This window comes from Luteibacter yeojuensis (genome assembly GCF_011742875.1).
Lineage (GTDB): Bacteria > Pseudomonadota > Gammaproteobacteria > Xanthomonadales > Rhodanobacteraceae > Luteibacter > Luteibacter yeojuensis.
Genome location: NZ_JAAQTL010000001.1, coordinates 1 through 56,768 on the forward strand (window position 1 = coordinate 1; position 56,768 = coordinate 56,768).

General features: G+C 66.2%; 48 protein-coding genes and 3 tRNA genes (1 of these 51 running past the window's edge). 36 read left to right on the top strand and 15 right to left on the bottom strand.

Features of this window, described 5'->3' with window-relative positions; translation table 11 throughout:
- From HBF32_RS00005 to HBF32_RS00015, 3 genes are all read left to right on the top strand, one after another.
- Positions 1 to 627, top strand: a 627-nt coding sequence (locus HBF32_RS00005) for an IS3 family transposase (RefSeq protein ID WP_166697610.1), incomplete at its 5' end; no start/stop codon positions are given.
- Positions 628 to 694: 67 nt separating this feature from the next.
- Positions 695 to 1,651, top strand: coding sequence for an RHS repeat-associated core domain-containing protein (locus HBF32_RS00010; RefSeq protein ID WP_166697611.1), 957 nt, complete (start codon positions 695 to 697; stop codon positions 1,649 to 1,651).
- Positions 1,652 to 1,672: 21 nt separating this feature from the next.
- On the top strand, positions 1,673 to 2,047 hold the full coding sequence (locus HBF32_RS00015) for a hypothetical protein (RefSeq protein WP_166697612.1): 375 nt from the start codon (positions 1,673 to 1,675) through the stop codon (positions 2,045 to 2,047).
- A 273-nt stretch (positions 2,048 to 2,320) separates the two neighbouring features.
- Here the strand turns inward: HBF32_RS00015 and HBF32_RS00020 are convergent, their stop codons facing one another.
- The gene (locus HBF32_RS00020) at positions 2,321 to 3,346 is read right to left on the bottom strand and encodes a magnesium and cobalt transport protein CorA (RefSeq protein ID WP_240147763.1); all 1,026 of its coding nucleotides are present in this window, start codon (positions 3,344 to 3,346) and stop codon (positions 2,321 to 2,323) included.
- 182 nt (positions 3,347 to 3,528) lie between these two features.
- On the opposite strand from HBF32_RS00020, the gene HBF32_RS00025 reads away from it, so the two are divergent.
- A complete protein-coding gene (locus tag HBF32_RS00025; RefSeq protein WP_166697613.1) occupies positions 3,529 to 4,647 on the top strand; it encodes a hypothetical protein in 1,119 nt (372 codons plus the stop codon).
- A 21-nt stretch (positions 4,648 to 4,668) separates the two neighbouring features.
- Here the strand turns inward: HBF32_RS00025 and HBF32_RS00030 are convergent, their stop codons facing one another.
- The 5 genes from HBF32_RS00030 to miaB form a co-directional block, all read right to left on the bottom strand.
- A complete protein-coding gene (locus tag HBF32_RS00030) occupies positions 4,669 to 5,865 on the bottom strand; it encodes a lipoprotein N-acyltransferase Lnb domain-containing protein (protein ID WP_166697614.1) in 1,197 nt (398 codons plus the stop codon).
- A gap of 126 nt (positions 5,866 to 5,991) precedes the next feature.
- Positions 5,992 to 6,843 (bottom strand): CorC family transporter, encoded by an 852-nt coding sequence (locus HBF32_RS00035; protein ID WP_166697615.1) that lies wholly within the window; start codon positions 6,841 to 6,843, stop codon positions 5,992 to 5,994.
- 195 nt (positions 6,844 to 7,038) lie between these two features.
- Positions 7,039 to 7,500, bottom strand: coding sequence for an rRNA maturation RNase YbeY (gene ybeY / locus HBF32_RS00040; RefSeq protein ID WP_166697616.1), 462 nt, complete (start codon positions 7,498 to 7,500; stop codon positions 7,039 to 7,041).
- The gene (locus HBF32_RS00045) at positions 7,497 to 8,477 is read right to left on the bottom strand and encodes a PhoH family protein (protein ID WP_166697617.1); all 981 of its coding nucleotides are present in this window, start codon (positions 8,475 to 8,477) and stop codon (positions 7,497 to 7,499) included. Before HBF32_RS00045 ends, ybeY begins: the two co-directional genes overlap by 4 nt.
- Positions 8,478 to 8,482: 5 nt before the next feature.
- A complete protein-coding gene (miaB, locus tag HBF32_RS00050) occupies positions 8,483 to 9,832 on the bottom strand; it encodes a tRNA (N6-isopentenyl adenosine(37)-C2)-methylthiotransferase MiaB (protein ID WP_166697618.1) in 1,350 nt (449 codons plus the stop codon).
- Between the two features lie 160 nt (positions 9,833 to 9,992).
- Here miaB and HBF32_RS00055 point away from each other — a divergent pair, with 160 nt between their 5' ends.
- Positions 9,993 to 11,102 carry a lytic transglycosylase domain-containing protein gene (locus HBF32_RS00055; protein ID WP_166697619.1) on the top strand — a complete coding sequence of 370 codons (1,110 nt, stop codon included), beginning with the start codon at positions 9,993 to 9,995 and terminating at the stop codon, positions 11,100 to 11,102.
- A 96-nt stretch (positions 11,103 to 11,198) separates the two neighbouring features.
- Here HBF32_RS00055 and HBF32_RS00060 read toward each other — a convergent pair whose 3' ends face one another.
- The gene (locus HBF32_RS00060) at positions 11,199 to 12,380 is read right to left on the bottom strand and encodes a S1C family serine protease (RefSeq protein ID WP_166697620.1); all 1,182 of its coding nucleotides are present in this window, start codon (positions 12,378 to 12,380) and stop codon (positions 11,199 to 11,201) included.
- A 203-nt stretch (positions 12,381 to 12,583) separates the two neighbouring features.
- Between HBF32_RS00060 and petA the strand changes: the two genes are divergently transcribed.
- From petA to HBF32_RS00085, 5 genes are all read left to right on the top strand, one after another.
- The gene (petA, locus tag HBF32_RS00065; protein ID WP_166697621.1) at positions 12,584 to 13,183 is read left to right on the top strand and encodes a ubiquinol-cytochrome c reductase iron-sulfur subunit; all 600 of its coding nucleotides are present in this window, start codon (positions 12,584 to 12,586) and stop codon (positions 13,181 to 13,183) included.
- On the top strand, positions 13,183 to 14,484 hold the full coding sequence (locus tag HBF32_RS00070) for a cytochrome b (RefSeq protein WP_166697622.1): 1,302 nt from the start codon (positions 13,183 to 13,185) through the stop codon (positions 14,482 to 14,484). The genes petA and HBF32_RS00070 overlap by 1 nt, the downstream gene beginning before the upstream one ends.
- Positions 14,477 to 15,229: a cytochrome c1 gene (locus tag HBF32_RS00075; protein WP_193570305.1), complete on the top strand. Its 753-nt coding sequence runs from the start codon at positions 14,477 to 14,479 to the stop codon at positions 15,227 to 15,229. Before HBF32_RS00070 ends, HBF32_RS00075 begins: the two co-directional genes overlap by 8 nt.
- 71 nt (positions 15,230 to 15,300) lie before the next feature.
- Entirely contained in the window at positions 15,301 to 15,945 is a 645-nt protein-coding gene (locus HBF32_RS00080) for a glutathione S-transferase N-terminal domain-containing protein (protein ID WP_166697623.1), read from the top strand.
- Positions 15,946 to 16,024: 79 nt separating this feature from the next.
- Complete coding sequence (locus tag HBF32_RS00085) at positions 16,025 to 16,456, top strand: ClpXP protease specificity-enhancing factor (RefSeq protein WP_166700378.1); 432 nt, start codon at positions 16,025 to 16,027, stop codon at positions 16,454 to 16,456.
- 125 nt (positions 16,457 to 16,581) lie between these two features.
- Here HBF32_RS00085 and HBF32_RS00090 read toward each other — a convergent pair whose 3' ends face one another.
- The 4 genes from HBF32_RS00090 to HBF32_RS00105 form a co-directional block, all read right to left on the bottom strand.
- A complete protein-coding gene (locus tag HBF32_RS00090) occupies positions 16,582 to 16,977 on the bottom strand; it encodes a DUF3301 domain-containing protein (RefSeq protein WP_166697624.1) in 396 nt (131 codons plus the stop codon).
- Positions 16,978 to 17,225: 248 nt separating this feature from the next.
- Positions 17,226 to 18,092, bottom strand: a complete 867-nt coding sequence (gene nadC / locus HBF32_RS00095; RefSeq protein ID WP_166697625.1) for a carboxylating nicotinate-nucleotide diphosphorylase — start codon at positions 18,090 to 18,092, stop codon at positions 17,226 to 17,228.
- 149 nt (positions 18,093 to 18,241) lie between these two features.
- The gene (locus HBF32_RS00100) at positions 18,242 to 20,503 is read right to left on the bottom strand and encodes a DUF1631 domain-containing protein (protein ID WP_166697626.1); all 2,262 of its coding nucleotides are present in this window, start codon (positions 20,501 to 20,503) and stop codon (positions 18,242 to 18,244) included.
- A gap of 77 nt (positions 20,504 to 20,580) precedes the next feature.
- A complete protein-coding gene (locus tag HBF32_RS00105) occupies positions 20,581 to 20,871 on the bottom strand; it encodes a Trm112 family protein (protein ID WP_166697627.1) in 291 nt (96 codons plus the stop codon).
- A 72-nt stretch (positions 20,872 to 20,943) separates the two neighbouring features.
- Between HBF32_RS00105 and purE the strand changes: the two genes are divergently transcribed.
- Both purE and HBF32_RS00115 read left to right on the top strand, forming a co-directional pair.
- Complete coding sequence (purE, locus tag HBF32_RS00110; RefSeq protein ID WP_166697628.1) at positions 20,944 to 21,459, top strand: 5-(carboxyamino)imidazole ribonucleotide mutase; 516 nt, start codon at positions 20,944 to 20,946, stop codon at positions 21,457 to 21,459.
- A gap of 50 nt (positions 21,460 to 21,509) precedes the next feature.
- Positions 21,510 to 22,610 (top strand): 5-(carboxyamino)imidazole ribonucleotide synthase, encoded by a 1,101-nt coding sequence (locus tag HBF32_RS00115; protein ID WP_166700379.1) that lies wholly within the window; start codon positions 21,510 to 21,512, stop codon positions 22,608 to 22,610.
- Between the two features lie 126 nt (positions 22,611 to 22,736).
- Here the strand turns inward: HBF32_RS00115 and HBF32_RS00120 are convergent, their stop codons facing one another.
- Positions 22,737 to 23,318: a superoxide dismutase gene (locus HBF32_RS00120; protein ID WP_166697629.1), complete on the bottom strand. Its 582-nt coding sequence runs from the start codon at positions 23,316 to 23,318 to the stop codon at positions 22,737 to 22,739.
- Between the two features lie 82 nt (positions 23,319 to 23,400).
- On the opposite strand from HBF32_RS00120, the gene grxD reads away from it, so the two are divergent.
- The 9 genes from grxD (at position 23,401) to HBF32_RS00165 (ending at position 35,124) form a co-directional block, all read left to right on the top strand.
- Positions 23,401 to 23,724, top strand: coding sequence for a Grx4 family monothiol glutaredoxin (gene grxD / locus HBF32_RS00125; RefSeq protein WP_166697630.1), 324 nt, complete (start codon positions 23,401 to 23,403; stop codon positions 23,722 to 23,724).
- A complete protein-coding gene (locus tag HBF32_RS00130; RefSeq protein ID WP_166697631.1) occupies positions 23,721 to 24,488 on the top strand; it encodes an SDR family NAD(P)-dependent oxidoreductase in 768 nt (255 codons plus the stop codon). The genes grxD and HBF32_RS00130 overlap by 4 nt, the downstream gene beginning before the upstream one ends.
- Positions 24,489 to 24,512: 24 nt before the next feature.
- Positions 24,513 to 25,109, top strand: coding sequence for a YhgN family NAAT transporter (locus HBF32_RS00135; RefSeq protein ID WP_166697632.1), 597 nt, complete (start codon positions 24,513 to 24,515; stop codon positions 25,107 to 25,109).
- A gap of 95 nt (positions 25,110 to 25,204) precedes the next feature.
- On the top strand, positions 25,205 to 26,914 hold the full coding sequence (gene olsF / locus HBF32_RS00140; protein WP_166697633.1) for a bifunctional ornithine lipid synthase OlsF: 1,710 nt from the start codon (positions 25,205 to 25,207) through the stop codon (positions 26,912 to 26,914).
- Between the two features lie 455 nt (positions 26,915 to 27,369).
- Entirely contained in the window at positions 27,370 to 30,726 is a 3,357-nt protein-coding gene (locus HBF32_RS00145; RefSeq protein WP_166697634.1) for a TonB-dependent receptor, read from the top strand.
- Between the two features lie 262 nt (positions 30,727 to 30,988).
- Complete coding sequence (ppnN, locus tag HBF32_RS00150) at positions 30,989 to 32,386, top strand: nucleotide 5'-monophosphate nucleosidase PpnN (RefSeq protein WP_166697635.1); 1,398 nt, start codon at positions 30,989 to 30,991, stop codon at positions 32,384 to 32,386.
- Between the two features lie 142 nt (positions 32,387 to 32,528).
- Complete coding sequence (locus tag HBF32_RS00155; protein ID WP_166697636.1) at positions 32,529 to 32,684, top strand: DUF3309 family protein; 156 nt, start codon at positions 32,529 to 32,531, stop codon at positions 32,682 to 32,684.
- Between the two features lie 168 nt (positions 32,685 to 32,852).
- Positions 32,853 to 33,458: a DNA-3-methyladenine glycosylase gene (locus HBF32_RS00160; RefSeq protein ID WP_193570306.1), complete on the top strand. Its 606-nt coding sequence runs from the start codon at positions 32,853 to 32,855 to the stop codon at positions 33,456 to 33,458.
- Between the two features lie 91 nt (positions 33,459 to 33,549).
- Positions 33,550 to 35,124 carry a PAS domain-containing sensor histidine kinase gene (locus HBF32_RS00165; RefSeq protein ID WP_166697637.1) on the top strand — a complete coding sequence of 525 codons (1,575 nt, stop codon included), beginning with the start codon at positions 33,550 to 33,552 and terminating at the stop codon, positions 35,122 to 35,124.
- 62 nt (positions 35,125 to 35,186) lie between these two features.
- On the opposite strand, the gene HBF32_RS00170 is transcribed toward HBF32_RS00165, so the two are convergent.
- Positions 35,187 to 35,263, bottom strand: a tRNA-Asn gene (locus HBF32_RS00170).
- Between the two features lie 47 nt (positions 35,264 to 35,310).
- On the bottom strand, positions 35,311 to 35,856 hold the full coding sequence (locus HBF32_RS00175) for a GspH/FimT family protein (RefSeq protein ID WP_166700381.1): 546 nt from the start codon (positions 35,854 to 35,856) through the stop codon (positions 35,311 to 35,313).
- Between the two features lie 132 nt (positions 35,857 to 35,988).
- On the opposite strand from HBF32_RS00175, the gene uvrB reads away from it, so the two are divergent.
- The 6 genes from uvrB to recD all read left to right on the top strand — a co-directional run bounded on the left by uvrB (position 35,989) and on the right by recD (position 47,768).
- Positions 35,989 to 38,013 (top strand): excinuclease ABC subunit UvrB, encoded by a 2,025-nt coding sequence (gene uvrB, locus HBF32_RS00180; protein ID WP_166697638.1) that lies wholly within the window; start codon positions 35,989 to 35,991, stop codon positions 38,011 to 38,013.
- Positions 38,014 to 38,102: 89 nt separating this feature from the next.
- A tRNA-Val gene (locus tag HBF32_RS00185) sits at positions 38,103 to 38,177 on the top strand.
- Positions 38,178 to 38,289: 112 nt separating this feature from the next.
- Positions 38,290 to 38,709: a CopD family protein gene (locus HBF32_RS00190; protein WP_166697639.1), complete on the top strand. Its 420-nt coding sequence runs from the start codon at positions 38,290 to 38,292 to the stop codon at positions 38,707 to 38,709.
- A gap of 76 nt (positions 38,710 to 38,785) precedes the next feature.
- Positions 38,786 to 42,208 carry an exodeoxyribonuclease V subunit gamma gene (gene recC, locus HBF32_RS00195; RefSeq protein WP_338039792.1) on the top strand — a complete coding sequence of 1,141 codons (3,423 nt, stop codon included), beginning with the start codon at positions 38,786 to 38,788 and terminating at the stop codon, positions 42,206 to 42,208.
- Complete coding sequence (gene recB / locus HBF32_RS00200) at positions 42,205 to 45,852, top strand: exodeoxyribonuclease V subunit beta (RefSeq protein ID WP_166697640.1); 3,648 nt, start codon at positions 42,205 to 42,207, stop codon at positions 45,850 to 45,852. Before recC ends, recB begins: the two co-directional genes overlap by 4 nt.
- Positions 45,849 to 47,768: an exodeoxyribonuclease V subunit alpha gene (recD, locus tag HBF32_RS00205; protein WP_166697641.1), complete on the top strand. Its 1,920-nt coding sequence runs from the start codon at positions 45,849 to 45,851 to the stop codon at positions 47,766 to 47,768. The genes recB and recD overlap by 4 nt, the downstream gene beginning before the upstream one ends.
- A 91-nt stretch (positions 47,769 to 47,859) precedes the next feature.
- Here recD and HBF32_RS00210 read toward each other — a convergent pair whose 3' ends face one another.
- A complete protein-coding gene (locus HBF32_RS00210; protein WP_166697642.1) occupies positions 47,860 to 48,870 on the bottom strand; it encodes an NAD-dependent epimerase in 1,011 nt (336 codons plus the stop codon).
- Positions 48,871 to 49,102: 232 nt separating this feature from the next.
- On the opposite strand from HBF32_RS00210, the gene thrS reads away from it, so the two are divergent.
- From thrS to HBF32_RS00255, 9 genes are all read left to right on the top strand, one after another.
- The gene (gene thrS / locus HBF32_RS00215) at positions 49,103 to 51,004 is read left to right on the top strand and encodes a threonine--tRNA ligase (protein ID WP_166697643.1); all 1,902 of its coding nucleotides are present in this window, start codon (positions 49,103 to 49,105) and stop codon (positions 51,002 to 51,004) included.
- Positions 51,005 to 51,034: 30 nt separating this feature from the next.
- The gene (gene infC / locus HBF32_RS00220) at positions 51,035 to 51,577 is read left to right on the top strand and encodes a translation initiation factor IF-3 (RefSeq protein WP_193570374.1); all 543 of its coding nucleotides are present in this window, start codon (positions 51,035 to 51,037) and stop codon (positions 51,575 to 51,577) included.
- Between the two features lie 253 nt (positions 51,578 to 51,830).
- A complete protein-coding gene (rpmI, locus tag HBF32_RS00225) occupies positions 51,831 to 52,028 on the top strand; it encodes a 50S ribosomal protein L35 (RefSeq protein ID WP_036114929.1) in 198 nt (65 codons plus the stop codon).
- 14 nt (positions 52,029 to 52,042) lie between these two features.
- Entirely contained in the window at positions 52,043 to 52,402 is a 360-nt protein-coding gene (gene rplT / locus HBF32_RS00230) for a 50S ribosomal protein L20 (RefSeq protein WP_072322974.1), read from the top strand.
- Between the two features lie 203 nt (positions 52,403 to 52,605).
- Positions 52,606 to 53,598 (top strand): phenylalanine--tRNA ligase subunit alpha, encoded by a 993-nt coding sequence (gene pheS / locus HBF32_RS00235; protein ID WP_166697644.1) that lies wholly within the window; start codon positions 52,606 to 52,608, stop codon positions 53,596 to 53,598.
- Positions 53,599 to 53,626: 28 nt separating this feature from the next.
- On the top strand, positions 53,627 to 56,008 hold the full coding sequence (gene pheT / locus HBF32_RS00240) for a phenylalanine--tRNA ligase subunit beta (protein ID WP_166697645.1): 2,382 nt from the start codon (positions 53,627 to 53,629) through the stop codon (positions 56,006 to 56,008).
- Between the two features lies 1 nt (position 56,009).
- Positions 56,010 to 56,309, top strand: coding sequence for an integration host factor subunit alpha (gene ihfA, locus HBF32_RS00245; protein ID WP_036114917.1), 300 nt, complete (start codon positions 56,010 to 56,012; stop codon positions 56,307 to 56,309).
- Positions 56,290 to 56,646: a MerR family transcriptional regulator gene (locus HBF32_RS00250; RefSeq protein WP_036114913.1), complete on the top strand. Its 357-nt coding sequence runs from the start codon at positions 56,290 to 56,292 to the stop codon at positions 56,644 to 56,646. Before ihfA ends, HBF32_RS00250 begins: the two co-directional genes overlap by 20 nt.
- 47 nt (positions 56,647 to 56,693) lie before the next feature.
- Positions 56,694 to 56,768 (top strand) — tRNA-Pro (locus HBF32_RS00255); it runs 2 nt beyond the window's last position.

Sequence of the window (56,768 nt, forward strand, 5' to 3'; positions counted from 1 at the left end):
AAAGTGTATCGCCTGTATCAGGAAGCCAAGCTGTCGGTGCGTCGTCGCCGCAAGGCGAAGCGTCCGGTCGGCGAGCGCCAGAAGCTGCGGGCGTCCTGTCGGCCGAACGACACCTGGAGCATGGACTTCGTCTTCGACGCCCTGGCCAACGGGCGCCGGATCAAATGCTTGACCGTGGTCGATGACTTCACTCGGGAGAGCGTGGACATCGCGGTAGATCACGGCATCAGTGGCGCCTACGTCGTACGGCTTCTCGATCAGGCCGCCTGCTTCCGTGGCTACCCGAGCGCCGTACGCACCGACAATGGGCCGGAGTTCACCAGTCGCGCTTTCATCGCCTGGACGCAGCAGCATGGCGTCGAGCACATCCTCATCGAACCGGGATGCCCAACACAGAACGGCTACATCGAAAGCTTCAACGGTAAGTTCCGAGACGAATGCCTCAACGAGCACTGGTTCACGTCACTGACGCAAGCGCGCGGCGTGATCGGGGATTGGCGTCGAGATTACAACGAGGTGCGCCCCCATAGCAGCTGTGGCCGCATCCCACCGTCGCAATTCGCTGCTCACCACCGCGCACAACAGGACAACAACGCAGTCATCTTCAACCCCGGACTTTCACAGTGATCATTGGTACGGCTGGTGGGGGCAGGTCAGTGAGAGGACATACGGCTATGACGTTGTCGGGAGGAAGGTGACCCAGGCAGACGATGCCGTAAGCGTGTTTCTCACGCCACCGAGCGATGCACCTTCGATATTCGACGTAGCCAACCAGGTTCAAAGTTTTTCTGGTAAGCCGGTGAAGAATGATCCGAATGGGTCAATGAAGGACGACGGCCAGTCGAAATTCGAGTGGAATGCTAGGCAGCAGCTATCAGCAATGACGCTGTCCAACGGCGACCGCGTCGAATACAAGTATGATGCGCTGGGTCGGCGCACGGAGCGGAGAGGGGAGTCGACCACGACGTACTTGTACGATGGCGGAAATGCTGTAATGGAGACGCGAGATGGGGCTGCGACGTTTTTCTTGAATGGTGAGGGGTTGGACCAACGCTTTTCGGAATTGTCTTCCTCCGGCGAGAAGGACTTTCTGACTGATGAACTCAATACCGTGCTTGCCATTACTGATGAAAGCCAGTCTTTGGTTGAGCGTTATTCGTACGATGCATTTGGCTTACCTTCTGGGATGGAAAGTCAAAATTGGTACCGGTTTACTGGTCGAGAGTGGGAGGGCGACGGCATATATTTTTACCGGGCCCGGTACTACTCCGCAGCCATGGGGCGGTTCATAAGCGAGGATCCGATGCGTTTCGAGGGTGATGGACCCAACTTCTATAGCTATGTCGGAAATGTCCCGACAATGCTTTCGGATCCGACAGGACTTTGCCCAGGGGGAGGCGATTGGTGGCCTTTCGCAAAGAAACGCGAGCCCACGGGTGAGATCAACCCGCAGCCGCCCAAATGCCCGCTTCCGATGCCGAACGAACCGCTCAAACCCAAAGGCAAGGGGGCCCCGGGGTGTCATGCCGCCATGCTTGAGAAGATCGTCAAGTGCAGCAAGAAATGTCCTGGCATTGTCGACCGGGCTTCATGCATTGAAGAATGGCGCTTCAGGGAGCCCGATTGCGCCTTTATGCACGCGGAGGAGTGACTGATGTTACGAAGGCAAGTTATGTCCTTGGTCAAGGTTGCTTGCATACTGGCGGCATTCTTGCTGGTGGGATGGATGTCGTATTGGGCTGGTTTCACTAAAGCGCTGGAGATCGGGCTGTACAACAATCAGTTGCACGACGAGGCTCAGGCGAGGGAGTATGAAGTCCTCGCGAGCAAGCTGGCAGCCGGTCGGACCGAGGAGGTGCGTTCTCATTTAAACGTTGTTGGCGATATTCTTAAGCAACAGGCCCGCATTGCGGGTAGCGAAGACTTTTCAGTCCTCGATCTCCTCGTTCCGTCCAGCGCTCTATCGCTAGTGCGAGATTACGAAGCGCGCCGGAGGCATGCTTCGGCTCGAGGTTCTGCGCCGGACAGTTCCCGGGAGCACCATTGATAGCGTTGGTGGGCCGATATCGCTGTCCTGCACCGATATATGTACTTACGAGACCTGATGATTTGAGATGAAGAGGCAGCGGAGGTGAATTGCAGAGATATGGCGTTGGCTCTCAGGGCCATCGAGGCGCTGGTGCAGAAGGGGCTTGAGCGGGCGGCTCGTGCTCATGCCGGGATGGTTTGGGAGGGTGCTCCGGTGACTGCCCAGCGTTTCTGACTTCGGGGCGGAAGGCGCTGGGTTCCTGCCTGCGCAGGAACGACGTGAGGGTAAGGGTTAGAACCAGCGGTTGCGTTTCAAGGCGATGAAGATGCCACCCACGATGCAAGCCACCAGGCAGGTAATCGCCGGATAAGCCCAAGGTTTATCCAGCTCCGGCATATGCGCAAAGTTCATGCCATACCAACTCGTAATCAGGGTGGGCGCAGCCAGCATAGCCGCCCACCCGGCCAGCTTCTTCATCACCTCGTTCTGCCCAAAGGTAACGAGCGCAAGGTTCACACTGATCGCCGCCCCCAGCATCTCGCGCATCGCCGAAATCGACTCGTTCACCCGGAAAACATGGTCGTAAATATCCCGGAAGTACGCGCGAAGTTCGTCATGAATCAGATGCGGATGTAACCGCGTCAACTGCGCAACCACATCCTGCAACGGCACGACGGCCAGCCGCAACGTCATCAACTCACGCTGCATGTCATACAACCGCTTGATGGTCTGCCGGTTGTAGGTTTCCGCGAAGATATCGTTCTCCAGCTCGTGCAACTCTTCCCGGAAGTCGCGAACGATGGGGAGGAAGTTGTCGACGATGAAATCCAGCACGGCATAGAGGGCGTAGCTCGGCCCCATCGCCAGCAGTTCCGGCGTCTGTTCGCAGGTGCGCCGCGCCGGCGCATAGGAGAGCGACGCGCCATGGCGCACCGTCACGAAGTAGCGCTGCCCAAGGAAGATTTGCGTTTCGCCGAAAGCGATATTGCCGCCGATCAGCTGCGCCGTCTGCGCCACGATGAACAGCGAATCGCCATAGGCCTCGATCTTCGTACGCTGGTGGGCGTGCTGGGCATCCTCGATCGCAAGATCGTGCAGGTTGAACTCTTCCTGGAGTTTCAGCAGCAAGGCTTCGTCCGGCTCATGCAGTCCCACCCATACGAAGGTGTCGGGCTGCTTGAGCACATCGCTGATGGCCTCGATGGTGATGTCGCCGATACGCTGGCCGTTGGTCCGGTAGGCCACGCAATTGATGACCATGCCACCGCTGGAGGGCGGGTTGGATGCCGGTTCGGAGATGAGGGGGAGCGAGACCATGGGCCGTTTCTTGATCGGGTAGATGCCTAGAAGTTTAGGTCCAAAGCGGATGCAACGCCCCAGCACCGGACCGATACCTTTCGCGGTAGGCCAGTTATACCGTGAAGTTGCCGCGAGCGCGCGTCAGATGGATGAAGCGTGCGCGCGCGTGCTTCTCGAACGTATCAATCAAGGAGTGAATCATGACAGCAAGTCGCACACCCACGGCTCCGGCCGACACGGACGCTTCGATGGGCATCCCGGATTTCATGTCGCCCGGCATGGTCAATGCCCGTCTGGGCATTCTCCATCTGTTCTCGACGATGACATGGGACGAGAATTTCTTTTCCTTCGTTACCCGTGGTGTCGTGGACTTCACGGGACAGGGTAACGGTCAGCGGGCGGTACGCACGACGGACGTGAGCAAGTGGTTGCTTGATCGTGAGCCGGAGTCCAGCGATCCGGTGCGAGCCGACGCATCCGAGCGCCTGGCCGTCCACCTGGAAACCCTGGCCCTCAAGCTGGCCGAAACCATCGCGGAGCGGCTGCCGAAGGCCCCGGGCACGCAGTTTACCGCTGAGGACGTGCTGGCGATGTGGGATTCGGTGCCCGGAGGCTTCAAGTTCATCTGCCGTTACCTGGCCAAGCGGGCGTTGCAGCAATTCCCCGTTCTTTCCGACGCCGTGGGCCTGATCGGCGGCCTGGTGAAAGCCACTTCGGCGGGGCTCGACCGGTATAGTGCCTATGCAAACGGCAGGGGTGTGGTCATCCTGCCGGGGGTTCCTACCAGCACGGTCGACGGCATCAAGCGGGCGATGGACCTGAACCTCGCCAGCGGTACTTACGATGTGCTGAAAAGCGCGGGCGGCCTGGCATTGACGGGCCTGAGTGCGGGTACCGTCAGTACCGTCGTCAACGTGGCCTTCTCGGTGGTGGAGGCCCTGGTGTTGCTCAGCTGGCGCGCGCACGACTACTTCTACCTCGCCACCTTCCGCGAGGAAGCGAGGGCGCATTGGGCGGCGCGCAACGGCAACACCCCGTTCCACGCGCGTCCCACGGCCTTCAACGATTGGTATCGGCCCATGGCCTTGCGCGTCCCCGTGGTACCGTGCCTGACGCTGCTGAGCGGCGTCTGCGGTGACAAGATGCGCCTGTTGCGCATGTTCGACAAGGAAGGCGAAGTCATTACGCAGGCACGTTTCGATGCCGGCGTGAAGCATCTGGACCGTCTGAAGGGCTGGGGGACGAAATACCTCTCCGATGTCGGCTATCGGTTCGGCAGTGAGGATCCGGCGCTGGCGAAGCTCATCGCCGTCAAGTAGGCCGTTGAAGCAGGGGCCGCCCTAATCGTGCCGGCGGCAGAAGGTCCAGGTCAGGGCGGCCCAGCAGGGAAGGGCGAGCAGGAGCCAGGGAAGGTTCCGCTGCGGGAAATCCGGCCACAGGTGCAGCAGCAGGGCGATGACGCACGCGGCGAAAGACAGGGCCGTGACCCGGGAAGCCAGCTTGCTCACCGGCCGCCCCGCGTGGCGCAGGCGCCAGATGCCGGGCACGATCAGCAACGCGAACGGCGAATACGCCAGCAGGTTGAAGTTGCCCCAGGCGGACCTGTGCAGGGTCAGCGTCCACAGGCCGAGCATCAAGAGTCCGGCGATTCCTGCGAACACCGTGAAGAGCGTTCCGGCAGCGACGAAGACACCGCGGGCGAAACCGCGCCGGGAGATAGCTGGCAAGGCCAGCGGCACGGCGAGCACCAGGCCGGCCAGCAGTAAAGGCCAGCGCAGGTCCGGGGCCGCCTCCGGAGGGGGCGTCAGGCGGGCCGGCACCAGCAGCGTCTCCTTGGCCACCAGCGGCTTCCCGTCCACGGAAACCTGGCGCAGTTCGGACTCCAGCGTCATCGGCAGGAAGGTCTCTTTCCAGGCGGTCATCGGTTGGTCGGCGTAGGGGCCGAGGCCGAGATCCATGCCGAGCATCAGCCAGGGTTGATTGCTCATGAGCCGGACAGTCTGCTCGCGGAAGGTCATGCCGCCCGGCTTGGCGACCCAATGCGCGCTGAGGATGCCGCCAAGTGCGTCGTCCAGCGCGTCGCGGACGCGCGTGGTGCAGTTGTCCACGTAATAGTCGTAACGGTAGCCGGCGTTTTCCGGACGGATGTTCCAGAGCAGGAACCGGCGCAACCGTTCCTTCTGTTCGTCGTTCAGTGCCAGATGCTGCCGGCGCACGTAGCGACCTTCGCCGGCGTAGAAATCGATATCCGACTGCGTGGTTTCCGCATCCATGCGGTACGCCATGATGCCGCGCGCGAAATTGAGCAGGAAGCCCTTCTGGTCGAAATCGAACACGCCGTAGTTGAAGGCGATGGATTCGCCGCTGACGGTGTCGCGCACTTCCAGCGCATCGTGGCCGAAGCGCTCCCAGTAGATGTCGCCGGGACCGTAGGTCATCAGCGAGATCTCGAGGTTGGCGGCCGGCGCGTCGACGATGCCCGCGCGGGCGGCAGGCAAGAGGCATAGGGCAAGCAGGAAGATCAGGGTGCGACGCATCGGTTCGATAAGAGTCCGTCTAGGGGCGCGGATATGCATCTGTAGGAGCCGCTATAGCGGCGAGAGCAATCTTGCGAGGGCATCGCAAGGTCTTCTCGCCGCTATAGCGGCTCCTACAATGTCGAGTCAGCCTGTGCTGTTGGCAGGGGCCACGTGGAACTGTTGCACGCGGCGGTCGTCCGCCTCGGTCACCCGGAACACGAAGTTCCCCACGGCGATCTCTTCGCCCGCGGCCGGCAGGTGGCCGAACTCGGACGTGATCATGCCGCCGACGGTATCGAATTCCTCGTCGGAGAAATGCGCACCCGCCACCTCGTTGAAATCCGCGATGGGCGTGAGCGCGCTGACCGCGAAGCCGCCGTCGTCCAGCGGCTGCACCAGCACGGGTTCTTCCTCGTCGTCGTGCTCGTCGTCGATCTCGCCGACGATCTGCTCGAGGACGTCCTCGATGGTGATGAGGCCGGCCACGCCGCCGTATTCGTCGACCACCAGCGCCATGTGGTTGCGCGTGAGGCGGAACTCGGCGAGCAGCACGTTGAGGCGCATGGACTCGGGGATCAGCACGGCCGGGCGGAGCAGGGCGCGCACGTCGCAGCCTTCGCTCTGGCCGAAGTACTTCAGCAGGTCTTTTGCCAGCAGGATGCCGAGAACCTCGTCCTTGTCCTCGCCATGCACGGGAAAACGGGAGTGCCCGGATTCGACCACGGCGGCGAGGATGTCGGGCAGGGGGGCATCGACGGGAAGGCTGACGATCTGGGCACGCGGCACCATGACGTCGTCGACACTGAGCTCGGTGACCTTGATCGCACCCTCGACCATGGTCAGGGTGTCGTTGGAGAGCAGCCCATTGGTCTGGGCGGTGCGCAACTCCTCGATCAGTTCGTCGCGGTTGCGTGGCTCGCCGGAAAACAGATGGCCCAGTCGGTCCCACCAGGAGCGGTGGGCGGGGCCGTGGGTACTATCGGGGTCCGCGTTCATTACTCTTTGTTGTTCTGCCCGGACGGGGCGGAAGGGTCAGTCTACTGGAATTCGTGTGACGGTTCAGGGCGGTCGCCGACGCCCGGCGGCCGCCTGTAGGAGCCGCTATAGCGGCGAGGGCAATCTTGCGGGGATGTCGCGAGGTTTCCTCGCCGCCATAGCGGCTCCTACAGCGGAGCGAATCGGGGCGGTTCGTCAGACCCGGTAGGGGTCCGGAATGCCCAGGCCAGCCAGGATACGCGTTTCCAGCCCCTCCATCGCCTCGGCCTCGGCCTCTTCGATGTGGTCGTAGCCCAGCAGGTGCAGGGTGCCGTGGATCGTCATGTGGGCCCAGTGATCGGCCGGTTTCTTGCCCTGTTCGGCGGCCTCGCGCGTCACCACCGGCGCGCAGATCACCAGGTCGCCGATCAGCGGCAGGTCCACCCCGGGCGGCAGCTCGGTCGGGAAGGAAAGCACGTTGGTGGCATAGTCGCGGCCACGGTATTGCCGGTTCAGCGCCTGGCCCTCGTCGGCGTCCACGATGCGGATGGCCAGTTCGGCGGCCTTGCGCCGGCGGGCGCCCTTGAGCGCGGCCTCCACCCAGCGGCGGAAGCTGGCCGGGGCGGGCACCCCCTTGCGCGAGGTGGCGTAGCCCACCGCGACCTCCACGTGGCTCACCGCTCGTCGTCCTGCTTCTGTTCGAACGCCTCGTAGGCACGGACGATCTTCGCCACCAGCGGGTGACGCACCACGTCGCGCGAGGTGAAGAAAGTGAAACTGATGCCGTCCACGCCGCGCAGCACCTCGATGGCGTGGCGCAGGCCGGAACGGACATTCCGCGGCAGGTCTACCTGGGACACGTCGCCGGTGATCACCGCCACCGAGCCGAAGCCGATGCGGGTAAGGAACATCTTCATCTGTTCGACGGTGGTGTTCTGCGCTTCGTCGAGGATCACATAGGCATCGTTGAGGGTACGCCCGCGCATGTACGCGAGGGGGGCGATCTCGATCACGTTGCGCTCGATCAGCTTCGACACCTTTTCGAAGCCCACCATCTCGTACAGCGCGTCGTAGAGCGGACGCAGGTACGGGTCGATCTTCTGGCTGAGATCGCCCGGCAGGAAGCCGAGTTTCTCGCCGGCTTCCACGGCGGGGCGCACCAGCAGAACGCGCTGCACGCGATTGGCTTCCAGCGCCTCGACGGCGCTGGCCACGGCGAGGTAGGTCTTGCCGGTGCCGGCCGGGCCCACGCCGAAATTGATGTCGTGCGTGGTGATGGCATGCAGGTAGCGGGCCTGGTTGGGGCCGCGGCCCTTGATCACGCCGCGCTTCACCTTGATGACCACTTCCTGCGCGGACTCGGCGGCTTGCTCGTTCAATGCGTCGATGCCGGACTCGGCGAGGCGCACGTTGATCGTCTGGCCGTTGAGCGTCTCGTGCTCGGTGGCGGCGTAAAGCGTGCGGAGCACTTGCTCGCCGGCCTTGGCCGAGGCTTCCTCGCCGATCACGCGGAACAGGTTGCCGCGATGGTCGATCTCGATGCCCAGGCGCAGCTCGATCTGGCGGATATGCTCGTCGAGAGGTCCGCAGAGGTTGGCGAGGCGGGTGTTGTCTTCCGGGTCGAGCGCGAAGTCGCGCTGGGATAGCTGGCTCATGGCGTTCACGAGGCGAGGGCGACCTCGTCATCCAGGCGGACGCGTCCGCGCAGCGAATTCGACATCGCCTCGGTGATGGTCACGTCCACGAACTGGCCGATCATCCGCGGGTGGCCGGGGAAGTTCACGTAGCGCATGTTCTCGGTGCGTCCGGTCATCTCGTTCGGGTTCTTCCGGCTGGGCTTCTCGACCAGCACGCGCTGCACGGTGCCGACCATCGCCTCGTTGATCCTGCGCGCGTTCTCGTTGATCGCCGCCTGCAGGCGGGCCAGGCGCGCGTGCTTCACCTCGGCCGGGGTGTCGTCGGCGAGGTTCGCCGCCGGCGTGCCGGGGCGGGAGGAGAAGATGAAGGAGAAACTCTGGTCGAAGCCCACGTCGCCGATGAGCTTCATGGTTTTTTCGAAGTCGTCCTCGGTCTCGCCGGGGAAGCCCACGATGAAGTCGGAAGAAACGCAGATATCCGGACGCACGGCGCGCAGCTTGCGGATGCGCTGCTTGAACTCCAGCGCCGTGTAGCCGCGCTTCATGGCCGCGAGGATGCGGTCGGAGCCGGCCTGCACGGGCAGGTGCAGGTAGTTGGCCAGCTGCGGCACGTTGGCATAGGCCTCGATCAGCGAGTCGGAGAACTCCAGCGGATGCGAGGTGGTGAAGCGGATACGGCCGATGCCCTCGATCTGCGCGATGGCATGGATCAGCACGGCGAGGTCGGCGGTGCCGCCGTCGTGCATGGGGCCGCGATAGGCGTTCACGTTCTGGCCGAGCAGGTTCACCTCGCGCACGCCTTGCTCGGCGAGCTGGGCCACCTCGACGATCACGTCGTCGAACGGGCGGCTGATTTCCTCGCCGCGGGTGTACGGCACCACGCAATACGAGCAGTACTTCGAGCAGCCTTCCATGATGGAGACGAAGGCGGTGGGGCCTTCGGCACGCGGTTCCGGCAGGCGGTCGAACTTCTCGATCTCGGGGAAGCTGATGTCCACCTGCGCCTTGCCGCTGGCGCGCTGCGCCTCGATCATCTCGGGCAGGCGGTGCAGGGTCTGTGGGCCGAACACCAGGTCGACGAAGGGTGCGCGCTTGATGATGGCGTCGCCTTCCTGCGAGGCCACGCAGCCGCCGACGCCGATCAGCACGGGTTTATCGCCCTGCTTGTGCGCCTTCCAGCGACCGAGCTGGCTGAAGACCTTTTCCTGGGCTTTCTCGCGGATGGAGCAGGTGTTGACCAGGATCACGTCGGCCTCGGCCTCGTCCTGGGTCAGTTCCAGTCCGTGCGACGCGCGCAGAACGTCGGCCATCTTGGCCGAGTCGTACTCGTTCATCTGGCAGCCGTGGGTCTTGATGAAAAGCTTGCCGCTCATGGGCCTGGGTACCGTGGTTTCGTGGGGGGCGACCGAACCGCGCAGTTTACGCCGGGGTGCGCCTCGTTGCCAGATGCCCGCCATGGATCAATGACTTGCGTGAACATCGTCACGTAAAGAGCCCTTGGCAGGGGGAGGGGGCTCGGGCACACTCGCGCCCATGGTCCAAGATGCGACGCCAGGGGGCAGCGCCGGCCATCGTGCCTGCCGTTTCCTCTCCTTCCGCACGGTCCTTCGCAGGACCGCGATCGGGTGCGTCCTGCTGCTCGGCCTGTGCGCCGGGCCTGCCGTCGCGGGGACGCTCTACCGGTGTACCGGCAGCACGGGGGAAACCGTCTTTTCCGGCAGCACGTCGGGCTACAAGGACTGCAAGCGGATCGGCAGTACGCCAAATCCGCGCGCGGCTCGCCCCAAGGGGGTCGTGGCGGAGCGCGCTCCCGCGAAACCCTCTCTCGAAGGGGTGGTGGGCTCCGTGGTGACGGCACCCTCCACGGCCGCCTCCTTCGTCGGTGTGACCGCCTCCGTGATCGGCGGCCCTACGGAAGGCGAGGCCCTGCCTCCGGTCACGGCGCCCAAGGGCCGCTGGGATTACCGGGAATCGTCGTCGCAGGATCTTGCGGCGAGCGCCGCGTCTGCCGCGCCGAAAGGTTCGCGCGTGCTGCGCGGCGCCGTCTATCGGATTACCCGCGCCGACGGCGGCGTGGAATACACCAACATCCCGCCGGGCGGCGGGGCGAAAGGACAGAGCATCAAGATGCTCTTTACTTATATCGCCACCTGCGCGGCCTGCGACGTGCATTCGAAGATCGACTGGAACAGCGTGGCGTTGAACCTCACCTCGTATGGCGACGCGATCCGTTCGGCGAGCAGCGAGTTCGGGGTGGACGAGGCCTTGCTGCGCGCCGTCATCCATGCGGAGAGCGCCTTCAATCCGCGTGCCCTTTCGGTGGCCGGGGCGCAGGGGCTGATGCAGCTGATCCCCGGCACGGCGCGCGACATGGGCGTGCTCGATGCTTTCGACGCTGGCCAGAACATCCGCGGCGGCGCGCGCTACCTGGCCCTGCTGCTGAGGAACTTCAACGGGAACGAGAAGCTGGCCGCGGCGGCGTATAACGCGGGGCCGGGCGCGGTGCAGAAGTACAACGGCGTGCCGCCGTATGACGAAACGCAGGTTTACGTCGAGCGCGTGGGGGTGCTGCGCAAGCGTTATGCGGAAACGTTGAAGCGGCACGCCGCCACGGGCATTCCCCTGGCCGATCGCGGCGCCTGACTCCGGATCTGTAGGAGCCGCTATAGCGGCGAGAGCAACCTGGCGACGCGGTCGCGAGGTTCCCTCGCCGCTATAGCGGCTCCTACAGCGAAGCGATCAGGGCTGGCGCAGGGCCTGCATCGGCGCGCTCGGCGGGCGTTGGGTCGGCGTGATGGTCGCGGTGAACGGTGCGCCGTAACGCAATCCCGAGATCTGCACCGGCACCCCGGGCTTCAGTGAGGCCTCGTGCCGGCGCAGGTCGGATGGATCGAGGATGTCCTCGTCGCCAAGCTTCAGCAGCACGTCGCGCTGCCGGATGCCCGCCAGTGCGGCGGGGCCGCCGGGCGAGACGTCGTTGACCACCACGCCGCGTGCCGCCGACGGCAGCCCGCTGTCGGCGGCAACGGGAACCGCGCCATAGTCCGCGCCGATCCAGCCGCGCACGACGTGACCCGTCTGCACGATCTGGTCGAGCACGTCGCGCGCGCTCTGCACGGGAATGGCGAAGCCGATCCCCTCGGCCCCCACGGCCTGCCCGATCAGCGAGGTATTGATGCCCACCAGTTCGCCGTGCGCGTTGACCAGCGCGCCGCCCGAGTTGCCGAAGTTGATCGCGGCGTCCGTCTGGATGAAGTTCTCGAGGCTGGAGAGGTTGAGCTGGCGGCCGATGGCGCTGACGATGCCCATGGTCACCGTTTGCCCGATGCCGAAGGGATTGCCGATCGCCAGTACCACGTCGCCCACGCGGGGACGGTCGTCCGCATCGGTCATGTGGATGGCGGGCAGGTTGCCGGCGTCCACCTTGAGCACGGCGAGGTCGGTCTCGTCGTCGGAGCCCACCACCCGCGCGCTCGCCACGCGGCCGTCGTAGAGCAGCAGCTGGATGTCGTCGGCGTTGGCGATGACGTGGTTGTTGGTCAAAACGTAACCATCGTCGCTGACGATCACCCCGGACCCGAGGTTCTGCTGGCGCCGCGTGCGCGCGGGACCGGTGGGTACGCTGAAGATGCGCTGGAGTACGGGGTCCGAGTAAAGCTCGCGGGGCTGCTCGGTCACCAGCTTGTTGGCGTAGATATTTACGACCGAGGGCGCGGCCTTGGCCACGGCATCGGCGTACGAGGCCGGGCCCGATCCCAGCGCCGCCGCGGGCGCGGCGACCTGCTTCGTCGCCGGGCCGCCGAATCGCTGCCGAAGGAACGCGCCGCTGCCAGGCCAGAACAGGCCTACGACGAAGGCCACGGCAAGGCCTAGCACGACGAAGCGGGCAACGAAGGCGAACGTGCGGGCGGCGTCTTTCATGGAAGGGCGAGGGATCCTGCGAACCAATACCGCATCCGGGCGGTTCCGTGGCAGCCCTGTCCCTCATGAGGTACGAGCTGGCATTCAGTTTATTGTACGTGGCTGGTGCTGACGTTACACTGACGCGATTTGCGGAAGCCGATTTCCGAAAAGAGCCGGCGATGGGGTCCGCATTCTCAATGGCATAAGTTCCGGAGAGCCTGATGGCGAACGAAGTCGTCGATCACGGGCGCCGTCGCTTCCTAACCGTAACGACAGCAGTTGTCGGCGGGGCGGGAGTGGTCGCGGCGGTCGTGCCCTTCATCAAGTCGTGGGAACCGAGCGCAAGGGCAAAGGCAGCGGGGGCGCCTGTCACGGTCGATATCAGTGCCATCGAGCCCGGCCAGAAGGTCACCTATGCGTGGCGCAGCCTTCCGGTGTTCGTGGTCAATCGCACGAAGGAGCAGCTGGCGCAGCTGAAGGGCCTCGAGCCCCGCCTGCTGGATCCCATGTCGTCCGACGCGGACCAGCAGCCGAAGTACGCGACGAACGAAACCCGGTCCATCAAACCCGAGTGGCTGGTCGTCGTCGGTCTCTGCACGCACCTGGGTTGCGTGCCGGACTTCGTGCCCGACATCAAGCCCGAGCCGTTCGACGCGAACTGGAAGGGCGGTTTCTACTGCCCCTGCCATAAGTCACGGTACGACCTGTCGGGCCGCGTCTTCAGCGGCGTGCCCGCCCCGAAGAACCTGCCGGTGCCGCCGTACCACTTCGTGGACGACACGCACATCCAGATCGGCGTCGATCCGAAGGAGGCAGGCTGATGGCTAACGTCTTTACCCGCGTCGGCGACTGGGTCAACGAGCGTGCGCCGAACCTGGCGCCGACGTACCGGAAGCACATGACGGAGTACTTCGCGCCGAAGAACTTCAATCTCTGGTACTACTTCGGCTCGCTGGCGCTCCTGGTCCTGGTCAACCAGATCGTGACCGGCATCTTCCTCACCATGAACTACAAGACGAGTGCGCTCGAAGCGTTCAACTCGGTCGAGTACATCATGCGTGACGTGGAGTGGGGCTGGCTCATCCGCTACATGCATTCCACGGGCGCGTCGCTGTTCTTCGTGGTGGTGTTCCTGCACATGTTCCGCGGGATCATGTACGGATCGTTCAAGCGTCCGCGTGAGCTGGTCTGGATCCTCGGCATGCTGATCTTCCTCGTGCTGATGGCCGAGGCCTTCATGGGCTACGTGCTGCCGTGGGGCAACATGTCGTTCTGGGGCGCCAAGGTGATCATCTCGCTGTTCGGCACCATCCCCTACATCGGCTCGTCGCTGGTGGAATGGATCATGGGCGACTTCCTGCCCGCCGACGCCACGCTCAACCGCTTCTTCGCGCTGCACGTGATCGCGCTGCCTCTCGTCCTCCTGCTCCTGGTGGTGCTGCACCTCGCCGCGTTGCACGAGGTGGGTTCGAACAACCCGGACGGCGTGGACGTGAAGCATGGGCCGAAGGGCAACAAGTGGAACCCGGCGAAGCCCCTCGATGCCATCCCGTTCCATCCGTACTACACGGTGAAGGACCTGGTGGGCGTCGGCTTCTTCCTCACCATCGCCGCCTTCATCATCTTCTTCGCCCCGACCTTCGGCGGCTGGTTCCTCGAACACGACAACTTCACCCCGGCGAACAACCTCGTCACGCCGAGCCACATCAAGCCGTCGTGGTACTTCACCCCGTTCTACGCGATCCTGCGCATGATCCCGTCCTTCTTCGGCACGGCGATCTGGGGCGTGATCGGCATGTTCGGCGCGATCCTGCTGCTGGCGCTGCTGCCGTGGATCGACAAGGGCGAGGTCCGTTCGGTGCGCTACCGCGGCCTCGGCTTCCGCATCGCCCTGGGCGTGCTCGCCGTCTCGTTCCTGGCCCTTGGCCTGGTCGGCGCCGGCGTCACCGCCGAGGTCATCCCCGAGTGGTTCCCGGGTGCCGACGTCACCACCTGGGAGAACGCCTTCGGCCGACTCATGGTGCTGGGCTACTTCGGGTTCTTCGTATTCGTATGGGTCTACACGCGCTTTGGCTTCGAGAAGACCAAGCCGGTTCCGGAACGGGTGACGATGCATGATTAAGCGCTCTATCTACTCCATCGCCCTCGCGCTGGGCCTTGCGGTCGCCACCGTCCCGGCCCTGGCGGCCGAAGGCGAGGGCCTGACCCCGGCAGGCACCAATATCGGCGACCAGGCGTCGCTGCAGCGCGGCGCCAAGCTGTTCTTCAACTACTGCGTGGGCTGCCACTCGCTGAAGTACGTGCGGTATTCGCGCCTCGCCACCGACCTCGGCCTGTCCGAGGAAGAGGTGATGACGAACCTCAACTTCACGGGCGCCAAGTTCGGCGAGCCGGTCATCTCGCACATGCCGGCCGAAGGCGCCAAGGCCTGGTTTGGCAAGGAGCCGCCGGACCTCTCGCTGGAAGCCCGCGCCAAGGGCGTGGACTTCATCTTCAACTACCTCAACTCGTTCTACCTGGACCCGACCCGTCCGGTGGGCTGGAACAACACGGTGTTCCCGAACGCCTCCATGCCCAACCCGCTTTGGGAGCTCCAGGGCCTGCAGACCGCCGTGCACGGCGAGGCGGGTCCGGGCCAGGAAGCCATGGTGGAGAAGCTCCAGATCACCACCCCGGGCCGGATGACGCCCGAGCAGTTCCAGGGCGCCACCCGCGACCTGACCACCTTCCTCGAGTACGCCGCCGAGCCTGCGGCCCTCGAGCGCCAGTCCATCGGCGTCTGGGTCATCCTGTTTCTGGCCGGCCTGACCTTCCTCCTGTACCTTCTGAAGCATGAGTACTGGAAGGACGTCCACGAGAGTCATTGATTGACGTCCCGACGGGGCGGCCCGCCGGCCGCCCCGTCATCTTCGAGGCAGCAGGGAGGGAGATCGATAGCATGGTCCAGAACGCACGTTCGCGCTCGGCTCTGACGCTCTACACCAGCGCCGACGACATCCATTGCCACCGCACGCGCCTCGTGCTGGCCGCCAAGGGCGTCGCTTACGACCGGATCATCCTGAAAGCCGATCAGCCCACGCCGGACCTGCTGGAACTCAACCCCTACGGCACCCTGCCGACCCTCGTCGACCGCGACCTCACCCTCTACGATCCCGCCGTGGTCGTCGAATACCTCGACGAACGGTATCCGCACCCGCCGCTCATGCCGATCGATCCGCTCTCGCGCGCCCGGCTCCGCCTGGCCACCTGGCGGATCGAGAACGACTGGCTGCCCGAGATCGACACGATCGGGGAGGGTGGCAAGGCCGCCGACGGGGCACGCAAGCGCCTGCGCGAGCACCTGCTGGCGTCGGTGCCGCTGTTCCGCGCTTCGCGCTTCTTCCTGAACCCGGAAATGAGCCTGATCGACTGCCTGGTGGCTCCGGTGGTGTGGCGCCTGCCGCACCTGGGCGTGGACCTGGGCAAGGACGGCAAGCCCATCGTCGACTATGGCGAACGGCTGTTCCACAGCCAGGGCTTCGCGCGCAGCCTCACGCCGGAAGAGCGCGACATGCGTCCGGACTTCAATTTCGTTCCCGGTTAGCCCCGGCCGCCTCGATCCCTTAAACTCTCCTCTGGCGTTGCCCGAGGACATACCCATGGATACGAACGAAAGCGCGGGCATGACGTCCAATCGCCCCTACCTGCTGCGGGCCATCTACGATTGGATCAGCGACAACGGCCTCACGCCGTACGTGCTGGTGGACGCCGCCCAGCCAGGCGTCCGCGTGCCGCCTCATGTCGTGAAGAACGGCCAGGTGGTGCTGAACCTCGCCATGCGCGCCGTGGCCAACCTCGACCTGGGTAACGACCGCATCGCCTTCCAGGCGCGTTTCTCCGGGGTCAGTCAGTCCATCGTGATTCCGGTCCAGGCGGTGCTGGCGCTCTACGCACAGGAAAACGGGCAGGGCATGATGTTCCCGGCCGACGACAACGAGGCTCCCGCCGCGAACTCCGCCGAAGCGGCCGACGAAGCCAGCGAATCGCCCGAGCCCACCGGCGGCGACGACGACCGTCCGAAGCGCGGCGCGCCGCATTTGCGCGTCGTGAAATAAATGAAGCCCGCCTTAGGGCGGGCTGTTCTGGACTGCGGCGAAGTGTTCTCGCCGCTATAGCGGCTCCTACAAGATGCCGCTAACACTGTAGGAGCCGCTATAGCGGCGAGAGCCCGGCCCCTCAGTCAATGCAACCGCCGCCGATCGGCAAGCGACACCACGTTGCCGGTATGCACATAGGCATCGGTCGCCACGACGGTCTCCAGCTCCGGTGCTCCCGACAATGGCAGCGAGAAGCTGGCGACATCGTTGCCTGCCATCCACAGTCGCGCGGCCTGGCGGGTCTGTCCGTCTTCGCTCACCTCGAACGCGTAGCAGCGCTCCAGGCGACGCACGCCGTCGACGCCCTGCCAACGGATGGCGCGCAGCCCGACACTCTGGTCCAGCAGTTGCAGCCCATGCCGCTTGCACAGCGTCATGGCGGCCCGCACCGCAACCTCGCGCGCCCGCGTCAGGCGATACCAGGCAGCCACGCCGGCGGCGAGGACCAGCAACCAGATGAGGTCGGTGATGGAAGACATGACGTGAGTGTGTGGCCGGCCCGGGCAGACCACAACCCCCACCTTTGTGTAGGAGCCGCTATGGCGGCGAGGGGAACTTGCCTCGCCGCTTCGTCACTCCGTGGGCTTCTCGCCGCCATGGCGGCTCCTACAGAAGAGTGGGCCGGAAGGACGCTTGTGGGAGCCGGCTGTGCCGGCGATCCCGCGGCAGCGGGCCAGCGTGCCGCGAGCACCCATCGCCGCTGAAGCGGCTCCCACAACGACCGTTGCTACAGGTCGAGGCGGAGCGACAGGTCGATGGCGCGGACGTGCTTGGTCAGGGCACCGCTGGAAATGAAGTCCACGCCAGTCTCCGCAATGGCGCGGATCGTGTCGATCTCGACGTTGCCGGAAACCTCCAGCGGAATCCGTCCCGCCGTGAAGGCCACGGCCTCGGTCAGCATCTCAGGCGTGAAGTTGTCGAGCAGGGCGCGGTCGGCACCGGCGGATACCGCCTGCGCCAGTTCATCCAGCGATTCCACTTCGACGATCAGCGGCAGGTCCGGATGGATGGCGCGTGCGGCACGCACGGCGGCGGGAATGCCCCCGGCGGCAATGATGTGGTTTTCCTTGAGCATCATCGCGTCGAAGAGGCCCATCCGGTGATTGGTGCCGCCACCGCAACGTACCGCGTACTTCTGGGCCCGGCGCAGGCCCGGGATCGTCTTGCGGGTGTCCAGAACGCGCGTGTGCGTGCCGGCGATCGCTTCGGCGTAGCGTGCCGTGACGGTGGCCGTCGCGGAGAGCAGCTGGAGGAAATTCAGCGCCGAGCGTTCCGCCGTCACCAGTGCGCGCGCCTTGCCGGCGAGCCGGCAGATGGCCGTTCCAGGCGCGACGCGGTCGCCGTCGTTGGCGAGCCATTCGATCCGCACGTCCGGATCGAGCTTGCGGAAGCATGCGTCGAACCACGCCGAGCCGCAGAGGACCGCATCTTCGCGGCACGTCAGCACGGCCGTGGCGGAGGCGCCGGGATCGAGCAGGTCGGCGGTCGCATCGCCAGGGCCGACATCCTCGGCGAAGGCGCGTTCCACATCGGCAAGGATCTCGCTGGCCGGCGGGAGTGCCTCGGCGAGGTGTCGCGGGTCGGGTGGGTTCATCGTGCGGCGGTGTCCATGGAAGAGGCCGCTACCTTACCAAGATCCTTCGCCGGTCCTGTAGGAGCCGCTATAGCGGCGAGACCCGCCTGGCGACGCGGTCGCGAGGGTTCCTCGCCGCTATAGCGGCTCCTACAGGGGATCCGGGCGGATCAGCCTTCCGGCTGGCGGAGCTTCTCGACGATGGCGTCCATCGCGCGATCGAACAGGAGCGTGGAATCGAGTACACGCGCCGTGCCGTTCGCGAAGGCCTGGGCAAGGCCCGCGAGGCTGTGGTCGGCCACCTTGAGGCCGCGACGGTTCACGAAGAGGTAGCGGCCGCTGATCGGGCTGATCCAGGAAAGCTTCGCGCGGTCGGTGGTGCCGTCGGCGGCGACGAATTCGAGCCACTGACCCACCTTCAGCTCGCGCGCCTGGGCGAGGTAGCGTTCGTCGAACGCCTCGTCGAGGAGGGAATCCACCTCGTCGTCCGGCTCCGGCGCGGCCACCGGTTCCTCGATGGCCTGGATCGCTTCCGGCAGCGGCATCACGCTGGCGACGATCGTCCCCGAGGCCGTTTCCGGCGCCGCCTCACCCAGTTGCTGACGATAGAAGGCGTGCAGCTGGGCGAGCAGTTGTTCGGTATCGGCCTCCTGGAAGGCGACAGCGGCCAGGCCGCGGCGCAGGCCGCGCTCGATGCCAGGCAGCATGGCGCGCAGGTCGCGGCGGCTGTTGAGGTCGTGCACGGGACGCGCGCTGGCGATGAATTCGTCGATGAAGCGCAGCGACTCGCGGAACTCGTGCGACTCCTCGCCCTGGCGGAGCAGGGTGAGCACGATGTAGTTGGCCCATGCACGCGTGAGCACGCCATAAACGAGTGGCGGCAGCGAGGCGCCGCCGATGCGGCCGACGATCTCCTGCGCGGCGCGACGACGGGCGTGTTCGAGTTTCTCGCGCCCGCGGGTGGATTCGGCCACGCGCTGCTCGGCCAGTTCAGCGCGCTTGCGGCTGACATCGAGGAAATCCTGCAGTTCGGCGGCGAGCTTCGTGAAGATGGCCACGTCGTCGTCGAACTCGTGCAGCAGCCGCTCGACGATCGACTTCACCTTGTCGAACAGGCGGCCGTCGCGATCGGCCTCGGCCGACCAGCCCTTCGCGGCATCGGCCAGCGCATCGAGCAGTTGACGTGCCGGATGCGATTTGTGCGCGAACATCCGGCGGTCGAGCAGGCCGACCTTGAGGTAGGGGATCTGCAGGCGCGCGAGCATCACTTGCATCTCGGCCGGCAGGTTGTGGTCTTCGAGGATGAACTCGAAGAGCATGCCCACCAGGTCGATGGTGTCCTCGTCCATGCCGGACACGTGCGCGGTCTGCTGGCCGCGCAACTGGCCGATCTGGGCGAGCAGTTGTTCCTTCAGCTGGGCCACGTCGCGGGTGACGTCGGCCTGCGTGGCGAGCGGCGCCGCGTTGCTGGGCAGCACGGCGATCTGGCTCTGCAGCAGCGTCAGCGCGCCGAGCAGCTCGGTGGCGCTGGGCAACGGTCCCGTCGCCAGCGGCATCCCACCCGTGCCGAGGACGGCCGCGTCGCCGCGCCGCGCGGAGAACAGCGCATGCAGCGACTGCATGAACTCGGCGGCGGCCGCGTCCGTGACCGGCGCGGCGACCTGCGCCGGCGCGACGGCAGCCGATACCGGGCCGATGGGGGCGGGCGCGTCGCTGCGTCGCGTGGGAATCTCGTGGCGCAGCTGGGGCAGCACGCCGGCGGCCGCCAGTTCATTGTTGATGTCGTCGTAAAGCTCGTCGATGCCGGCGAGCACGTAGCGATCGAACAGCTTGTAGATGATCAGCTTGACGCGGACCTCGACCATCAGCTCGCGCATCGCCTGGCGGAACGCGCCGGCGAGGGAGGCGGGGCCGACCGGGTTGCTGGCGTCGTCCATCTTGGCGCCGCCGCAGATCACCGACAGGCGCTGGTTCACGGCGAACAGGGCGCGCGCAAGGCGCTGCTCGTTCTTGCCGATCATGCTGGTGATGGCGAGCGATTCCTCCAGCTCGTTCTCGCCGACGAGGCTGAGCTCGATGTTGGCGAGCGGGCGCGCGTTCGCGTCGCTATCCGGGGCACGCGTACGGCCCGCGGAGAAATCGGCCAGGTCACGCGCGACCTGGCCGAGGAACGTGCGTTCGACGATCGCGCGCTTCTTGCGTACTTCGCGCATGCCATCGAAGAACTGGGTCTGTGCCGCGTTGTTCTCGGCTTTCTCGGCCAGGTCGAACAGTGCGTCGTCGATGTTCTCGAACATGTTCGAGGCCAGCGCGTGCAACCGCTTGGTAGCCAGGCCGCGCACCGTCACCAGCAGCTCGCCCACGCGCTCGCTGCGCGGGTCCAGGCGCTGGCTCAGATCGACGACGTTGGACGGCTCGCTCGCGTTGTTCATCGCGCATCCTGGATATGTACTGGCCCCCGCCCGAGGCGCCATTGTGCGGGAACGAATGCTTTATAGCGTGACTTGCGTCACGGATTTTGTGCGCGACCCGTTTCCGGAGTAAAGCCCGCCAGTTGGAGGGTACCGATGCCCGCGTCGGGGAGCATGACAGGGATGCCGTCCTCCACCCGATAGACGACTTGGCCGTCGGTGGTGATCAGGCCTTCGGAGATGGCCTCGGCGACCTTTTCGCCGGCCACGGTGTCGACCGAGCCGGCACGGATGGCGCTGTTGAGCTGATCGCGCTCCGCCGCCGAAAGCGGGCGGAGGGGGCGCTTGCTGACCGGGCAGCAGAGGATGTCGAGGAGACGCTTGTCCATGGATAGGGCCGCCGGAGGGGCCACCTTATGAAAGGAATGCCTTTACAATAGCGACTTTTGGGTGCTCCGGCCATGACTTCCAACGGTGCTAACGAAGCGGACAGGCCACGCGTCGGCGTGGTGATGGGGTCGCGTTCGGACTGGGAAACGATGGAGCACGCCTCCGCCACGCTGACCCGTCTGGGCATCCTGCATGAGATCCGCGTGGTCTCCGCCCACCGCACGCCCGACCTGCTCTTCGACTACGCCGCCACGGCGCGGGACCGGGGTATCCAGGTCATCGTCGCCGGCGCCGGTGGCGCCGCGCACCTGCCGGGCATGCTCGCCGCGAAGACGCCCCTGCCGGTGTTCGGGGTGCCGGTGCAGTCCAAGGCCCTGAACGGCATGGATTCCCTTCTTTCCATCGCGCAGATGCCGGCCGGCGTTCCGGTGGGAACCCTGGCCATCGGCCGGGCCGGCGCCGTCAACGCCGCCCTGCTGGCCGGTTCGGTGCTCGCCTTGCACGACCCCGCGGTGGCCTCCGCGCTGGACGCCTTCCGGTCGGAGCAGACCCGTACCGTCCTGGACGATCCGGATCCCCGCACGTGAGTCGCGCCCTTCCTACCGTAGGCATCCTCGGGGGCGGCCAGCTCGCCCGCATGCTGGCCCTGGCCGCGGCGCCGCTGGGCATCCGCACCCTGGCGGTCGACGCGTCGGCCGACGCCTGCGCCGGCCAGGTCGCTGAGCTCCTCATCGCGGGCTGGAGCGACGAGGCCGCCCTTGCGGACTTCGCCCGCCGGGTCGATGCCGTCACCTTCGATTTCGAGAACGTCCCGGCGGCGACCGCCGAGCGCCTGGCCGGACAGGTCGCGGTCCATCCCAATCCGCAGGCACTTGCCGTGGCCCAGGACCGCCTTGCCGAAAAGACCCTGTTTCGCGAATCGGGCCTCGACACGCCCGGGTTCGCCGCGGTGGACACCCGCGACGACCTGGTCGCGGCGGTCGAACGCATCGGCCTGCCCGCCATCCTGAAGACGCGCCGGCTCGGCTACGACGGCAAGGGCCAGTTCCGCCTGAAGACGGCCGCCGACATCGACGCGGCCTGGGCGGCCCTTGGCGAGGCGGCGGCGAAGCACGGCCTGATCCTCGAGGCCTTCGTGCCCTTCGACCGCGAACTGTCGGTCGTGGCCGTGCGCGGCCGCGACGGCGAGTTCCGGACCTGGCCGCTCACCCGCAACTGGCACGTCGACGGCGTCCTGTCGCTGAGCCTCGCACCCGCCCCGGGCACGTCCGACGCACTCGAGCAGGCCGCCGTCGCGCAGGCGAAGGCCATCGCCGAGCGGCTCGGGTACGTGGGCGTGTTCGCGCTGGAGCTGTTCGTCCGGGGCGGGGAACTGCTCGGCAACGAGATGGCTCCCCGCGTGCACAACTCCGGGCACTGGACCATCGAGGGTGCGCATACCAGCCAGTTCGAGAACCATATCCGCGCCGTGCTGGGCCTTCCGCTGGGGGATACCGGCGCCCGCGGCGCGAGCGCCATGCTCAACTGGATCGGCGAGATGCCCGATCCCGCGCCCGTGTTGTCCGTCGCCGATGGCCACTGGCATGACTACGGAAAGGAAGCGCGCCCCGGCCGCAAGGTGGGTCACGCGACCATCTGTGCCAGCGACGCCGGCAGCCTGCGGGCGAAGCTGGTGGAAGTGGGGTCGGGGCTGGGGCGCGAGGCCCAGGTGGCCCCGGCGATCGAGGTGCTGGGCTAGTCCCGGCCCGCCGGCCCATCCTGTGGCAAGGGCCTCTGTAGGAGCCGCTATAGCGGCGAGGAAACCTGGCAGCACGCCCGCAAGATTTCCCTCGCCGCTATAGCGGCTCCTACAGCGGGAAGGTGCTCAGGCGAGATTCTTCGCCGCGAACTCCCAGTTGACGATGTTCCAGAACGCTTCCAGATACTTCGGACGGGCGTTGCGGTAATCGATGTAGTAGGCGTGCTCCCACACATCGGCCGTGAACAGCGGCTTGTCGCTGCCGGTGATCGGGGTGGCCGCGTTCGAGGTGTTCACGATGGCCAGCGAACCGTCCGGACGCTGCACCAGCCAGGTCCAGCCCGAGCCGAAGTTGCCGGCGGCCTGCTTGACGAACTCTTCCTTGAACTTGTCGACCGAGCCGAAAGCCTTGACCAGCGCATCGGCCAGCTTGGCCGGCGGCTCGGCCTGCTGCGAGGCCGGACGCATCGAATGCCAGTAAAACGTATGGTTCCAGATCTGCGCGGCGTTGTTGAAGATGCCGCCCGAGGAGGTCTTGACGATATCTTCCAGGCTCTTGCCCTCGAACTCCGTACCCTTGATCAGGTTGTTGAGATTCGTCACGTAGGCCTGGTGGTGCTTGCCGTGGTGGAACTCCAGCGTCTCGGCGGAGATATGCGGTTCCAGGGCATTCTTCTCATAGGGGAGCGGGGGAAGTTCGAACGCCATTGCGGGACTCCTTAGCGGTGGCTGGGGGAAAGGGACTGATACACTATGCAACTACTCGCATTCTAATGATGAAAACCGAGCTATGGACGTCGTAGACGAGATCAAGGCCATCGTGGCGGCCCACCCGATCGTGCTTTTCATGAAAGGCACGCCGGAATACCCCACCTGTGGCTTCTCCGACCGGGCGGTCAAGGCCTTGCAGGCCGCGGGCGCGACGTTCCATTTCGTGAACGTGCTGGCGGATCCGCGCATTCGCGCCGGGCTGCCGCATTACTCGAACTGGCCCACCTTTCCGCAGCTGTTCCTCCTCGGCGAGTTCATCGGCGGCTGCGACATCGTCGAAGACCTGCACGCCGCGGGCGAGCTGAAGCGCATGGCAGCAGACGTGGCGGGGGCGGCCTCGTGAGCGTCCTGCCGTCCGCCCGCCTTCCCGAAGGCTGGGCGATCGCGCCCGGCGCACTGGCCGGCCGCGTGGTCATCGTGACGGGTGCGACGGGCGGCCTGGGCGGCGAAACGGCGAAGGCCGCGATGCGCGCGGGCGCCACGGTGGTCATCACCGGGCGCAAGGTCCGTGCCCTGGAGAAGCTCTACGACGAACTCGTGGCGCTCGGCGCGGGCGAGCCGGTGATCCACCCGCTCGACCTCGAAAGCGCCACGCCGAACGATTACGCCGCGCTGGCCGAAGGCATCGAGAAGGAATTCGGTCGGCTGGACGGCATCGTGCATGCCGCCGCGCACTTCAACGAACTCACGCCCATCGCGATGCACAAGCCGGACGACTGGCTGCGTGCGATGCAGGTCAATGTTTCCGCGCCGTTCGCGCTCACCCAGGCCTGCATGCCCCTGCTCGCGAAGGCCGAAGACAGCGCCGTGGTCTTCGTGCTCGACGATCCGGACCTCGTCTCCCGTGCCCACTGGGGTGGCTACGGCGTGTCCAAGGCCGCGGTGGAGCGCATGGCCGCGGTGCTGCATGCCGAGAACGGCCGCGGCGCGCTGCGCGTGCACGCGCTGCTCCCCCCGCCGATGCGCACGGCACTGCGCCGCGCCGCCTACTACGGCGAGAACACCCTGGAAAAACCGCTGCCCACGGCCTCGGCCGAAGCGATCGTGTACCTGCTTTCCGGGGCGGCCGCGAACGCGCGCGGCACCGTGCTCGATATCCGCGACTGAGGAGCTGTACCCATGGAAACGCAGATGACCACCCTGTCAGCGGGCATCCTGCTGTTCCTCATCATGGATCCGCTGGGCAACATTCCCCTGTTCCTGGCCCTGCTGAAGGACGTTCCGCCGCAGCGCCGGCGCAAGGTGATGATCCGCGAACTGCTGATCGCCCTGGCGGTGCTCGTGGCGTTCCTGCTGGGCGGCCAGTACATCCTCAAGGTGCTGCAGCTGCGCCAGGAATCGGTGAGCATCGCCGGCGGCATCGTGCTCTTCCTCATCGGCATCCGCATGGTCTTTCCGCCCGTGGAGGGCGGCGTGTTCGGCAAGCCGGGGGAGGGCGAACCGTTCATCGTCCCGATGGCGATTCCCGGTGTGGCCGGACCTTCGGCAATGGCCGCCCTGTTGCTGCTGACCAATTCCCAGCCAGGCCGCACGGCGGAGTGGGGCATCGCCCTCTTCCTTGCCTGGTTTGCCACGGCGGCGATCCTGCTCAGCTCCACCTTCCTGTTCCGCTGGCTGGGCGAAAGCGTGCTTACCGCCATGGAGCGGTTGATGGGCATGTTGCTTATCGCCCTGTCGGTTCAGATGTTTCTGAGCGGTCTCTCCGCTTACCTTCATATTGCCGTCTGATCGACGTCCGGCACATTGCCGCAAGAACATACGTGGCGGTAGGGTTACTGTCATAATTGCCCGCGAGCATGTGGACGTCTAAGGGAGCCCAAGCCATGCTGAGCATCGATCAGACCCTGCTGGAGCGCGTGCCGTGGCTGGCGCAGCATCCACGCCTCCGCAAGCCCATCGTCGGTGTATTGGAAAGCCTTGCCCACGAAGATCGCTTCAACCGCACGCTGGCACTCGCCGGTGGGGCGCAGGGTTTCGAGTTTTGCGAGAAGACGCTCGATTACCTCGGTGTCAGCTGCCGCGTCACCGAGCGCGAGCGCGAGAACATCCCGGTCGAAGGTCCGCTGATCGTCGTCGCCAACCACCCGCTGGGCATGGTCGATGCGATCGCGCTGATCCAGCTGATCGGCTCGGTGCGCCGCGACGTCCGTATCCTCGGCAACGACGTGCTCGCCGCCGTGCCGCAACTCGGGTCGCTGCTCCTGCCCGTGGACGTGTTCGGCAAGGGCACGAGTTCGCGGATGCGCGCGGTGTTCCGCGCCATCGAAGCCGGCGAGGTCCTCATCATGTTCCCGGCCGGCGAAGTCTCGCGCGTGCGTCCGAACGGGGTGCGCGACGGCAAGTGGGCCGACGGTTTCGCGCGCATCGCCATGCGTGCCGGCGTGCCGGTCCTGCCCGTGCACATCGCCGCGCGCAATTCCGTGGCCTTCTACGGCCTGTCCATGCTGGCCAAGCCACTCAGCACGGCCATGCTTCCGCGCGAGGCGACCTCGGGCCGGCAGCGCGTGGGTTTCCGCATCGGCAAGCTGGTGGATGCGGAGGAACTGAAGCAGGCCAGCGGCGGCTCGTCCGAGCAGGCCGCGAAGCTCATGCGCCGCCACGTCTATCGCGTGGCTCGTCAGCGCGGCCTGATCTTCGGCGGACAGACGCCGCTGGCGCATCCGGAGCCGGTCGAACGCGTCGTCGCGGAACTCGACAAGGCCGAACTGCTGGCCGAACTGCCGGACGGCAAGAAGATCCTGCTGATGCAAGGCGCGACCGACAGCTATGCGCTGCGCGAGATCGGCCGCCTCCGCGAACTCACCTTCCGCCGCGTGGGCGAGGGCACCGGCAAGCGCCGCGACCTCGACGCGTACGATCCGCTCTACGAGCACCTGGTGCTGTGGGACGCGAAGGCGTTGCGTATCGTCGGCGCGTACCGCTTCGGTCACGGCGGACGCCTGATCGCCGACCACGGCATGCGTTCGCTGTACACCTCGAGCCTGTTCGATTACTCGCCCGCGCTCGAGTCGCGTCTCGCCCAGGGTCTCGAACTCGGGCGCAGCTTCATCGCGCCCGCCTACTGGCGCTCGCGCGCGCTCGACCAGCTGTGGCAGGGCATCGGCCTCTACCTGCAGCGCCATCGCGACCTGCGTTACCTCTTCGGTCCGGTGAGCATGTCGGTGAGCATGCCGCGCGAAGCGCGCGAATGGATCGCGGCGGCGCATCAGCATTTCTTCGGCGCGCCTGGGCTGGCCGCCGCCCGCCTGCCGTTCGTGATCCCGGAATCGACCCTCGAATCCGTGCGCCGCGAACTGGAAGGCCTGGACCCGGCCGCCGGCCTGGGCAAGCTCAAGCACCGCCTGGACGCCCTGGGCGTGACCTTGCCGGTGCTTTACCGCCAGTACGTGGACCTGGTCGAACCGACGGGTGTGCAGTTCCTCGCTTTCGGCGAGGACCCGGACTTCGCCGGCTGCGTCGACGGCCTGGTGATGCTCGACCTGGCCTCCCTCAAGCCGGCGAAGCGCTCCCGCTACCTGGGCAAGGCCGACTGAACTTTCGCCACCTTCTGTAGGAGCCGCCATGGCGGCGAGGGCAATCTGGCCTCGCCGCGTCATCGCTCCGTGGGCTTCTCGCCGCCATGGCGGCTCCTACAAGGTGTGCGGGGCGCTGCTCTAAACGACGAAAGGTGGTTCTTACAAAGAACGACCTCGCCACGCTTTTTCTCGAATAAACTTGCGATTTGTCAATGTGTTGGACGACGAGATCGTCGGCGCAGGAAAAAGTGGTATTTATCGAATCGGCGTGAAAACGTTACAAATTTGTCATAGAATGCCGTTAAAGTTGGCTTAACAACTGTCGCCACCGCGTCCCGAAGGGGACCGGGCACACCGAGACGACATAGCCAGAGATTGGGGAAACCACCCGGACCGCGCGACCCGGCCAAGAGCCAGGTAGCCGTCCGTTTGGCCGAAAAATTTTTCGTTGCAAGCCACAGGGTCGACCATTAATGAATAGCCGAGTCCGCGCCAAACTTCTGCCGTTCGCGATCGCATCGCTGCTCGCGGCACCTGCCTTCGCGCAGGAAACGTCCTCCACCATCAGCGGTCGCGTGGTCGACGCCGGCGGCCAGCCGGTTGCCGGCGCCACCGTGGTCATCGTCCATGAGCCTTCGGGCACGTCGAAGACGACCACCACCGACGCCAGCGGCCGCTACTCGGCCCAGGGCCTGCGCGTCGGCGGTCCGTTCGACGTCACGGCGTCCAAGGACGGCATGCCGTCGGTCCGCCAGGACAACGTCTACCTGCAGCTGGGCAACGACACGGCGGTGAACCTTACCGCGTCCGCCGCCAACGCTGCTGACGCGACCGCCCTTGGTGGCGTGACCGTCTCGGCCGTTGCCGGCCAGTTCAACTCGGAAAACAAAGGCCTCGGCACCAACATCTCGCAAGCCCAGCTGAAGGCCGCGCCGTCGCCGAGCCGCAACATCGCCGACATCGCCCGTCGCGATCCGCGCGTGAACGTCGACCACGGCACGGGCGCCATCTCGGCCAACGGCCAGAACACCCGCCTCAACAACATCAAGGTCGACGGCCTTGGCGTGGGCGACCCGTTCGGCCTGAACTCCACCGGCATGCCGACCGTCGGCTCGCCCGTGTCTCTCGACACGATCGACTCGTTCAACATCTCGACGGCCAACTACGACGTCGCTTCCGACACCGTCGGCGCCGAGATCAACGCCGTCACCAAGTCGGGTACCAACGACTTCCACGGCTCGGTCTACTACGGCTTCAAGAACGCCAGCAGCATGGTCGGCGACGCCGGCTGGCTGGACAACAACAAGGAATACCGCGAGTTCGACCGCAACTGGACGGCCGGTGCGACCGTGGGCGGCCCGATCATCAAGGACAAGCTGTTCTTCTTCGCGGGTTACGAGAAGGAAGAAGTCACGGGTCTCAGCTCGGGCGCCGTGAATGGCCTCGATCCGTCGCTGGCGAACTCCACCAGCAACAAGATCGCCCCGGGCGACCTGCAGAGCATCATCGACGCCGCCCGCGGCCTCGGCCTTCAGCCGGGCGCGCAGGGCGCGAACGCCGGCACGCTGACCGACAAGCGTTACATCGCCAAGCTCGACTGGAACATCACCGACGGCCACCGCATGAACCTTGCGTACTCGCGTACCAAGGAAGTGAAGCCGAATCCGCAGGGCAATTACCCCGACGCGATCGGCCTGTCGAGCTACTGGTACACCGTCAACAGCGATATCAAGAACTACACGCTGCAGTCGTTCGACGACTGGACCGACAATTTCTCGTCGGAAACCAAGGTCGGCTACAGCGATTACCAGTTGAACCGCTCCGTGCAGTTCCAGCAGCCGCAGGTTGCGGTGCGCATCAACAACTCCAACTTCGGCACGAGCCCGAGTGGCCCGACCGTCAATCTTGGCGAAGACCAGTACAGTCACTACAACTCTGCTTCGGTCAAGACGCTGAACGCGATGTGGGCAGGCACCCTGTACCTCGACGAGCACACCATCAAGGGTGGCTTCGAGTGGGAGCGCAACCGCATCTACAACCTGTTCGGCCGCACGGAGTTCGGCGCGTACACCTTCGGCAACGACGGACTGAGCAATTTCCCGGCGGGCCTGTACAGCAACTACTCGCTGTACCAGCCGGCTCCGGGCTACTCCCTCAACGACATCGCCGCCCAGTGGGAGCTGCGTCGCCACACGTTCTTCCTGCAGGACACCTGGCAGCCGACCGATAACCTGTCGGTGCAGTTCGGCTTCCGCGTCAACAAGTACCTGACCGACGACAAGCCGCTGTACAACGCCACCTTCCAGCAGGCGTACGGCTTCAGCAACGCGAACACGATCAACGGCTCGAAGCTCGTCGAACCCCGCCTGTCGTTCAACTACAGCTTCGACAGCGAGTACAAGACCCAGCTGCGCGGCGGCGTAGGCCTGTTCCAGTCGGATCCGCCGACCGTGTGGATGACGAACCCGTACCAGAACAACGGTATCAACATCGTCACCTATTCTTACGACCGTCAGCCGGACGGCGTTACCTGCAAGCTCGGCAAGCAGCTCCTGCCGTGCCCGGCGTTCAGCCCCGATCCGCATAACCAGCCGACCAGCGGCGCGGGCACGGTTCCGCAGATGGCCGTCGACACCGTCGACAAGAATTTCAATCTGCCGAGCGTCTGGAAGTCCTCGCTGGCGTTCGATCGTGAACTGCCGTGGCAGGGCATCATCGCCAGCATCGAGTGGCAGCACCTCGACGTGCAGGACGGCATTCTCTACCAGAACCTCAACATCGGCGCCCCGACCGGTGTCATGCCGGACGGTCGTTACACCTACGCGGGCTGCATCGGTGGTTCGACGCCGGTGGGTGGTCCGACGGGCGCGAACTGCGGTACCAACCTCAACGGTTCCAACACGGGTGGCTCGAACGCACGCTATAACCAGGATTCGCGTTTCGCCCAGGGCGTGACCTACCTGACCAACACGAAGAAGGGCGGGGCGGATACCGTCACCCTGTCGTTCACCAAGCCGATGGAGAACGGCTGGTCGTGGAGCGTCGCCGCCACCGGCGGTCATTCGACCGAGGTGAACCCGGGTACCTCCAGCCAGGCCACGTCGAACTACTCCAACAGCGCCTGGTACAACCCGAACGAAGACGTGGCTTCCACGTCCAATACCAACATCGCGCGTCGTCTGAATGCGTCGATCACCTGGCAGCACAACTTCTTCGGTAACTACGCCACCACGGTCAGCGCGTTCTACGACGGTCACGACGGCGTGCCGTACAGCTGGATCTTCAGCAACGACGCCAATGGCGACAGCTACTCGAAGGACCTGGCGTACATCCCGACCCGCGGCGACGGCACCACCTTCACCACGGGCAAGAACGCGGCACCGGCGTCGCAGCAGGTCATCGACCAGTTCTACGACTACATCCAGCATGACGACTACCTGCGCAAGCACAAGGGTGAAGTGGCTCGTCGCAACGGCGCGAAGTCGGCCTGGGTCAACCAGCTCGATCTGAGCATCAGCCAGGAAGTGCCCGGCATCTTCAAGGGCAACAAGGGCGAGATCCGTCTCGACATCTACAACTTCCTGAACCTGGTGAACAAGGACTGGGGCCAGCAGTCGTACATCGGCTTCCCGTACACGCGTAACCTCGCCGCTTTCGGTGGCGTGGACCCGACCACGGGCAAGTACATCTACAACCTGCCGACCGATGCCAACGGCAACTACCAGCCGGGCCAGAAGGCCGTCTACGACGCTCCGACGGACAACAGCGCGACCAAGGTGAACCCGGTCTCGCGTTGGTCGGCCATGCTGACCGTCCGCTACACGTTCTAAGCGAAGGATTCGCTGCGCGACAAAGGCCGGCACCCGCAAGGGTGCCGGCTTTTTTGCTTCCTGTAGGAGCCGCTATAGCGGCGAGAAGCCCGCGAAGCGATGAAGCGGCGCGGTGGGCAGCCGTCGCCGCTATAGCGACTCCTACAGGCGGACGGCCTTGCGCGGACTTGACCCCCGCCGACCACTCGCGTGATCCTAGGCGGTCCGCTCCCACCCCGGGGCGGGGTTCGCCGCTAATTCGCGGTCAGAAGGACGTAAACCCATGAATGCCATCCAGTTCGGGGATCCCGTCAGCGGCAAGACCGTCAGCGCACGTGTCTCGCCGGCCGGCGGCCTCGACATCCTTTCCCGCAACGAAGTCGCGCGCCTGCGCGATGCCAGCGGGTCCGGTCTGCACCAGCTCATGCGCCGCTGTGCGCTGGCCGTGCTGACTTCCGGCAATCTTTCCGACGATCCGGGCAGCATCTTCGAGCAGTACCCCGACTTCGACATCCAGGTGCTGCAGGAAGACCGCGGCATCAAGATCGAGCTGAAGAACGCGCCCGAACAGGCCTTCGTCGACGGCCGCATCATCCGCGGCATCAACGAACTCCTCGTCGCCGTCGTGCGCGACATCGTCTATGTGTCCACGCAGCTGGAAGCCGGCGCGTTCGACCTGGACGACACCGTGGGCATCACCCACGCCGTCTTCGAGATCCTGCGCAATTCGCGCATCCTGCGTCCGCAGGTGGACCCGAACCTCGTCGTCTGCTGGGGTGGCCACTCCATTTCGCGCGACGAGTACGAATACACCAAGCGCGTGGGTTACCAGCTGGGCCTGCGCAGCATGGATATCTGCACGGGTTGCGGCCCTGGCGCCATGAAGGGCCCTATGAAGGGGGCGACCATCGCCCATGCCAAACAGCGCCGCAGGGGCAATCGCTACATCGGCGTGACCGAGCCGGGCATCATCGCCGCCGAGTCGCCGAACCCGATCGTGAACAACCTCGTGATCATGCCGGACATCGAGAAGCGCCTCGAGGCCTTCGTCCGTCTCGGTCACGGCATCATCGTGTTCCCGGGCGGCGTGGGCACGGCGGAAGAAATCCTGTACATGCTCGGCATCCTGTTGCTGCCGCAGAACAAGGACATTCCGTTTCCGCTGATCTTTACCGGCCCGCAGAAATCGGCGCCGTATTTCGAGCAGATCGACCGCTTCCTGCGTCTCGCGCTCGGCGACGACATCGCCCGGCACTACAAGATCGTCATCGACGATCCGGCGGCCGTGGCCCATGCGATGGTTTCCGGCATCGAGAAGGTGCGCAACCATCGCCTGGACAACAAGGACGCGTTCTTCTTCAACTGGGCGCTCGACATTCCGCTGTCGTTCCAGCAGCCGTTCCGCCCCACGCACCAGGCGATGGCCGGGCTCGCCCTGCATCGCGGCCGTCCGCGGCACGAGCTGGCGGCCGACCTGCGTCGTGCGTTCTCCGGCATTGTCGCCGGCAACGTCAAGGAGGAGGGCGTCAGGGCGATCGAGAAGTACGGGCCCTTCGTGATCGACGGCGAGACCGAGATCATGCGCGCGCTCGACGACTTGTTGAAAGCCTTCGTCGAGCAGCACCGCATGAAGCTTCCGGGCGGTACCGCTTACGAGCCTTGCTACGTCGTTCGTACGTGATTCAGCGGCCAGGGCGGCGGGTTGCCGCCCTGGCCTTCCCGTCGCTGAACGTGACGCGGATACAGGCTCGCCGCGTCACGCCTCCTAGACGGGGTGACGCGCGAGGATGCGGCTCACTGGCCCGTTGCCGGAGGAGACGTCCATGCTTTTCACCATTCTCATCATCGTCCTGATCCTCGCCCTTATCGGCGGCCTGCCCACCTGGGGTTATTCCAGCGCCTGGGGGTATGGCCCGAGCGGCGGTATCGGCGTGATCCTCGCCATCGTGCTCATCTGCTGGCTGCTTGGCGTATTCTGACCGGACCAGAAATACCGCTCGGAGTGCCCTCGTCGTGCCACGACCGCATCGTCCCGTACCCGACACCGAGAGGCCGCCACCCGGCACCTGGCCCCCGCCGTACGAACATGAGCCGGTGGAGCGGCCGGGTCCCGATCCGGATACCGACGGCGAGCCGGTGGAGCCCTGATGGCATCGCGTCGAATCCGCTGGCCCGGCAGCATCCTTCCCCGCTCCTTTTTCCACCGCGATGCACGCGTCGTCGCTCCCGAACTGCTCAACAAGGTGCTCGCCGGCGCCGACGGGCGGGCGGGGCGCATCGTGGAAGTGGAGGCGTATGTCGGTGCCATCGATCCGGCCGCGCACACGTTTCGCGGCAAGACAAAGCGCAACGCGGTGATGTTCGGGCCGCCCGGGCACATGTATGTGTATTTCACCTACGGGATGCACTGGTGCTGCAACACCGTCTGCGGCGACGAGGGCGAAGGCTCGGGCGTGCTCATCCGCGCGCTCGAACCGCTGGCCGGCATCGAGCGGATGCGCGAGGCACGCCCGAAGGTGCGGCGCGACAGGGAGCTATGCAGCGGACCGGCACGCCTGACCCAGGCGCTGGGCATCACCGGCGAACAGAACGGCATCGACCTTGTGCGCGCGCGCGACGGGTACACCGTGCTCGACGACGGTACGCCGCCCCCGGAAAACGTCCCCGGCTCGGCGCGCATCGGCATCCGGGAGGGCACGGACCTCCTCTGGCGCTGGCTCGTCGCGGGGAATCCGCACGTCTCCAGGGCCTGACCCCGCCCCGGCGATCCATGACGGTGAAGGACCCTTCACGGTTTCGCAGGTCTGCCGTGGTAACTTGCGCGGCCGGGGGGAAAGGGAAGCCATGAATCGCGACGATATCGACGAACTTCGGCGCAGCCACGAGCAATTCCGTCTGCTTGTACAAGGCGTGGCGGACTACGCCATCTACATGCTGGATCCGGAAGGCCGTGTGTCCAGCTGGAACTCGGGTGCCGAGCGGATCAAGGGCTACCGGCCCGAAGACATCATCGGCTCCCACTATTCCAGTTTCTATACGCCCGAAGACGTCTCGCGGCGCGAGCCCTGGAAGAACCTGACGGCGGCGAAGGAGCAGGGACGCCTGGAAACCGAGGGCTGGCGTGTCCGTAAGGACGGAACCCGCTTCTGGGCCCATGTGATCCTCGATCGCATCGACGACGACGACGGGAAGTTCGTCGGGTTCGCCAAGGTCACCCGCGACGTCACCGAGAAGCGTAACGCCGCACTCGCCCTCGAGCAGGCCCGCAATGCGCTTTTCCAGTCGCAGAAGCTCGAAGCCGTTGGCCAGCTGACCGGCGGCGTCGCGCACGATTTCAACAACCTGCTCATGGCCATCCACGGCAACCTCGACCTGCTCACGCAGGTGGAGAACATGCCGCCGAAGGCATGCACGCTGGTGGGTAACGCCTTGAGCGGCGTCCGCCGGGGTGTCGCGCTGGTGCAGCGCATGCTCGCTTTCGCTCGCCGCCAGCAGTTGCACCTCGTGCCGGTGAACCTGGCCGATCTGGTTTACGGGATGTCCGACCTGATGCGCACGTCGCTCGGCCCCGGCATCCTCGTCGAGGCCAGCTTTCCCTTGTCCCTGCCGCCTGTGCTGGCGGACGTGAACCAGCTGGAACTGTGCCTGCTCAACCTCGCGGTGAACGCCCGCGACGCGATGCCCGATGGCGGCACGCTGCGGATATCGGGGCGGCTGGAGGAAATATCCGATCCGGCCGGCCTTGGGCTTCCTTCCGGCGACTACGTGCATCTTTCCCTTGTCGACACCGGCGAAGGCATGGACGCGGCCACGCTGGAGCGAGCCACCGAGCCGTTCTTCACCACCAAGGGCGTGGGCAAGGGAACGGGGCTTGGCCTTTCCATGGTGCACGGCATCGTGCAGCAGTGCGGCGGCGCGTTGAGGCTTGGCAGTCGCCGGCCCGGAGGTACGACCGTGGATATCTGGCTGCCGCTGGCGACCCCGTTGGCGCCGTCGATCGCGGCGCCCGTCGGTACCGCACCGGCAGGCGGGGCTCAGGGTATCGGCGCGCCTGTCGAGGCTTCCGCCACGACGGCGGCCACTTCGATCCTTGTCGTCGACGACGATCCGCTGGTGTTGTCCACCACGGTGGAGATGCTCTGTTTCGAGGGCTACGACGCGGTAGGCGTCTCGTCGGCGCAGCAGGCGCTGAAGATGCTCGGCGAGTCGTCGGTCTCCGTGCTGGTCACCGATCATGCGATGCCCGGGATGACGGGCACGGAACTGGCCGTGCGCGTCGCCGAAACGTATCCCGGCATCCACGTGGTGCTCGCCAGCGGTTACGCGGAGATGCCCGAAAAGACGTCGGCGGTGCATGCCCGCCTGCAAAAGCCTTACGGCCGCTCGGACCTGCTGGCGGCCCTCCGGCAATCGTCGTAACGCGAACCTGCACATCCGGCAAAGAAAAAGGCCTGCATCGCTGCAGACCTTTTCAGAAAACCTGGCGCCCGAAGTTGGACTCGAACCAACGACCCCCTGATTAACAGTCAAGTGCTCTAACCGGCTGAGCTATTCGGGCGGGGAGCCACGTATTTTGTGGAACTGGGGAGGGGCTGTCAAGCGCCGTCAGCGCATCCGTGAAGAGTCGCCGGCGCACAGCGCGGCATCGGCCTGTGCCGCCGATTCGCGCCGGGGTTGGCCGGCATTCCCGACAACGACCGCCACGGCCGTGGCGGCATGCCCGCGTACGCAGAGGACGATCGTCTGGTTCGTGCCCGGCGATGTCCCGCTCGGCGTGAAATCGACCTTCGGGCGGCCCGGACGGCGGGTCGCGGCGAGTTTCGCGTGCAGGCGGGGGGTGGCGGTGAAGACATTCCCGTCCCCGTCCCCGTCCCCGGCATCCCGGCCGATCCAGCCGAGGGTCCAGTCCGCGAGCGGCGAGCAGGTGCGACCGTCGTCGCTTGCGCAGACCTGGGTCTCCCGGTCGCGCCACACGGCGGTGGACCGGGCCTTCTGAAGTGTCTGGACGAGATCGTCCACGGCCGCCCGCAGGTGATGGCGCGCGATGGCCTCGCCGAGGGCCGGCAGGGCCAGGCTCCAGAGGAGCGCGGCAATCAGCAGGACGACCAGGAGTTCCAGCAGGGTGAAGCCGTGAAGGCGCTGGCGACGCATGGATGGGTGGCCATGAAGGACGGGCCATCGACCTTGCCGGACATGGAGCCGGCCGGGCTATCGGTGCGGCGCATCACGGCGCGTAGTCTCGGGCGCTTTAAACTCGACGTCCAAACCAGCATATCGTCCTCCATGACCGATCGCTTCCAGCTCGTTTCCCCCTACAAGCCCTCCGGCGATCAGCCCGAGGCCATCGACCGTCTCGCCGAAGGGTTCGAGTCGGGGCTGGCCGCGCAGACCCTGCTCGGCGTGACCGGCTCAGGCAAGACCTTCACGATCGCCAACGTGATCGAAAAGGTCCAGAAGCCGACCATCGTGCTGGCGCCGAACAAGACGCTGGCCGCGCAGCTTTACGGCGAGTTCAAGGAGTTCTTCCCCCATAACGCGGTGGAGTACTTCGTCAGCTACTACGACTATTACCAGCCGGAAGCCTATGTGGTGGCCTCGGACACCTTCATCGAGAAGGATTCGAGCATCAACGACCATATCGAGCAGATGCGCCTTGCCGCCACGAAGGCGCTGCTGTCGCGGCGCGATTCGCTGATCGTCGCGACCGTCTCGGCCATCTACGGCCTGGGCGATCCGGAGGATTACATGAGCCTCCGCCTCATCCTGTCGCGCGGCGAGCATATCGAACAGCGTGCGCTGATCCGGCAGCTGACCGAGTTGCAGTACGTGCGCAACGAGATGGAACTGCGCCGCGGCACCTACCGCGTGCGCGGCGAGGTGGTGGACGTGTTCCCGGCGGAATCCGAATCCGAGGCCCTGCGCATCGAGCTGTTCGACGGCGACGTGGAGAACCTCTCCCTCTTCGATCCGCTGACCGGCGAAGTGCTGCGCAAGGTGCCGCGCTATACGGTGTATCCGAAGACGCATTACGCGAGCACGCGGCAGAGCGTGCTGAACGCGATGGAGACGATCAAGGTCGAACTCTCCGAGCGTCTGGAACAGCTATACCGCGATAACAAGCTGGTGGAAGCGCAGCGTCTCGAGCAACGCACGCGCTTCGACCTGGAGATGATGGCCGAGGTGGGTTTCTGCCAGGGCATCGAGAACTATTCGCGGCATATGACCCGGCGCGGCCCGGGCGAGCCGCCGCCGACCCTCTTCGACTACCTGCCGCCGGACGCGCTCATGGTGGTCGACGAATCGCACGTGACCGTGCCGCAGCTCGGTGCCATGTACAAGGGCGACCGTTCGCGCAAGGAGACGCTGGTGGAATTCGGCTTCCGCCTGCCGTCCGCGATGGACAACCGGCCGCTGCGGTTCGAGGAATGGGAACGCCGCGCGCCGCGCGCGATCTACGTATCGGCCACGCCGGCGAAGTACGAGATGGAGCGCTCGGACGACAACATCGTGGAACTCGTCGTGCGTCCGACCGGCCTGATCGATCCCGAGGTGGAGGTACGGCCGGTGCGTACGCAGGTCGACGACCTGCTCGGCGAGATCCACAAGCGTGTCGCCATGGGCGACCGCGTTCTGGTGACCACGCTGACCAAGCGTATGGCCGAGAACCTCACCGACTACCTGTCCGAGCATGAAGTGAAGGTGCGTTACCTGCATGCCGATATCGACACCGTGGAGCGCACGGAGATCATCCGCGACCTCCGCCTCGGCGAATTCGACGTGCTGGTGGGCATCAACCTCCTTCGCGAAGGCCTGGACATGCCCGAAGTGTCGCTCGTGGCAGTGCTCGACGCCGACAAGGAAGGCTTCCTGCGATCCACCCGCTCGCTGATCCAGACGATCGGCCGCGCGGCCCGTAACGTCCGCGGCAAGGCCATCCTCTACGCGGACGAGATCACGGGCTCGATGAAGGAGGCCATGGACGAGACGGCACGCCGCCGCGAGAAGCAGATGGAATACAACGCCGCCCACGGCATCACGCCGAAAACGGTGGTCCGCCGCATTGCCGACATCATGGAAGGCGCGCGTGCCGACGTGGGCTCGCGCGGTGGCAAGGGCAGGAAGGGCAGGGAGGCGAAGAAGGTGGCGGAGGAAGCCCCGGATTACGGCGCGCTTTCGCCGGAGCAGGTAGGGTCGACCATCAAGAAGCTCGAGGCCCGCATGTACAAGCACGCCCAGAACCTCGAGTTCGAGGAGGCCGGCAAGCTGCGCGACGAGATCCACCGCCTGCGGGAGAGGGCCCTGCGCTGACCGAGCGTCGCCCCTGCGAAGGCAGGGGCCCGGCGCTTTCCAGCCCTCTTGCACGCCCAGCCCGCCCCCGGTAAACTGCGCAGCTCTTCGGGCGGTTAGCTCAGCGGTAGAGCACTACCTTGACATGGTAGGGGTCACAAGTTCGATCCTTGTACCGCCCACCACTTTCCCTGGCGGCGAGTGGCACGAAGACCGCAAAAAGGAGCCGCTGGCTCCTTTTTTTGTGCCCGTCGCAGCGTGGGCTAAACTCGGCGCTTTCCCGACGGAGCGCAGCCGGTGGCCTACCTTCTCACCAAGTCCCTGCACATCGTGTTCGTCATCGCGTGGATGGCGACGGTGTTTTACCTGCCGCGGATCCTGGTGAACATCGCCGAGGCCGGCAACGAACCCGCCGTGAAGGCGCGGCTCGAACTGATGGGCCGCCGGCTCTACAAGTTCGGGCACAACATGTTCGGCCTGGCCTTCCTCTTCGGCCTCGTGCTCTGGCTGTATTTCCACGTCACCGGCGGCTGGCTGCACGCGAAGCTGGTCCTCGTGGCCCTCATGCTGGCTTACTACATCTGGACCGGGCGGCTGCTCAAGCGGAGCATCGCCGGCGGTGCGCTGCCTTCGTCGAAGACCCTGCGCATCCTCAACGAGCTGCCGGTGCTCGTGCTGATCGCCATCGTCTTCCTGGTCGTGGCGAAGCCTTTCTGAAGTCTCACTCGGGGAGACGCGGATCGGCGATGATTCCCATCGCGTCTTTCCGCCCTGGAGCCGCCCGTTGAGCGACGTGGACGACATGGTGCCGGGCCTGATGGTCCTGCATGGCAACCGCCTCGAAGAATTGCGCGACGTGCTGGTCGGCTGGCTGGCGCGTACGCCACTGCGTCCGCTGGAAGACGAGCGTGTGCTCGTTCAGTCCAACGGCATCGCGCAGTGGTTCCGCATGGCGCTTGCGCGCGGTCGCGACGAAGGCGGCCTGGGCATCGCCGCGGCGGTCGACGTCGAACTGCCGGGACGTTTCCTCTGGGAAGCGTATCGCGCCGTGCTGGGCCGCGACGCGGTACCGCAGGAGTCGCCGTTCGACAAATCCCGGCTGGTATGGCGGTTGATGCGCCTGCTGCCCGCCGTGTCGAACGAGCCCGGATTCGAACCGCTGGCGGCTTTCCTCGGCGACGGCGGGGATGCGCGTAAATGCCACCAGCTGGCGGAGCGCCTGGCGGACCTCTACGACCAGTACCAGGTCTATCGCGCGGACTGGCTCGACGACTGGGCGGCGGGACGCGATGTCGTTCGCGACGCCCGCGGCGGCGCACCCACCCTGTCGCCGGCGGATCGCTGGCAGTCCGAACTCTGGCGCCGCCTGCTGGCCGACGTCGGGGGGGAAGGGGCCCACGGTCATCGCGCCGCCGTGCATGAGCGTTTCCTCGCCGCCATCGCCGGTGCCACGGAGCGGCCGAAGGCGCTTCCGCGACGCATCGTGGTGTTCGGCATGTCGTCGCTGCCGCGACAGACGCTCGAAGCGCTGTCCGCCCTGGGCCGCTGGTCGCAGGTGTTGCTCGTTGTGATGAACCCCTGCCGGCATTACTGGGCGGACATCGTCGACGATCGCGAATTGCTGCGCGCCGAGCACCGCCGCCAGCAGGCCAAGCCCGGCGTGCCCGCATTGCCCTCGGACGAGGACCTGCACATGTACGCCCATCCGCTGCTGGCGGCCTGGGGCAAGCAGGGGCGCGATTACATCCGCCTGCTCGACGAATTCGACAACCCGGATACCTACCGCGAGCGCTTCACTGCCTGGGACCAGCGCATCGACCTCTTCGCGGAGCCGCGCACCGATACGCTGCTGGGCCAGGTGCAGGCGGCGATCCTCGATCTGGAGCCTCTCCCCGCGGAGCCGCACACCCTGGCGCAGGGCGATACGTCCATTGCCTTCCACGTGACGCACGGCCCCCAGCGCGAGGTCGAGGTATTGCACGATCAACTGCTGGCGCGCTTCGAGGAAGCGACCCGCAGGGGCGATCCGATCCTTCCCCGCGACGTGATCGTGATGGTTCCCGATATCGAAACGTACGGGCCGCATATCGACGCCGTCTTCGGCCGCGTGCCGCGCGACGATGCGCGCTACGTTCCCTACAGCATCGCCGACCGCACGGCACGAGGCACGGCGCCGATGGTCATGGCGCTGGACATGCTGCTGGCGCTGCCCGAATCCCGCTTCGGCGTGGGCGACATGGCCGACCTGCTCGACGTGCCGGCCGTGCGCGCGCGCTTCGGCATCGGCGAGGACGATATTCCGCTTCTCCATCGATGGATCGAAGGCGCGGGCATTCGCTGGGGCCTGGATGCGGCGCAACGATCGTCGCTGGGCTTGCCCGCTCTGGAACAGAACACCTGGATGTTCGGGCTGCGTCGCATGCTGCTTGGCTACGCGGCGGGACAGGGCGAGGCGTGGGGCGACATCGAGCCGTATGGCGAGGTGGGCGGACTGGACGCGACGCTGGTGGGCCCGCTGGCCGATCTTCTCGACGCGCTCGGCAACCATTGGCGCCGCCTCGCGGAGGCCGCGTCGCCCGCCGCGTGGGGCGAACGCCTGCGTGCTCTGCTGCGCGATCTGTTCGCGCCGTCGGACCCGGAAGACCGCATGCTGCACGAGCGCCTCCTCGACGCGCTGGAAGGCTGGGAGCGCGCGTGCGCGGAGGCATCGTTCGACCAGCCGCTGCCGGTGGACGTCGTCCGCGAAGCCTGGCTCGCTCCCTTCGACGAGGGTGGCCTTTCGAAGCGTTTCCTCGCCGGCGCCGTGAGCTTCGGGACGCTGATGCCGATGCGCGCCATCCCGTTTCGCCTCGTCTGCCTGCTCGGCATGAATGACGGCGACTATCCGCGCGCCCGGCCGCCGATGGACTTCGACCTCATGGCGCGGGGCGGGGCATGGCGTCCCGGCGATCGTTCGCGTCGCGAGGACGACCGCTACCTGTTCCTGGAAGCGTTGCTTTCGGCGCGCGACGCCTTGCACGTCGGCTGGGTGGGCCGCAGCGCCCGCGACAATGCCGAGCTCGCACCGTCGGTGCTCGTGGGGCAGCTGCGCGACTATCTCGCCGCAGGCTGGCGGACGGCGGAGGGCGGCGACGCGCTGCCGGCCCTTACCGTCGCCCATCCGCTGCAGCCGTTCAGCCGCGCCTATTTCCAGGAAGGCGACGCACGCCTGTTCACTTACGCGGGCGAATGGCGAGTCGCCCACGAAGCGCGCGACGAACATCGTGACGCGCCGCTCGATCCTCTGCCGGTGGAGCGGCCGCTGCCGATCGCCACGTTCCGCCGGTTCCTCCGGCATCCGGTGCGCGAGTTCTTCAACAGCCGGCTCGGCGTGCGCTTCGACGTTGCCGAGGCCGCGGGCGACGAGAACGAGCCGTTCTCTCTCGGCGGTCTCGACCGCTACGGCATGATCGACACGCTCCTGCGCGCGGCGCTGCGCGAAGAAGGCGGCGACCCGGTCATCGCCGTCACGAGGGCGAGCGCCCGGCTGCAACGCAGCGGCGTGCTGCCCATGGGTGGCTTCGCCGCGATGGCGCGGCGCACGCTGGAAGAAGCCGCGCGAGCCGTACACGTGCGCTATGTCGACGAGTGCGCAAGATGGCCCGTCGACGCCGGCAAGCGCGAGGTGAGCGTGTCGATCGACGGGCTGACGATCGAGGACTGGCTGGCGGGATTGCGCACGGACGGCGATGGTCATCTCGTGTCGCTGCGGGCTTCGCCCACCGCCGTCGTCGACAAGGAAGGGCGTCCCGCGGCTCACCGGCTGGTCGAGGCGTGGGTAGAGCATCTGGTCGCCCAGGCGGCGGGCATCGCCATCGAAACACGCTATGTCGGCCCGGACGGCACGATCGTCATGCCTCCGCTGCGTATGGACGCCGCGCAGGAGCGCCTGCTCCTCGTGGTGCGGATGTGGCGGGAGGGCATGCGCCGGCCGTTGCCCATTGCCCTGCGCACGGCGCTGGCATGGCTCGGCGAGGACGAGGCAAGGGCGGAGACGGCGGCGCGCACGGCCTACGGTCCCGCCGCGCCTGGCACGCGCATCCCGGGGGAGGTCGACAACGATGCCTACCTGCGCCGCGCCTTCCCCCAGTTCGGCGCATTGCTGGCGAGCGGCTTCGTGGACTGGTTGCCGGCCTATGCCGACTTCCTCGACGCGCTGCGCGTGGAGGCCGCATGAGTCCTTCGGTCGTGCCCCTCCATCCGGTGACGATGCCCCTCGATGGCATCCGGCTCATCGAAGCGAGCGCCGGTACGGGCAAGACCTGGACCATCGCGGCGCTCTACGTGCGCGCCGTGCTGGGCCATGGTCTGCCGCAACCGCTGCTGCCGCCGCAGCTGCTGGTGGTCACCTTCACCGAGGCAGCCACGCAGGAACTGCGCGAACGCATCCGCGCCCGGCTCGTCGAGGCGTCGGCCGCCTTTCGTGCCTCCGCCTCCAGAGAACCGTTCCTCGCGGAACTGATGGCCGTCTATCCCGCGGAAGCCCATCCGGGCTGCGCCCGGCGCCTGGAGCTCGCGGCGCAATGGATGGACGAGGCCGCCATCTTCACCATCCATGGGTGGAGCCAGCGCATGCTCACGCAGCATGCCTTCGGCAGCGGCCATGCGTTCGCACTCACGCTGGAGCCCGACGAGAGCGAGCTGCTGGCCGATTGCGTGCGCGACTACTGGCGCCAGGCGTTCTACCCGCTGGCGCCGCGCCAGGCCGAGGCCGTGCTGCAGGAATGGCGCTCGCCCGACGACCTGCTGCGTTCGCTGAAGCCGCTGTTCCATGGCGGCGAAGTGACCTTGCGCGTCGAGGGACAGATCCTCGATGCCGTGACGGACCCGCGTTCGCTGCTCGCGGCACGCGAGGCGTGGGAAGCGGAGAACGAGCGCCTGCTGGCCGAAGCCGCCACGGCATGGCGCGCCGATGTCGACAGGATCGAGACGCTGCTCGTCGATGCCTCGACGGCCAAGGTGCTCAACAACAACCGTTACCGTCCGGATCGGATGCCGGGGTACCTCGCGCCCTTGCGGCGCTGGGCGTTCGGCGGCGAGGTGACGGAAGAAGCATTGCAGCGCTTCACGGCGACGCGTCTCGGCGATGCCACCGGCAAGGGCAAGACGCGGCCCGAGCATCCGGCGTTCGCCGCGCTGGATGCCTGGGAGGCCGGGAACGAAGGAAAGGTCGAGATACGCCACGCCTTGCTGGCCGACGCGCTGGCCCGCGTGCGCGAACGTTTCGCGATGCAGAAACGGAAGCGTGCGCAGATCGGCTTCGACGACCTGTTGCAGCGCCTCGACCTCGCCCTGGGCGGCCCTGCCGGCGATATGCTGGCGGATACGATCCGCCGGCAGTTCCCCCTGGCGCTGATCGACGAGTTCCAGGATACCGATCCCGTCCAGTACCGTATCTTCAGCCGTGTTTACGCCGACGCGCCCGGCGTGGGCCTGTTGCTGATCGGCGATCCGAAACAGGCGATCTACGCGTTCCGCGGCGCGGACATCCATACCTATCTGTCGGCCCGCGCGCAGGCGCAGGCGCCGCATTACAGCCTGGACACCAACTTCCGTTCCACCGGGGACATGGTGGATGCGGTGAACGCCGTGTTCCTGCATGGCGAACGGCATCCCCATGGCGCCTTCCACTTCCCGCAGCGCGGCCTCCCTTTCGTCGCGGTGGAGGCGAAGGGCAGGGTGGAGCGGTTCGTGGTCGACCGGGAAACGCAGCCCGCGCTTCGTCTCTGGCTGCTCGACGACGAGATGCCGGTGGGCGTGCGGCACTACCGCGACCAGATGGCCGACGCATGCGCCAGCGAGATCGTGCGGTTACTGGAGGGCGCCCTGCGTGGCGGCACCGGTTTCGCGGACGGCGACGGGAACGTCGCTCCCCTGAAGCCGGCCGATGTCGCCGTGCTCGTGCGCAGCCGCGCCGAGGCGGCCCAGGTCCGCTCGGCGCTTGCCCAGCGTCATGTGCGCAGCGTGTTCCTCTCCGACCGCGATTCCGTGCTCGAGAGCGTCGAGGCCAACGACGTGCTCGCCTGGCTCCGCGCCGTGGCTTCGCCGGCCTCGGACACCGCGATGCGCGCGGCGCTCGCCACGCGCACGCTGGACCTCGGGTATGCCGAACTCGAGCGGCTCAACGTCGACGAGAGACACTGGGAGCAGCGCGGCGAACTGTTCCTCGCCCTTCGCCAGCTGTGGCAGCAGTCGGGTGTGCTCGCGATGCTGCACTCGCTGCTGCATCGCTTCGACCTGCCGGCGCGGCTGCTCGGCCGGGGCGGCGGCGAACGGGCACTCACGAACGTGCTCCACCTGGCCGAACTGCTGCAGCACGCGGCGTCGACGCTCGATGGCGAGCAGGCGCTCATCCGTCATCTCGCGGAACGCATTGCCGATACCGCCACCCACCACGGCGACGACCAGCTCGTGCGCCTGGAAAGCGACGACGACGTGGTGAAGGTCGTGACCATCCACAAGTCCAAGGGCCTGGAGTATCCGCTGGTGTTCCTGCCCTTCGTGTGTGCCAGCGGCGGCACGCATCCCGGACAGGCCACCTACCGTTACCACGACGGCACGGGTAACCAGCTGGAACTGGTGAGCAAGTCGAAGGGGGGCGAAGCGTCCGAGCGCGCCAAGGAGGCAGCCGACCTCGCCGAACTGCAGGAAGACCTGCGCCTGCTCTACGTGGCCATGACCCGTGCGCGGCATGCCTGCTACGTCGGCGTGGCGCCCGTCTGCCACAACAACGCGCGTACGCCGCAGGTGCATCGCAGTGCGTTCGGCCATTTGCTGGGTGGCGGGAAGGAGATCGCCAACGGTGCCATCGCGGGGCTGCTTCGCGAACTCGCGGACGGCACCCCGGCCATCCGCGTGGAATACATGCCACCTCCCGACGAGCGCCGCTACGTCCCGCCGGCGCGGGACGACGCCCCACGGCCGGCGCGCGAGCCCTCGATCGCACGCGCCAGGCCCTGGCGCATCGCCAGCTACAGTGGCCTGCGTCATGCCGACCACGTCGCCGCGCCGGAGACCGCCATCGACGACGTCATCGTCGAATACGCCACCGAGCCCGCCTTGCCCCGGCCGGTCGCCACCGGCATCCACGCGTTCGATCGCGGCGCGGAAGCCGGTACGTTCCTGCACGATCTGCTGGAGTGGATCGCAGGCGAAGGTTTCGCGTCGATCGCGGCCGACCGTGCCCGGCTGCGCGACGTGGTGGCACGCCGGTGCGAGCGGCGCAACTGGACCGCCTTCATCGACGTCCTCACCGACTGGCTGCTCGTCCTGCTTCGCACGCCGGTAGACCTGCCCGGCCATGGAAAGCTGGCGCTCGCGACGCTGGACGACCCTTCGCGTTATCGCGCGGAACTCGAATTCCTCTTCGAGTCGCGGGGCGTGGACACGCTGGCCCTGGATCGCATCGTCCGCGAGCACACGCTGGACGGCGAGGCGCGACCGCACCTGGCGTCGGATACCGTCAACGGCATGCTCAAGGGCTTCATCGACCTCATCGTCGAACACGACGGCCGGTGGTATGTCGTCGATTACAAATCGAACCAGCTTGGCCCGGACGAAACGGCGTACACGCCGGAGGCGATGCGCCGGTCCATCCTCGAGGCGCGGTATGAACTGCAATACGCGCTGTACCTGCTGGCGCTGCACCGCCAGCTGCGCAGCCGGCTGGGAGATGCCTACGATTACGACACCCACGTCGGCGGTGCCATCTACCTCTACCTGCGTGGCGTCGACGGCCACGGCCACGGCGTGCATGTCGAGCGGCCGACGAAGGCGATGATCGACGCCATGGACCACCTGTTCGAAGGAGGGTCCGCATGATCGCCGACAGCGGTACCTGGCTGGACCGCGCCCTCGCCGAGGGGCGCATCGATACCTTGGACCGCGCCTTTGCCCGCTTCCTGCGCGAGCTGGATCCGGCGGTCGATCCGCGCGTCCAGGTGGCCGCCGCGCTCCTCAGCCACGAGCTTGGCGAGGGGCACATCTGCATGCCGCTCGATACGCTGCGCGAGCGGGAACCCGAACTCGGCGATCCGGCGGACTTCCTGGGGACCGCCGATGTCGTGGCGCAGTCCGGCGGGGATGCCTCGGCGCCCCTGGTGCTCGAGAACGGCCTGCTCTACATGCGTCGCTTCTGGCGCGACGAGGCAAAGGTGGCCCAGGCGATCCGGGACCGCCTGGGCGAACGGGCCGCCAGCGTCGATCTGCGCAGCGAACTGGCCCGTCTCTTTCCCGACGAAGGCTTTCATCCGGACTGGCAGAAGGTGGCCTGTGCGATCGCGGCGCGCTCGGGCTTCGCGGTCATCACGGGCGGTCCCGGCACCGGCAAGACGACGACCGTGGTGCGCCTCCTGGGACTGCTGCAGACACTGGCGTTGCGCGATGGCGGAACGCGCCTGCGCATCCGCCTCGCCGCGCCGACGGGCAAGGCCGCCGCGCGGCTCAACGCGTCCATCGCGGGCCAGGTGGCGCAGTTGCAGGTGGATCCGGCCGTGAAGCAGGCGATCCCCGCCGAAGTGACCACCCTGCATCGCCTGCTCGGCAGCCGTCCGGACACGCGCGCGTTCCGTCATGACGCCGAGAACCCCCTGCACGTCGACGTGCTCGTCGTCGACGAGGCTTCGATGATCGATCTCGAGATGATGGCCGCCACGCTCGATGCGTTGCCGCCCGGTGCGCGCCTGGTGCTGCTTGGCGACAAGGACCAGTTGTCGTCGGTCGAGGCGGGCGCGGTCCTCGGCGACCTCTGCGCACGCGCGGAAGCGGGACACTATTCCAGCGCGACGCGCGACTGGATACGCGAGGTCTGCGACGAAGACGTCTCGGCGTGGACGGACGCCCCCCCGTCGTCCTTCCGGGGACAGGAACCCAGCGACCCGACCACCCTCATGGCGTCGCCACTCGACCAGCACATCGCCATGCTCCGCCACAGCCGGCGTTTCGGCAGCGACAGCGGCATCGGCGCGCTGGCCGCGGCGATCAACGACGGCGATGTGGGCAGGGCGCTCGCGGTGTTCGACGCGTTCGACGATCTGGCACTCGGCACGCCGTCGCCCGCCGCCATCGCCACGCTGGCCATCGAAGGCCGCGACGATGCTCCCGGTTACCGGCACTACCTCGACTGGATCGAGCGCGAACGGCCTCCCGTCGGGGCGGGCGACGACGACCTCGCCCGCTGGGCGCGCGGTGCGCTGCGTGCCTATGCGGGGTTCCAGTTGCTCTGTGCCACGCGTCAGGGCGAGCACGGCGTGCTCGCGCAGAACGCACGCATCGCGCAAGGACTGCGGGATCGGGGCCTGATCGAGGCCACCGGCGGCTGGTACGAAGGCCGGCCGGTGATCCTCACGCGCAACGATTACGCGCTGGGCCTCATGAACGGCGACGTGGGCGTGACCCTGTGGATTCCCGACGGGCAGGGCGGCATGGCCTTGCGCGTGGCCTTCGCCGTCATGGACGAGCGCGGCGGCGAACGCATCCGCTTTGTCGTGCCGAGCCGCCTCGCGGCGGTGGAGACGGTGTATGCGATGACGGTGCACAAGTCGCAGGGCTCCGAATTCGAACACACGGCGCTGACGCTTCCGCCCGAGCCGTCGCCGGTACTCACCCGCGAACTGGTGTACACGGGCGTGACCCGCGCGCGGCAATGGTTCACGCTGCTGGCGGTTCCGGCGATCCTGGGCTACGCCGCGCAGCGAAAGACGCAGCGTGCATCGGGTCTGCTGCGCCGGTTGCTCTGACGCGCGTTGTCTCGCCGCTGTAGCGGCTCCTGCAGGAGGCCTCGCCGCTTGAGGCTTTGTAGGAGTCGCTATAGCGGCGAGGGTTGGCCCCTCAGCCTATCCCGTGATAGACCCTATACCAGGCCGCAAACTTCGCCAGGCCCTCGTCGATCGACGTCGAGGGTGCGTATCCGACATCGCGGCTCAGCGCCGACACATCGGCCCACGTATCCGGCACGTCGCCCGGCTGCATCGGGAGCAGGCGCTTCTCGACGGTACGCCCGAGGTGCTTCTCCAGCGTCGCGATGAAGTCCAGCAACTGCACCGGCTCGTCGTTGCCGATGTTATACACGCGGTACGGCGCGGCAGACGTGCCGGGGTTCGGGGAGACCGGGTCGTACGAAGGATCCGGCGTCGCAGGATGGTCCAGCGTGCGGATCACCCCTTCGACGATATCGTCGATATAGGTGAAGTCGCGGCTGTGCTGACCATGGTTGTACACGTCGATCGGTTCGCCGCGAACGATCCGGTTGGCGAACAGGATCGGCGACATGTCCGGGCGTCCCCATGGCCCGTAGACGGTGAAGAAACGCAGCCCCGTCGTCGGCAGTCCGAACAGGTGGCTGTACGTATGCGCCATCAGCTCGTTCGACTTCTTCGTGGCCGCGTAAAGGCTCACCGGATGGTCCACCGCGTCTTCCACCGCGAAGGGCATCTTGCGGTTCGCACCGTAGACGGAGCTGGACGAGGCGTACACGAGGTGACCGACCTGGTGCCGGCGGCAGGCCTCGAGCACGTTGACGAAACCGACGAGGTTGCTCTGCACATAGGCGTGCGGATGGGTGAGCGAATAGCGTACGCCTGCCTGCGCGGCGAGGTTCACCACGCGCTCGGGCTGGAAATCGGCGAAGGCGCGATCGACGGCGGCCTGTTCTGCCAGGTCCGCGCGCAGGTGGGTATACCTCGGGTGCGTGGTGAAACGGGCGAGACGGGCTTCCTTGAGCGCCGGGTCGTAGTAGTCGTTGTGGTTGTCGAAGCCGAGCACGGTGTCGCCGCGCGCGAGCAGGCGCTCGGTGAGGGCCGAGCCGACGAATCCGGCGCTGCCGGTGACCAGGATGCGCATGGGGGAGAGACCTGGGAGCGGGGAGACGGCAAAGTGTAACGGACGCCGCATTTGACACGGCAGCGGGCCTGAACTAGTTTTCGCCCGATATCCATGCAACGAAGGTGGCCCGCGGCAACGCCGGCCGAGTGTGCGACATGCGGACTACGCGCTTCCCAACCTGAGCCCCCGCCACGTCTTCGTCATCCCGAAGGGCGCCTGGCGCCCTTTTTGTTTGTCCGGAATACCATCCATGATCCAGATCACGCTCCCCGACGGCAGCCAGCGTCCGTTCGACCACCCCGTTTCCGTGCAGGAGGTTGCCGCTTCCATCGGTGCCGGCCTCGCCAAGGCCACTCTCGCCGGCAAGGTGGACGGCAAGCTGGTGGACGCCAGCTACACCATCGACCGCGATGCGGCCCTCGAGATCGTCACCGAGAAGAGCCCCGAGGCCCTGGACATCCTTCGTCATTCCACGGCCCACCTGCTGGGCCAGGCCGTGCAGCGCCTGTTCCCGGGGGCGCAGGTCACCATCGGTCCCGTGGTGGACAACGGCTTCTACTACGACTTCGCGTACGAGCGTCCGTTCACGCCGGACGACCTCGAGGCCATCCAGGCCGAAATGGAGAAGATCGTGAAGGAGCAGATCCCGGTCACGCGTTCGGTGAAAAGCCGCGACGAGGCGATCCGGTTCTTCCGTGGCATGGGCGAGGAATACAAGGCGCAGATCATCGAGTCCATCCCCGCCAACGAGGAGCTGTCGCTCTACACCCAGGGCGAGTTCACCGACCTCTGCCGCGGTCCGCACGTGTCCAATACGGGCAAGCTGCGCGCCTTCAAGCTGATGAAGGTGGCTGGCGCCTACTGGCGCGGCGATTCCAACAACGAGATGCTCACCCGCATCTACGGCACCGCCTGGCTCAACGACAAGGACCTCAAGGCCTACCTGCTCCAGCTGGAGGAAGCGGAGAAGCGCGATCATCGCCGCATCGGCAAGCAGCTCGACCTGTTCCACCAGCAGGAAGAGGCGCCGGGCATGGTCTTCTGGCACCCGAAGGGCTGGGCCATCTGGCAGGCCGTGGAGCAGTACGTGCGCGGCGTGTACCGCAAGAGCGGTTACAAGGAAGTGCGCGGCCCGCAGATCATGGACGTAAGCCTGTGGAAGAAGTCCGGCCATTGGGACAACTACCAGGAAAACATGTTCTTCACCGAGTCGGAGAAGCGCACCTACGCGCTGAAGCCGATGAACTGCCCGGGCCATGTGCAGATCTTCAACACCAGCCTGCACAGCTACCGCGACCTGCCCATCCGCTACGGCGAGTTCGGCGGCTGCCACCGCAACGAGCCCTCGGGCGCGCTGCACGGGATCATGCGCGTGCGCGCCTTTACCCAGGACGACGGCCACATCTTCTGCACCCCGGCCCAGATCGAGGAAGAGGTCGCGGCCTTCCATGCCCAGGCCATGAAGGTGTACGAGGATTTCGGTTTCAACGATATCGCGATGAAGATCGCCCTGCGTCCGGACAAGCGGATCGGCTCGGACGAGGTCTGGGACAAGGCCGAGCACGCCTTGCGCGCGGCCCTCTCGGCGGCGGGCGTGGCCTGGGAAGAACTGCCGGGCGAGGGCGCGTTCTACGGCCCGAAGATCGAGTACCACATGAAGGACTCCATCGGCCGCGCCTGGCAGGTAGGCACGATGCAGGTGGATTTCATGATGCCCGAGCGCCTGGGCGCCGAGTACGTGGACGAGCATAGCCAGCGCCAGCATCCGGTGATGCTGCACCGGGCGATCGTCGGCTCCATGGAGCGCTTCATCGGCATCCTGATCGAGCACCACGCGGGCTTGCTTCCCACCTGGCTCGCCCCCATCCAGGCCGTGGCGTTCAGCATTACCGACGCCCAGGCCGATTATGTGCGTGAAATCGTGCAAGCCCTTGTCGGACAAGGCTTCAGGGTGGACGCCGATTTGCGCAATGAAAAGGTCGGATATAAAATCCGCGAGCATACGTTGCAGAAGGTCCCCTATCTCATCGTGGTCGGCGACCGCGAGCGGGAAACCGGTACCATTTCCGTGCGTACCCGCGGTGGCGAAGACCTCGGCAGCATGCCGCTGGCTCAATTCGTCCAACGTTTGGAAGCCGAGACCCGCCAATAAGGCCGCGGGTCCGGTATTGGGATCATTCTTCTGGAGGATAGCGGTATCGCTACGACCGAAAACAAGGGCAATCGCAAGAACAACGAGATCCGCGTCCCGCGGGTCCGCGTGCTTGGCGTCGAAGGTGAGCAGCTGGGCATCATGGACACCCGTGACGCCATCCGCGCCGCCGAAGACCTCGGCATGGACCTCGTCGAAATCCAGCCGAACGGCGATCCGCCGGTCTGCCGCATCATGGATTACGGCAAGTTCAAATTCGAAGCCCAGAAGAAGGCCCAGGCCGCCAAGAAGAAGCAGAAGCAGGTCGAGATCAAGGAAGTGAAGTTCCGTCCGGTCACGGACGTCGGCGACTACCAGATCAAGCTGCGCAACATGCTTCGCTTCCTCGAGGAAGGCGACAAGGTCAAGGTCACGATCCGCTTCCGCGGCCGCGAGATGTCCCACCAGGACCTCGGCCAGAACCTGGCCCGGAAAATCCAGGAAGACGTGGGCGAGAACGGCTCCGTGGAGCAGTTCCCCCGCCTGGAAGGCCGTCAGATGGTCATGATGATCGGCCCGAAGAAGAAGGCCTGATTCCGAACCTGTGGGAGCCGCTATAGCGGCGAGAAGCCCACGGAGCGGTGAAGTGGGAAGATTGATTGCCGGAGCGGCAGGGCAGATGCCCTCGCCGCTATAGCGGCTCCTACACATCCCCTTAAGATTCATGTAGAATCGCCGGCTCGGTCCGAATGGATGGGCCGAACCACCGTACCCGGCAGGAAGGAAAGTGCAGGCGCCTCAAGGCCTTGCCGCCGGATCAGTCAGCAACCGAATACGGAGCATTCCGATGCCCAAGATCAAGACCAACCGGGCGGCGGCGAAGCGTTTTCGCAAGACCGCTTCCGGCAAGTTCAAGGCCGGTCACGCCTTCAAGTCGCACATCCTGACGAAGAAGTCGACCAAGCGTAAGCGCGGCCTGCGCGCTCCCAACCACGTCAAGGCGTGCGACACCAAGGGTGTGGCTCGCATGTTGCCGTATCTCTAAGGGAGGCTTGAACCATGGCTCGTGTTAAGCGTGGCGTTACCGCCCGTCGTCGTCACAAGAAGATCATCGGCCGTGCCAAGGGCTATTACAACGCCCGCCGCAAGGTATTCCGCGTAGCCAACCAGGCCGTCATCAAGGCCGGTCAGTACGCCTACATCGGCCGCAAGCAGCGCAAGCGTCAGTTCCGCGCGCTGTGGATCGTCCGTATCAACGCCGCCGCCCGTCAGTTCGGCCTGTCGTACAGCCGCCTGATCAACGGTCTGGCCAAGGCCAACATCTCGGTGGACCGCAAGGTCCTCGCCGACCTGGCCGTGCACGACATCAAGGCGTTTGGCGCGATCGCAGAGAAGGCCAAGGCCAGTCTGGCTGCGTAATCCGCTTTACCACGCGCGGTAGCGATACGGCGCGATGATGGATCACGTGGGGAGAAGGCCTGGCCTTCTCCCCATTTTTTTTGCGATAGCGTCGCCCCTGCGAAGGCAGGGGGCCAGTGACTTCCGCGGCTCCGTTAGGGTCACTGGGTTCCTGCCTTCGCAGGAACGACGTTGTCGAGTCTCTTTATGAGTCAGGAAACCTGATGGAATCGATCGAGCATGTCGACGCGTCCCTGCGGGACATCGAAGCCGCCCCCTCGCTCGAGGCGCTGGACGCCCTGCGCGTGGCCCTGCTGGGCAAGAACGGCGCCGTCACGGCGGCCTTGAAGGCCCTGGGCCAGCTCAGCGGCGACGAGCGCAAGGCGCGCGGCGCCGAGGTCAACCGCACCAAGGAGCGCCTCGCCGATGCCATCGCGCTCCGCAAGCAGTCGCTGGAGCAGGCCGAGCTGGACCGCCGGCTCGCCTCCGAGCGCATCGACGTGACCCTGCCGGGCCGCGACGGCGAATACGGCGGCATCCATCCGATCACCCGCGCCCTCGAACGTATCGCGGACATCTTCGGCCGCCTCGGCTACCAGCGTGCCGACGGTCCCGAGATCGAGGACGACTGGCACAACTTCGAGGCGCTGAACTTCCCGCCGCATCATCCGGCGCGGGCCATGCACGACACCTTCTACTTCGGCGACGGGCGCCTGCTGCGCACGCATACCTCGCCGGTGCAGATCCGTTCGATGCAGGGCCGCCAGCCGCCGATCCGCATCATCGCGCCGGGCAAGGTCTATCGCAGCGATTCCGACCAGACCCACTCGCCGATGTTCCACCAGATCGAGGGCCTGCTGGTCGACGAGACCTCCAGCTTCGCCGACCTGAAGGGCACGCTGGCCGAGTTCGTGCGCGCGTTCTTCGAGCGCGACTTCGAGATGCGCTTCCGCCCGAGCTACTTCCCCTTCACCGAGCCCTCGGCCGAGGTCGACATCCGCTGGGACGCCGAGGACGGCAGCACGCGCTGGCTCGAGGTGCTGGGTTGCGGCATGGTCCATCCGACCGTGCTGGCGAATTGCGGCATCGATCCGGAACGCTATACCGGCTTCGCCTTCGGCCTGGGCGTGGAGCGCTTCGCCATGCTCCGCTACGGCGTGGGCGACCTGCGCGCCTTCTTCGAGAACGACCTGCGCTTCCTGCGTCAGTTCGCCTGATCGATCCCAAGTTCAACGAGTCGCTCCCATGAAATTCTCCGAAAACTGGCTACGCGAACTGGTGACCATCGATGCCGATCGCGCGGCACTGGTACACGCGTTGACGATGTCGGGCCTCGAGGTCGAAGAGGTCACGCCGCTGGGCGAAGGCCTCGACGGCGTCGTCGTGGCCGAGATCGTCGAGGCCGCAAAGCATCCCGAAGCCGACCGCCTCCAGGTGTGCAAGGTGGACGCGGGGCAGGGCGAGCTCCTGCAGATCGTCTGCGGCGCGCCCAATGCGCGGGTCGGCATCCGCGTGCCGCTCGCGAAAGTCGGTGCCACGCTGCCCGGCAACATCCAGATCAAGGCCGCGAAGCTGCGCGGCGTCGAGTCGTTCGGCATGCTCTGCTCGGCGAAGGAGCTCGGCATCGACGCCGATGCCTCCGGCCTGCTTGAACTGCCGGCCGATGCACCGGTGGGCAAGCCGCTGGCCGAGTATCTTGGCCTGCCAGACGCCACCATCGAGCTGAAGATCACCCCGAACCGCCCCGACGTGCTCGGCCTGAACGGTCTCGCCCATGACGTGGCCGCCCTGTTCGGCAGTCGCGTGAAGCCGGCCGGCAGTGCGGATGCCGCGGTAGGCTCCCGTCTTTCGCGTCCCGTGCGCCTCGAAGCCGGTGCCGATGCGCCGCGTTACCTCGGTCGCGTGATCGAGGGCGTGGACGCCACCGCGCGTTCGCCGCTGTGGCTGGCCGAGCGCCTGCGCCGCTCGGGCATCCGTCCCATCAGCGCCATTGTCGACATCACCCAGTACGTGATGCTCGAGCTTGGCCATCCCCTGCATGCGTTCGACAACGACGCATTGTCCGGCGCCATACGGGTCCGCCATGCGGACGAGGGCGAGACGTTGAAGCTGCTCGACGGCAACGACGCGAAGCTCGATCCGTCCTTCGTCGTGATCGCCGACGAGGCGCGTCCACTCGCCGTGGCCGGCGTCATGGGCGGCTTCGAGTCGCGGGTGACCGACAGCACGCGCGACGTGTTCCTCGAGGCCGCGCATTTCGCGCCGTCCGCGATCATGGGCCGTGCCCGCAAGCTCGGCCTGCACACCGATGCCTCGCACCGTTACGAGCGCGGCGTCGACCCGGCCCTGCCCAGGCGCGCCATGGAGCGCGCGACGGAGCTCCTCTTGCAGATCGCCGGCGGCAAGGCCGGCCCGGTCACGGTGGCCGAGCGGCTGGACGACCTGCGCGAACACGCACCCGTGCCGCTCCGTCAGGCGCGCCTGCGCCGCGTGCTCGGCATCGAGGTGCCTGCCGCGGAGGTCACCCGTATCTTTACCGCCCTGGGCACGGGCGTGGTCGAGACTGCCGACGGCTGGCGCATCACGCCGCCGAGCAGCCGCTTCGACATCGAGCGCGAGGAAGACCTCATCGAAGAGGTCGCGCGCATCCACGGTTACGAGCGCATTCCGACCCACGCGCCGGCGGGCGAGATCGCCCTGCGCGCGGAGCCGGAGGCACGCCTGACCGAGATGGCGTTGCGCGACCAGCTTGCCGCCCGCGGCTACTACGAGGCCGTCACCTTGTCCTTCGTCAGTGCCGATCTGCTCAAGACCTGGCAACTGGACCGCGACTGGGTGCCGTTGGCGAACCCCCTCTCCGCCGACCTGGCGGTGATGCGCACGTCCCTGCTGCCCGGCCTGGTCGAGGCGCTTCGTCATAATCGCGCCCGCCAGCAGGAGCGCGTCCGGCTGTTCGAGGTCGCCCGCAGCTTCCATGCCACGGGTGGCGCCCCGGACGAGGTCGGCCGCGTCGCCGTCGTCGCCTCGGGCAGCGCACGGGCAGAGCAGTGGGGCGAAGCGTCGCGGACCGTCGACTTCTTCGATCTCAAGGGCGACCTTGATGCGCTGATCGGGCATACGGGCGAGCCGGAGCGCTGGTCGGTGGACGCCGAAGACCTTCCGTCCTGGCTGCATCCCGGCCGTGGCGCACGCGTGCTCCGCGACGGCCGGCCGGCCGGCTTCCTTGGCGCCCTGCATCCGGCGCTGGCCAAGGCGTTGGATCTCGGCCCGGACGTCCACGTGATGGAACTGGCCCTCGAGCCGATCCTCTCGCGCCGCCTTCCGAGCGCCGGCCGCGTCCCGCGCTTTCCTGCGGTTCGCCGCGATATCGCCGTGGAGTTGCCGGAGGAGATCGCCTGGTCGGCCGTCGAAGCCGCCGTACGCGGCGCGCTCGGCGACGTCCTGAAGGAGGTCCGCCTATTCGACCGCTATGCCGGCAAGGGCATCGACGAGGGGCGAAAGAGTCTCGCTATGGGCTTGATTTTACAGGACGCTTCACGCACCCTTACCGACGACGATGCCGACGCTCGCGTGGCAGACGCGGTGGGGGCATTGGAGAGATCATGCAAGGCGAGACTGCGAGGATAAGATGGCGCTGACCAAGGCGGAAATGGCCGAGCGGCTTTTCCTCGACGTGGGCCTCAACAAGCGCGAGGCCAAGGAATTCGTGGACGCGTATTTTGAGGTCGTGCGCGAGGCACTGGAGCGGGGCGAGCAGGTGAAGTTGTCGGGTTTCGGCAATTTCGACCTGAGGCAGAAGAATCAGCGGCCCGGTCGCAATCCGAAGACCGGCGAGGAAATTCCCATCTCTGCCCGGCGGGTGGTCACCTTCCGTCCCGGCCAGAAACTCAAGGTAAGAGTCGAGGGCTATGCTGGATCCAGGGAATAACACCGAGCTTCCCGCCATTCCGGCGAAGCGCTACTTCACCATCGGTGAGGTGAGCGAGCTTTGCGGCGTCAAGCCGCATGTCCTTCGCTACTGGGAGCAGGAATTTCCCGCGCTCAAGCCCGTCAAGCGCCGGGGCAATCGTCGCTATTACCAGCGCCACGACGTGCTGATGATCCGCCAGATCCGCTCGTTGCTGTACGACGAGGGCTTCACCATCACGGGCGCCCGCGCCCGCCTGGAGGGCCCGCAGGCGCGCATGGAAGCCAGCATGTCGCACCAGATCGTCCGCCAGGTGCGCCTGGAGCTCGAGGAAGTCCTGACCCTCCTTCGTCGCTGATCCGCCTTCCGCAGATCGCGGCGATGCTGTTACAATCGTTTGCTCGTCGGGGTGTAGCGCAGCCTGGTAGCGCACTACGCTGGGGGTGTAGTGGTCGCGAGTTCGAATCTCGCCACCCCGAC

What these genes read in the sequence shown, in the direction of transcription:
- uvrB (WP_166697638.1), top strand. Translation starts at nt 35,989, where the DNA reads ATGACCGATCGCTTCCAGCTCGTTTCCCCCTACAAGCCCTCCGGCGAT.
- HBF32_RS00160 (WP_193570306.1), top strand. Translation starts at nt 32,853, where the DNA reads ATGGCATCGCGTCGAATCCGCTGGCCCGGCAGCATCCTTCCCCGCTCC.
- recB (WP_166697640.1), top strand. Translation starts at nt 42,205, where the DNA reads ATGAGTCCTTCGGTCGTGCCCCTCCATCCGGTGACGATGCCCCTCGAT.
- HBF32_RS00085 (WP_166700378.1), top strand. Translation starts at nt 16,025, where the DNA reads ATGACGTCCAATCGCCCCTACCTGCTGCGGGCCATCTACGATTGGATC.
- HBF32_RS00060 (WP_166697620.1), bottom strand. Translation starts at nt 12,380, where the DNA reads ATGAAAGACGCCGCCCGCACGTTCGCCTTCGTTGCCCGCTTCGTCGTG.
- HBF32_RS00175 (WP_166700381.1), bottom strand. Translation starts at nt 35,856, where the DNA reads ATGCGTCGCCAGCGCCTTCACGGCTTCACCCTGCTGGAACTCCTGGTC.
- pheS (WP_166697644.1), top strand. Translation starts at nt 52,606, where the DNA reads ATGGAATCGATCGAGCATGTCGACGCGTCCCTGCGGGACATCGAAGCC.
- HBF32_RS00165 (WP_166697637.1), top strand. Translation starts at nt 33,550, where the DNA reads ATGAATCGCGACGATATCGACGAACTTCGGCGCAGCCACGAGCAATTC.
- HBF32_RS00055 (WP_166697619.1), top strand. Translation starts at nt 9,993, where the DNA reads ATGGTCCAAGATGCGACGCCAGGGGGCAGCGCCGGCCATCGTGCCTGC.
- purE (WP_166697628.1), top strand. Translation starts at nt 20,944, where the DNA reads ATGACTTCCAACGGTGCTAACGAAGCGGACAGGCCACGCGTCGGCGTG.
- HBF32_RS00030 (WP_166697614.1), bottom strand. Translation starts at nt 5,865, where the DNA reads ATGCGTCGCACCCTGATCTTCCTGCTTGCCCTATGCCTCTTGCCTGCC.
- rplT (WP_072322974.1), top strand. Translation starts at nt 52,043, where the DNA reads ATGGCTCGTGTTAAGCGTGGCGTTACCGCCCGTCGTCGTCACAAGAAG.
- ppnN (WP_166697635.1), top strand. Translation starts at nt 30,989, where the DNA reads ATGAATGCCATCCAGTTCGGGGATCCCGTCAGCGGCAAGACCGTCAGC.
- miaB (WP_166697618.1), bottom strand. Translation starts at nt 9,832, where the DNA reads ATGAGCGGCAAGCTTTTCATCAAGACCCACGGCTGCCAGATGAACGAG.
- grxD (WP_166697630.1), top strand. Translation starts at nt 23,401, where the DNA reads ATGGACGTCGTAGACGAGATCAAGGCCATCGTGGCGGCCCACCCGATC.
- HBF32_RS00025 (WP_166697613.1), top strand. Translation starts at nt 3,529, where the DNA reads ATGACAGCAAGTCGCACACCCACGGCTCCGGCCGACACGGACGCTTCG.
- rpmI (WP_036114929.1), top strand. Translation starts at nt 51,831, where the DNA reads ATGCCCAAGATCAAGACCAACCGGGCGGCGGCGAAGCGTTTTCGCAAG.
- HBF32_RS00155 (WP_166697636.1), top strand. Translation starts at nt 32,529, where the DNA reads ATGCTTTTCACCATTCTCATCATCGTCCTGATCCTCGCCCTTATCGGC.
- HBF32_RS00045 (WP_166697617.1), bottom strand. Translation starts at nt 8,477, where the DNA reads ATGAGCCAGCTATCCCAGCGCGACTTCGCGCTCGACCCGGAAGACAAC.
- HBF32_RS00035 (WP_166697615.1), bottom strand. Translation starts at nt 6,843, where the DNA reads ATGAACGCGGACCCCGATAGTACCCACGGCCCCGCCCACCGCTCCTGG.
- HBF32_RS00105 (WP_166697627.1), bottom strand. Translation starts at nt 20,871, where the DNA reads ATGGACAAGCGTCTCCTCGACATCCTCTGCTGCCCGGTCAGCAAGCGC.
- HBF32_RS00100 (WP_166697626.1), bottom strand. Translation starts at nt 20,503, where the DNA reads ATGAACAACGCGAGCGAGCCGTCCAACGTCGTCGATCTGAGCCAGCGC.
- HBF32_RS00115 (WP_166700379.1), top strand. Translation starts at nt 21,510, where the DNA reads ATGCTGGCCCTGGCCGCGGCGCCGCTGGGCATCCGCACCCTGGCGGTC.
- recD (WP_166697641.1), top strand. Translation starts at nt 45,849, where the DNA reads ATGATCGCCGACAGCGGTACCTGGCTGGACCGCGCCCTCGCCGAGGGG.
- HBF32_RS00250 (WP_036114913.1), top strand. Translation starts at nt 56,290, where the DNA reads ATGCTGGATCCAGGGAATAACACCGAGCTTCCCGCCATTCCGGCGAAG.
- ihfA (WP_036114917.1), top strand. Translation starts at nt 56,010, where the DNA reads ATGGCGCTGACCAAGGCGGAAATGGCCGAGCGGCTTTTCCTCGACGTG.
- HBF32_RS00135 (WP_166697632.1), top strand. Translation starts at nt 24,513, where the DNA reads ATGACCACCCTGTCAGCGGGCATCCTGCTGTTCCTCATCATGGATCCG.
- HBF32_RS00070 (WP_166697622.1), top strand. Translation starts at nt 13,183, where the DNA reads ATGGCTAACGTCTTTACCCGCGTCGGCGACTGGGTCAACGAGCGTGCG.
- thrS (WP_166697643.1), top strand. Translation starts at nt 49,103, where the DNA reads ATGATCCAGATCACGCTCCCCGACGGCAGCCAGCGTCCGTTCGACCAC.
- HBF32_RS00145 (WP_166697634.1), top strand. Translation starts at nt 27,370, where the DNA reads ATGAATAGCCGAGTCCGCGCCAAACTTCTGCCGTTCGCGATCGCATCG.
- HBF32_RS00080 (WP_166697623.1), top strand. Translation starts at nt 15,301, where the DNA reads ATGGTCCAGAACGCACGTTCGCGCTCGGCTCTGACGCTCTACACCAGC.
- HBF32_RS00015 (WP_166697612.1), top strand. Translation starts at nt 1,673, where the DNA reads ATGTCCTTGGTCAAGGTTGCTTGCATACTGGCGGCATTCTTGCTGGTG.
- HBF32_RS00090 (WP_166697624.1), bottom strand. Translation starts at nt 16,977, where the DNA reads ATGTCTTCCATCACCGACCTCATCTGGTTGCTGGTCCTCGCCGCCGGC.
- pheT (WP_166697645.1), top strand. Translation starts at nt 53,627, where the DNA reads ATGAAATTCTCCGAAAACTGGCTACGCGAACTGGTGACCATCGATGCC.
- HBF32_RS00020 (WP_240147763.1), bottom strand. Translation starts at nt 3,346, where the DNA reads ATGGTCTCGCTCCCCCTCATCTCCGAACCGGCATCCAACCCGCCCTCC.
- olsF (WP_166697633.1), top strand. Translation starts at nt 25,205, where the DNA reads ATGCTGAGCATCGATCAGACCCTGCTGGAGCGCGTGCCGTGGCTGGCG.
- petA (WP_166697621.1), top strand. Translation starts at nt 12,584, where the DNA reads ATGGCGAACGAAGTCGTCGATCACGGGCGCCGTCGCTTCCTAACCGTA.
- nadC (WP_166697625.1), bottom strand. Translation starts at nt 18,092, where the DNA reads ATGAACCCACCCGACCCGCGACACCTCGCCGAGGCACTCCCGCCGGCC.
- HBF32_RS00075 (WP_193570305.1), top strand. Translation starts at nt 14,477, where the DNA reads ATGATTAAGCGCTCTATCTACTCCATCGCCCTCGCGCTGGGCCTTGCG.
- HBF32_RS00120 (WP_166697629.1), bottom strand. Translation starts at nt 23,318, where the DNA reads ATGGCGTTCGAACTTCCCCCGCTCCCCTATGAGAAGAATGCCCTGGAA.
- HBF32_RS00210 (WP_166697642.1), bottom strand. Translation starts at nt 48,870, where the DNA reads ATGCGCATCCTGGTCACCGGCAGCGCCGGATTCGTCGGCTCGGCCCTC.